Raw genomic sequence first — 57671 nt, 5'->3', positions numbered from 1 at the left:
CGTGAACCGTGCCCTAGAATGCTTTAACCCCCCAATTTATGTGCGGCATGAAGTGGTGCATAACAAATTTGTGGTCGATGACTTACGTCAGCGTGGTGCAATTTTTGTCGATGAACTCGACGAAGTTCCTGACGATAATATCGTGATTTTTAGCGCGCATGGTGTTTCCAAGGCGGTACAACAAGAAGCTGAACGTCGTGGTTTAAAGGTTTTTGATGCGACTTGTCCATTGGTGACTAAGGTGCACATTGAGGTGACTAAATATGCTCGTGAAGGTGTAGAAGCGATCCTGATTGGTCATGAAGGCCATCCGGAAGTTGAAGGCACCATGGGGCAATATGACAAAAAAAATGGTGGTGAGATTTATCTGGTTGAAGATGAAGAAGATGTCGCCGCTTTAACGGTACGCAATCCTGAAAAAGTCGCTTTTGTCACGCAAACCACTTTATCTATTGACGATACGGCGAAAGTGATTGATGCCTTACGTCAAAAATTCCCAATGATCCAAGGTCCGCGTAAAGATGATATTTGCTATGCTACGCAAAACCGTCAGGATGCAGTACGGGATCTGGCTGAACGTTGTGATGTAGTCTTAGTTGTGGGTTCACCAAATTCATCTAACTCAAACCGTTTGCGTGAACTGGCGGAACGTATGGGGAAGGCGGCTTATCTGGTTGATAATGCCGATGAGCTCAAGCAGGAATGGTTTGCAGAAAATGCCCAGATTGGGGTAACAGCAGGCGCATCTGCACCTGAAATCCTGATTAAACAAGTTATTCAGCGTTTACAGGATTGGGGTGCACAAGCACCGCACGAATTAGATGGAAGAGAAGAGAATATTACTTTTAGCTTACCGAAAGAATTGCGTATTCCAGTCACTCAAGCTTAAGATGTGACGCACTTATCACCTGATTTATAATTTTTTTAAAACAGATAACTGCTTTTTGCGGTTATCTGTTTTTTTATGCCCTTTATCTGCTCTGTGTAGGTTTTGTAAAATTTATAGATATTATTTTTAATAGGGGGAAAGTTTTGGAGCTGGGGGGAGAGTGTGCAAAAGAATAAAGGTTTTACGTTAATTGAGCTGATGGTCACTATTGCGGTATTGGTGATTGTTGCCATGATGGCAGCGCCCAATATGATGCAATTGGTATATAAGAAACAATTAGAGACAGAGGCAAGAGATTTGGCGATGACATTGTCAAATGTTCGAGGAACAGCCGTTTCACTTCGCAAAGATATTTCTTTAGAATTTAAGAATCAAGAAAATACTGGTGATAAGTTCTATTGGGATACGACAAGGTCAACTGTACATGTGCTTGCTAAAGGATTGCCAGAAGGGATTACTTTTACACCAACAGGTTTGGCGAAAAAACGCACAACAGCAATTCGTAAATTAGTTAATAACCCAGGGTATAAAGCGGATTTGCCAGAGATGGTCCCATTTGTTTGAACAACTAAAAGCTTATTTATAAGTGATATTCTGCTCTAGTTAAGCTACCTTATTTTGTTGTGGTAGCTGGTCATAGTAAAACTCATCTGGAGTCATTTTGTCCAGACTCGAATGAGGTCGTTTCAAATTATAAAATTCAAAATATGCATTTAATTGCTTTTTCGCATCAAAAACATTGCTGTAGGCTTTGAGATAAACCTCCTCCTATTTAACGATCCGCCATAATCGTTCAATCATCACATTATCAACCCAACGACCTTTACCATCCATGCTGATTTGGATGTCATTTGATTTTAACACTTCAATAAATGCATCACTGGTAAATTGACTGCCTTGGTCTGTGTTAAAGATTTCAGGTCGGCCATATTTTTCAATAGCTTCATTTAATGTTTCTATACAAAATGCAACCTCCATACTAATCGATACGCTATGGGCAAGCACCTTACGGCTGTGCCAATCAATCACAGCACATAAGTAGACAAAGCCTTTTGCCATAGGGATATACGTTATATCCGTTGCCCACACTTGATTACTCCGTTGAATATTCAATCCTTTGAGCAGATATGGATATTTACGATGAGCTTGATTGGCCTGACTTAGATTTGGTTTACGATATAACGCATTAATGCCCATTTTCTTCATTAAAGTACGTGTATGACGTCGTCCTATATGATGTCCTTGACGGTTCAATAAATCACGCATCATACGGCTACCTGCGAAAGGGTATTGCATATGTAATTCATCAATACAGCGCATCAGCTTCAGATCTGATGCACTCACAGGTTTTGGGCGATAGTAATAACAACCACGAGAGACTTTCAGTAGCTTAGCTTGCTTAGATACTGAAATCTGAAGTGAGTCGTCGATTAACTTTTGTGGTTGAAGCGGCCCAGTTTCTTCAACACACCTTCTAAAAAATCAATTTCTAATGCCTGCTCACCGATTTTTGCATGTAGTTTTTTAGATCAATGGGCGGTTCTGCTGGAGCTTTTGATTGATCGAAGGCTTGCGAGGAAGCTGAAAGCAATTGATTTTTCCAGTCGATAATTTGGTTTTGATGAACATCAAATTCAGCACTCAATTCAGCAAGTGTTTTTTCTGCTTTAATCGCAGCAAGTGCTACCTTAGCTTTAAAGTCATTTGAATGATTTCTTCTTGGTCTACGTGCCATAAAATACTCCATATATCGATGTTTATAACATCATTTGGGGAGCAAAATATCACTTATAGGAGTTGTTCAAATTTACGGAGCCATCTCTTTAAAGGTAAGGATTCACCTGTAACAACAGATACTTGTTCCGCTTGGTCTGATAAATAAATTCTAACTGTTGATAACCTAAAATTTGATCTTTCATTCAGGGCAAACTTCGCGTAAAATATTGCCCTCTATGAAAGGGGTTTGAAGTGTTCCGGTGGTCGGCACATGAATAATCCGTAAAAACTATAAGGTTCTATCATGGTTGTTATTCGTCTTGCACGCGGTGGTGCTAAAAAACGTCCGTTCTATCAAATCATTGTGACTGATAGCCGTAATGCACGTGATGGTCGTTTCATCGAACGTATCGGTTTTTTCAACCCTACAGCTCAAGGTAAAGCAGAAAAACTTCGTTTAGATGCTGACCGTTTTGCTCACTGGGTTTCACAAGGTGCTCAACCTTCTGATCGTGTTGCTTCTTTAGCTGCTCAAGCTAAGAAAGCTGCAGTTGCTGCATAATTTTTATATAAATTAGGTAGTAGCTTGCCCATGACACCAACACAGAATGTTCCCGAAGATCGTATTCAGATTGGACAGTTGCGTTCAGCATATGGATTAAATGGGTGGCTCTGGGTCTATTCCAATACAGAACCTATGAGCAACATATTTGACTATCTGCCTTGGTACATTGAGACCAAAGCAGGTTGGCAAACTGTCGATGTAAAACGTTGGAAACCACATGGTAAAGGCCTGGTTGTTTCGCTAAAAGGTGTGAGTGATCGCACTGGTGCAGACGAACTGGTTGGCTCCAATGTCTGGATCTCTAAATCGCAACTGCCTCAAGCAGGCGTAGATGAGTATTATTGGTCTGATTTAAAAGGTCTAACGGTGTTAGGTCTGGACGATGAAGAACAAGAAGTCAATCTGGGTCAAATTTTTGAGCTGTTTGAAACAGGTGCTAACGATGTGATGGTGGTTCGCGCAACTGCCGACAGCATCGATGGCGAAGAGCGAATGATCCCATGGCATAAAGATGTGGTGCAACGCGTTGATCTTGAAGCTGGTCGTATCTACGTCAATTGGGGCGTAGACTACTAAGAATTTTTCGGAAATACGGGAGTCTGCGATGTTTTTTGCAGTCATTACGCTTTTTCCTGAAATGTTTGAAGCGATTACAGCCTATGGGATTAGCGGGCGCGCAGCAAAACGTGAGTTGATGCAAATTCATTGCATCAATCCTCGCGATTATGCGACGGGCAACTATAAACGCGTGGATGAACGTCCATTCGGTGGTGGTCCGGGTATGGTGATGATGGCTGAGCCTCTGGCAAAAGCAATCCAGCATGCCAAAGAGCTTGCAAGGCAAGCGGGTGCAGTTCAGGTTCCTGTGGTGTATATGTCACCGCAAGGAAAAACCTTAAACGAAACTGCGGTACAGGATTTTGTCAAATATGACGGAATCATCGTACTGTGCGGACGTTATGAAGGCGTCGATGAACGTTTGATCCAGCAATACGTTGATCAGGAATGGTCAATTGGAGATTACGTCTTGTCGGGTGGTGAACTGCCTGCGATGGTTTTATTGGACAGTATTATCCGGAGACTTCCGGGTGCCATGTCTGATGAACAGTCACACGTGCAAGACTCATTTGTGGATGGTCTTCTAGATTGCCCACAATATACCAAGCCAGATCATTTTGAAGGTTTGGATGTGCCTGAGGTGTTAAAGTCCGGGCATCATGCCAATATTGAAAAATGGCGGTTTTTGCAGCGATATCAGCGTACACTTGAACGCCGCCCAGAGTTGGTGGAAAAAGTCGAGTTGACCAAGCAGCAGAAAAAATGGCTAAAAGATTTGTAAGATATTGATGAGTAATCATTTCTATCTTCAAGCAAGTACTTAAAATGATTTAAGTATTCTTTAATAGGCTCTTTATGGTTGAGATGGTCAACCATAAAGGGAAAGATAATCGGGTGTATGCGCTTTAGCCTCTATACCCAGCGATGATCAGACCTCTTCTGACTCGCACATATTGGAGATACCCCATGAGCGGTAAGCATCCTTTAGTTCAAGTAATTGAAAACGCACAATTGAAACAAAACATCCCTGCTTTTGCACCAGGTGATACAGTTATTGTTCAAGTTAAAGTAAAAGAAGGCGACCGTGAGCGTTTACAGGCGTTCGAAGGCGTTGTAATTGCTAAGAAAAACCGTGGTTTGAACTCTGCGTTCACAGTGCGTAAAATTTCTAGCGGTGTTGGCGTTGAGCGTGTATTCCAAACTCACTCTCCAATCGTTGCTGGTATCGAAGTGAAACGTCGTGGTGACGTTCGTCGTGCTAAACTTTACTACCTACGTGAATTGTCTGGTAAAGCTGCACGTATTCGTGAAAAATTACCAGCTCGTAAAACTAAAGCTTAATTTTAAGCTTTATACGAGTAAAAAAATGCGCCTTTGGGCGCATTTTTTATATCTAGCTATTTTTATAAAAATCATAAACCTTGCAATTTTAAACGGTTGGCATGCTGGAGATAGGCAGCAACCGGATCAGGTGCAAAGGTACCTTTAATGCCGAACAACAAATTGATTTCATCCAGATGATTCCATGGATAATCATCACGAATCGTTTTACCAAATTTGGCACTACATACCGACACGATTCCATCGTTCGCGCCAGCCTTACTTGCAGAAAGTAGATCCAAGGCTTTCATGGCGGCATCACTGACATCTAGGGGATTGGTCACGGGTTGATTGCCCATCATTGAATACAGCGCAATGCCTTGGTCTTTATATTTGCCTTCATTACATGGGCTCAGCGAAAGCCCGAGTTTAAAGCGCTGGTTAAATTCGGCTGTGCCTTCAATAGACGTACTATGTCCGGCTGCAACGGCATTATGCGGGAAAGCTTGACCGTCTAAGCCTTGTGCCCACATGATGACGTTGCCAAAACTGCTGATCAGGGTATTGAGCAATTCAGATGTTCCGGTTTGATTGGCAAGTCGCATAACATCAGAGGCGACAATCGTGCCTTGATTGGCACCGCCCACAGTCATCACTGAGGCTACATGTTGCGGCATCACCCCGGCTGCATAACGCACGCTATGCGCACCATGACTATGACCAATTAAATTCAGTTTTTTGGTGCCAGTGATCGCCATGACTTCTTTGAGTTGCTCCACATATTGTTCACCTCTGATTTCGCTGGAATTGAAAGGTGAGATGCGGGTGGCAAAGGCAGTTGAACCATTACGGGCTAAATCAGGCAAAATTTGATACCAATAGTCCATGCCTAAGGCATCAAAACCAATGCGATTAAAGCCGACCATGCCATGTGCAAAGACAATTGGGTATTGTGTTTTGGCGTAATTGGACACGACAAATCTGGATTCTGCTAGCTGCAAATTGGAAGCCTGTACATATTGGCCCGTAAATAACACGAAGCATAAGGGTATAAAATGCGTTCTAATTTTCATAAAGTTCCATTTTGGCGGTTTAAAAATTAAAAAATCCCTGCACATTGTGATGACAGGGATGAGATTGAATTACAGGCCTTGCAATTTGAGCCGGTTGGCATGCTGGCGATAAACATCGACTGGGTCTGGAGCAAAGATATTTTTTAACCCGAGGAATTGGTTCACTTCATCCAGATGGTTCCAGTTGTAGTTATCCCGAATTGTTTTACCGAATTTGGCACTACAGCGGGAGACCAGACCATCATTTTCCTTGCCACCATCAATGAGTAAAGCTGTAACTTTCAATGCTGAATCAGGATCGAGCGGGTTGGTGACTTGACCTACACCAGTGAATGAATAATGACGAATATCACCTTCTTTTTCCTTACCTTCACCGCAGGCGGTGGTTGGCATACCGAGCGGATATTTCTGGTTGAATTGAGCGGATCCTGCCAAGGTCAGGCTGCGACCACCGGCTAGAGAATCATGCGGGAAACTGTTCGGATCCAGCCCTTGTGCCCAGGTGATGGCCTTGGACACCAGGTTGATGCCACCGACTAAAGGCCCTTGTATCGGTGTGCCTTCTGCCTGAAGGATCAGGTCTGCCACCGGAGAGCCTTTATGCGGAGCACCGACTGAAGTCAGGGAAGCAACCAGGTCAGGTCTCGCACCTGCGACATAACGAATGGTCGGGCCACCATGCGAATGACCAATCAGATTGACTTTAGATGTGCCGGTAATCGCCAGAATTTCATTGACTTGCTCTAAAAGCTGTTCACCCCGAATTTCCGATGAGTTAAAAGGTGAGACACGTGTTGCCCAGACATTGCCGCCATTACGTGCCAGATCCGGTAAAATCTGATACCAGTAATCCAGTCCAAACTGGTCGGTACCGACCCGGATGAAACCCGCCATACCATGTGCGAACACAATCGGATATTGGGTCTTAGCATATTGTGAACTGGCTTTTGCTGTGATCTGACTGGCTTGGGTGGATGCCTGGGTGCTGAGGCATGTACCCGCCAGCAGTAGGCCGGTGATGAATACTCCGAATTTCATTATATTTTCCTCACTTTTGTTGTTTTAACAGGATGATCCTCATCCGGTTGCCTAAAGTTCCGCTCTGTAGCAGGGACTCAGTTTCCTAAGTTTTTTAATTAATAAAGATGATCTATTTATAAAGATGAGCGATTTATAAGCCTTGTAGTTTGAGCCGGTTGGCATGTTGGCGATAGAGTGCGATCGGATCCTGCGCGAAACGGCCCAAAATACCAAAAAACTGGTTTACTTCATCAAAATGATTGTGGGCATAATCCTGACGAATGATTTGGCCATAACGTCCGCTACACAGCGGCAGAGCACCATCATTGGCTTCTCCTTTCAAGAAACTGCCACCTAAAGTCACGACTGTAGATTCAATCGCATCCAGCGGATTGGTTGTCTGCCGGTTGCCCATCCAGGAATAGTGGTAAATTCCATTTGGCGTGAGTTTACTGCCCTGAGACTGACAGTTTTTGGGAATAGCAGAGGAGCCATATTTCATATTGAAAGCCTGAATCGCCTCTGAGTTCATGGCTTGCAGTGCCTCGATCATACTGACCGGATACTGGTTGCCTGTAACCAGATTCATGCTGTGGCCCAGAATCGTACCGATGGCATGAATAAAAGGTTCAAGCAGGGGTGTCTTGCTGGCATTGACAAAAACTGGTGTGCCTTGCATGGCGCCCGCAATGGCGGTTAAAGAGGCAGCTTTATACGGTGCAACGCCCTCGATATATTGAATCGTTGGGCCACCTTGGCTATGCCCAATCAGATTGACTTTCTTATGGCCTGTCAGTGCCAGTACTTCATCAATTTGCATCAAGAGCTGTTCGCCACGCAGTTCATTGGATGCGACGGCAGACAATTCGGCAGAAAATACCCGTGCACCATGCCGACTCAGGTCTTGGGGAATCTGATACCAGTAATCCAAACCGATGCGATCCGTTCCAATCCGGTTAAAACCCAGGCCAAAACCATGGACAAAGACCATCGGATATTTTGTCTTGGCATAACTTGAGAGGACAAAATTGCTTTTATATTGCTGTAATGCCGAGGCTTGCACAGGGCCAGTCCATATGGAAACCAGCAGTAAAAGGTTCAAGTGATACATTATTTTTTTCATTGCAGCTTCCCGATCACGGATAGGTCAAATAAAAAGAAGCAGAAAAAAAGCCTATATTTCAGCTGAAATATAGGCACTCTGGGGTTATAAACCTTCTAATTTTAGTCGGTTGGCATGCTGGCGGTAGAGGGCGACCGGATCTGGTGCAAACACGCCTTTCAGACCAAACATCATATTGGCGAGGTCCGTATGATTGAGTTTGTACTGGTCATGAATGACCTTGCCCATGAAAGCGCTACAACGTGACACCATGCCATCATTGTCTTTACTGCCATAAGATAAAGGGCCGAGCTGCATCAGGACCGTATCAATATCCAGAGCATTGGTGGCTTGGGCCACACCCGTCCATGAATAATAATGAATACCTTTACTGTCTTTCTGCTTTAAATTTTTATTACAGTTTTCTGTGGACGCCAATACACCATCTTTGATGACCTGCTGCGCCACTGTAGCATTAAAAGTATTTGAGCCGGTCTGGGTCAGGGATTTCATGGAAGCATCAAAATCAATTTCCAGTTCAGGTTTAAACTGGCCCAGTGCAATCAATGGACCAATAATATAATCACCTAAAATGTTAAAGGCAGTACGGGTCAGGCGATTATTTTGAATATCATCTGCCACTTTGGAGCCATGGTAGGTTCCTGCAACGCCAGTGATAGCCGAAATATACTGCGGCTGGGTCGCTGCGACATACAGTGCTGTCGGTCCGCCATGAGAGTGACCAATCAAATTCAGTTTTTGCTTGCCGGTAATTGCCAGAACCTCTTCAACCTGTTGAACCAGTTGTTCACCGCGATGCGCCGTTGTATTTGCCGGAGACAATTGTGCCGCAAAGACGGTAGAGCCATTACGTGCCATATCTGGCAGAATCTGATACCAGTAATCCAGCCCGATACTATCAGTGCCAATGCGTGACCAGCCATGCACCATCAAGATCGGATATTTGGTCTTGGCATAGTCAGACCGGGTCTTTTCGATGACTTGTGTTGCACTCGCCGCAGCCTGAGTATGTGCAGAAAAACTGAATCCCAGAGTTGTCGCTAAAGCCACAGTCAGTAACTGGGCTATCTTGCTGAAAGTATGCATAGCTGTCCCTTTTTAATTTTATCGTTATTCAAGCAATCATTGCTTTTTGTAGAGTGTTGCAAACCACAAAATCAGACGATGAAAATACAGGTCCGGCTTTCAGTGGCTAAGCAAATTTTCTTTTTAAAAGGGGTATTTTTTCATTTCAAAGCGTTTAAACCATGTCATTTGGGGACATGCAGGACGGGAGGGGTTTACATTGTAAATATATGTTTTATCTACACATGTATTTAAATAAAAAGTCTTTGAAATAATTAAAATTTGTCTAAGTTATTTTGTGTAAATACGAAATATTTTGAAACAACTATAAAAGATCATTTTGAGAAAAAATATAAAGTTAGCAAAAGGGCATTTATAAAAAAGCCATCAACAGGTGATGGCTTTTGGGCTTAGTCAGCAAAGGGCAGCTTGGCTCCCTGATCATGAACCTGTTCAAAGGTTTCTACCCGGAGTTGTTCTTGCGGTGTATTAAAATGTTTACTGCGAAGCTGGGCAATGGCTTGCTGTTTGGCGGTATCTGACATGCCGGACTGGGTAATCTGATCCCGTTCATCTAAATAGCCCGTCACCCGGTTTTTCCAGTCGCTGCGTTGTACATCCAGTTGTTCCAGACGCTGTGTGGCTTCAGGGCCGACTAGATTAATCCGCATCTGCCGGATTTCATCGCTGGAACCGCCACGAGCCTTAATATTAGCGGTTAGTTTGCGCAGATCTTCCAGTTTATTCAGTTGTTCCAGATTTTCCTGCCAGTCCTGTGGGAGCTGTTGAAACAGTGCTTTGAGCTTTTGGGCTTTTTCAGTCTCAGTCAAGCTTTTGTCTGCCAATACGCTCATCCGGTCCAGGGTATATTCATGATAGGCATCTTCTGTGCCAAACAAGCCTTCAATTTCATACTTGGAAAAGTACTGCTGGCGCAAATACTGGGTACTGTTATAGATGCTACGATAATAGGCAGGATATTCCTGATTCAGCCCAGTCGGTGCAGTGAGCTGGCCCAAACCCTGACGATACTGGATATAACGATCCCATAAATCCAGAATTTGCGAGAGTGCTGGTTCTTTATGATTCTGGCGAATATAGGCTTTAAAATCCTGCTGGATCTGCTGCAGATTTTTTTCGCCAAACTGAGTAATAAAATATTCAAAACAGTTGCGGGTCTGTTCATTCACGATCAGACGGTTGCTGGCATCTAACTGCATCTGACAATTAATTTCGGTATCTTGCTGGCTGGCACTGGGGAAGGCTGCATTGGCAGGGCCATTGACCAAGAGTGCGGTTTGCTCTGCCTGAGTTTCAGTAAAAGGTGTTTTTGTCCCGGTATCCGCCTGGTTATTTTCTTTTGGAGACAGCCATAAGATCAGCGTGAGAATGCACAGCACCAGCAACGCCAGAATGATCCATATTTTATATTTCTGCATATCCTATGCACCTATTTTCTCGTTGTTTCATTATTTTAGATGTTCAAGCTTTTAGATATTAAAGCCGGCTCAATATGCCATAAAAATCATTAGAGACTATAGAAAAGTTGTAAATCATCTCGCAGGGTTTTACCATGGCGCCAATTTATAAAATGTCTGATTTTTTGCCATGAAAGCATCATCTCCTAAAATTCAGCGTCGTCATCTTAGTGGTGTCTTCCTGCTTAATAAGCCTTTGGGTATCAGCTCTAATGCCGCATTGCAAAGAGTCCGCTGGTTGTACCGTGCACAAAAAGCCGGCCATACCGGTGCGCTGGATCCGCTGGCATCCGGTTTATTGCCCGTGTGTTTGGGGGAGGCGACCAAGTTTTCGCATTATTTATTAGATTCGGTCAAGCGTTATCAGACGACCGTATTTTTGGGGCATAGTACCACCACGGGCGATGTCGAAGGTGAGGTGCTTCTGGAAAAAGCGGTTCCTGAACTCTCGGAAGCCTTGATTCAGGACACATTGGCACAGTTTATCGGGGATATCCAGCAAGTGCCGCCGATGTATTCTGCCTTGAAAAAAGAAGGCCGTCCTTTATACGAACTGGCGCGCAAAGGTATCGAGATTGAACGTGAAGCGCGTCCAATTACGATTTTAGCGATTGAGTTTTTGTCCTTTACGGAGAACAGTATTACGCTGGATATTACCTGTTCTAAAGGCACTTATATCCGGGTTTTAGGTGAAGATATTGCCAAAGCGCTGGGAACTTATGGCCATCTGACTTATCTGCACCGCATCAAAACCGGCCATTTTGATTTGATTCCAAGTTATACCATTGAATATCTGGAAAGCCTGAGCGAAGCAGAGCGCGATGAACTGTTATTGCCGGCCTATGCACCGGTTGATCATTTTCCAAAAGTGCAGGTACCCGAAAGTCGTGCAGAATATTTTAGCCGCGGCATGGAAAGCAATATCGAACATGAAGCAGCTGAACAGGTGCTGGTTTTTGATGGTGAGAAATGTCTGGGGCTGGCAGAAATCACCGACAAAAAACGTCTGGTGCCCAAACGCGTCCTGAACCTCTAATCGAGTCAATATATGGAAATTGAGATCATCATCAGTCTGGTTGTCTTTGCATTTTTTGCAGGGGCGATTGATGCTGCCGTAGGCGGTGGTGGTCTGATCCAGATTCCGGCAATTATGGGGAGTTTACCGCATCTACAGCCTGCTACGTTCTTTGGTACCAATAAATTCGCTTCCATTTGTGGCACCGCTTCTGCGGCATTTTCCTATCTGTGTCAGGTGAAACTGCCTTGGCTGCTCTTGGGCGTGATTGCACTGTGTAGTTTTGTCAGCTCTTTTATTGGTGCAGCCAGCGTTACGCTAATTCCAGTCGAGATTCTTAAGCCTTTTGTGCTGGTCATGTTGATCGTGATCGCCATCTATCTTTAGTGTGAAAGAGGACTCCACCCAACATTAGGGTGGAGGTGAATTTCACGACTTTTTTTTGGTGTTTTTTTAGTGCAATATGATAGAATAATTTACATTAAGTTTCTGTATCTAAATAGATTTAAGGCGAAATGAAGATCAACAAAGCGTACAAATTTAGGCTTGAGCCTAATGCGGAACAAGAGCTTGTTTTAAACAAGTTGCTTGGCTCTGCACGTTTTGTTTGGAATCAAATTTTAGCTGTATCATTTGAGATGCTTGCTAAAAATGAGCGAATCAACAAAGTTAATTTAGTCAATAAAATTCCTGAATTACGCAAAAAACCTGAATGTGCTTTTTTAGAAAAAAGCTCTAATGGTGTTTCACTCCAACAAAAAGTCCGTGATCTTGGTGATGCTTGGGCTAAATTTTTTGATAAAAAAGAACAAGCTAAGTTAAAGCAAAAACCATTTAAGCCTAAAAAACCAAGATTCTTTAAATTGACCGATGGCAGTGAAATTCAGCTTAGACCACTCATGCCACGATTTAAAAAGAAATCTGATGGTTATGATTCAATTCGCATTGTTCAATTTGGCAGATATTGTTGGGTTAAAGGTAATCAGGTTAAGTTGCCTAATGACATTGGCGTTGTGAAATTCAGAAAATCACAAGAGATTCTTGGTGAAATCAAGAATGTCACAATCTCAAAGCATGTTGGAAAGTGGTATATCTCTTTCGGTGTTGAAAGCACAATAGATGCACCGATTCACCCATCCAAATCAGCCATTGGTGTTGATCTAGGTGTTAAAAATTAATTACAACATCTAGTGGTCAGGTGTTCGACCCGATCAATAGTTTTAAAGCTAATCAAGTTAAATTAGCTAGGCTTCAACGCAAGTTGAAGAAGAAAACCAAGTTCAGCCAAAATTGGAAAAAGCTCAATTTAAAGATCAATAAACTACACCATCATATTGCCAATATTCGGCATGACTACTTGCATAAAGTCACTACAACTCTCAGCAAAAACCACGCAATGATCGTAGTTGAGGACTTAAAAGTAGCCAATATGTCGAAGTCAGCAAAAGGTACAATCGAGAACAAAGGAAAGAATGTGAAAGCCAAGTCAGGCTTGAACAAATCAATTCTTGATCAAGGTTGGTCAATGCTTGGGCTTTGTTGCACAAACCTATCTGTAAAGGCTTTTTCAGCGATATAATTTTCAAATGAAGAAGCCTACACACAAAATCTACCGCACAACCAATTGGCCCGCATATAACCGAGCACTCATGAGTCGCGGAAATATTGCCATTTGGTTTGATCCTGCTACGCAATGGTATGCGCCATCAAAAGGCAAACAAGGGCGAAATCAAACCTACTCCGACGCAGCCATCCAATGCTGCTTAATGATTAAATCCTTATTCCGTCTGTCTTTACGTATGGTCACTGGCTTTGTGCAAAGTCTGATTAAACTTTGCGGATTAAATTGGATAGCGCCAGACTACACTACAATTTGTAGACGACAACAGCATATTGATATTGCAATCAGCTACCAAAAAAGTAGCGATGGGCTGCATCTACTCGTAGACTCTACAGGCATGAAGTTTCTAGGTGAGGGCGAATGGAAACGCAAGAAACATGGAGCTGAATATCGTCGCCAATGGCGTAAACTACATATTGGTATAGATGCCAAAACCCTACAAATACGCGCTATTCAGCTCACAACCAATAATGTCAGTGATTCACAGGTGCTTGGTGATTTACTTAATCAGATTCCACAAGATGAGCAGATTGACTCTGTTTATACCGATGGAGCTTATGACACCAAGCAATGCCGTCAGGTCATTGCAGATCGGCAAGCACATGCGGTGATTCCACCTAGAAAAAATGCGAAACCATGGAAAGATACAAAGAGTAGCTCGCTAGAGCGAAATGAATTACTTCGAACAGTTAAACGTTTAGGCAGGACATTATGGAAAAAATGGTCAGGCTATCATCGCCGCAGTTTGGTGGAAACCAAGATGCATTGCATCAAATTATTAGGCGATAAATTAATGGCAAGAAGCTTTCCTAGTCAGGTGAATGAAATTCATGCACGTGTAGCAGTCCTCAACAGATTTACGGAATTAGGTCGACCACTTACCCAAGTTACGCCTTAAATTTGGCTCAATTAGGGGCGCTTTGCATTTCAAATCTTTGTGCAACAAAGCCCAATGCTTGTCAAAATATTGGAGTATAAGCAACAATGGCGAGGTGGTTTACTCGTTAAAGTTGACCCTAGATATACAAGTCAAACTTGTAGCTCATGCGGTCATGTAGCGAAAGAGAATAGACAAACTCAATCTAAATTTGAGTGTGTTGAATGTGGCTTTAGCGAGAATGCGGATATTAACGCTTCTCGCAACATTTTAGCGGCAGGACATGCCGTTTTGTCTGTGGAGGGGCGATGCGGTAACGGTCGCCCTGTGAAGCAGAAAGCAAGTGAAATCCGTGAGGAAGTCACCTAAGAGCTTTTGCTTTTAGAATCCCCCCACTTGAGGTAAAATGAAAGTGAGGGGAGTATGTCAAACCTTGATGAAAAAACAGTTCGGCCAGGTGCATACCGAACAAAAACTGAATCGGAAAATGCTGATTCTGGCCGCTTTGGGCAGTCTGGCGATAGGCTTTTATGATGGTATCTTTGGTCCGGGCACCGGTAGTTTCTTTATTTTCTTTTTTATTCGCTATTTGAGCGTCGACTTCCTGCATGCATCGGCCTTATCGAAAATTGCCAATTTCACTACCAACCTGGCCGCCTTAAGCTTTTTTATTCCTAGTGGCAATGTGCTGTTTATGGTCGGGACAATGATGGCGGTAGCCAATATTTGTGGTTCCTTGGTCGGGGTGCGTTTGGCATTTAAATATGGCAGTGGCTTTATCCGGATTTTATTCCTGATTCTGGTCAGTCTGCTGATTTGCCGGATGGCATACCAGATGTTTTTTTAGATATAAACCCGATGTAAATCATTCTCGATATTAAAGTTTCTTAACAAATCACTTTATAAACTGGGTCTGAACCTGTTCTGAAAATCTTCTAGAATCAATGATATTAAAAATAAAACAATCGGAGAAATATCGGAATGACGACTATTTTTGAAGCATTAAGAGAGAGTCATGAGATTCAGCGTGATCTTGCAGAAAAACTATTACAGACTTCCGGGGATACAGCAGAACGCCGCGAGCTGTTCAAGCAACTCAAAAATGAATTATTTGCCCATGAGGCTGCGGAAGACCGTTATTTTTATATCCCCTTGATGATGACCGATTCAGGCCTGAATATTACCCGCCATGCCTTGGCCGAACATCATGAAATGGACGAAATGATTGAGGAATTAACTGCAACTGAATTGAGTAATCCGGGCTGGATTGCCATGGCCAAAAAACTTTCCGAAAAGGTGCATCATCACTTAAAAGAAGAGGAACATGGTTTCTTTCAGCAAGCTGGTAAAATTCTGGGAGAAGAGCAAAAGACCGCTTTAGCAGTGCAGTACAAGAATGAATACCAGCATTATAAAGACATGAAAAAAGATATGCTGGTACAAAGCTAAGCTTTAAATTCAAGTCGAATAAATAAAAAAGATGCCTGTAGTGCCATCTTTTTTATGCCAATTTACCTACCTTCTATATTTTGCTTTCAAAGCAAGTAAAAACACAGAATGGATAGGATATTTAATTAGTTATTCAAATTCCAATAAGCCTTTTAGGCATTCTTTTCTGCCGATCCTTGACGGGCGGCACGTACGGTCACACCGACAGAGGCCAGCATGATACAGACTAATGCTACCGTCTGAAGATACGTAATTTTCTCCCCCAATAGCATAAAACCGGTCAGTGCTGCCAAAGCTGGTGACAGGCTGGAGAGGGTGCCATAGCTGGTCTTGTTTAAATGCTGCAAAGCTTTTAAGTCCAGCGCATAGGGAATCGCTGTGGCCAGAACCGCAATGACAACGGCTTTACCCCAATGTTGCGTATCAATCAATGCGGGCGCATTGTTATAGAGCCCAATCGGAAGCAGACACAGGGCTGAAATGCTAATCGCAATAGTCAGTGCATGCATACCGATATTTTGCTGAACCACACGTTGCCCAAAGAAAATATACAGTGCCCAGCATAAACCCGCACCTAAAGCACAGGCGGCGCCGAGCAGGTCGAAATTACTGCTATTGGCCTGTCCCCATGGCACCATCAGTGCGATGCCTAAAATGGCCATTAATACCCAAATATAGTCACTACGCTGTTTAATCGAAATGAGGGCTAGGCCGAGCGGACCAATAAATTCTAGTCCTACCGCAATTCCCTGCGGTAATCTTCCGAGGGACAGGTAGAATAAAATATTCATGACCCCTAAAGCGGCGCTATAGCAGAGCAAATCCCGCCATTTCAAAAAAGGCAAACGGGAAATAATTTTCCAGGAACGGAACATTACCCCAACAATAATTGCTGCAAAGCACAGCCTTAAAATGGTCACAGTAATCGGATCCAGCACACTAAACAGCTGTTTGGCAAAAGATGCACTAATCTGGTAGGAGGTCATGGATAATACCATGAACAATACAGCAAGGAGTTGGGCGTTTGGCATGGAAGCAGCTTCTACCCAGAGCGGGTGAAAATGAGAAATAGGAGGAAATGAAATTATAGCAAACTGGTTAATTTTTAATGAGTAGGGCAAGGAAATATTTTGCCGAGGCGAACTTAAATTTTGATTCAATCAAGTTAAGTTTTGGTCCGATCAAATACCTAAAGATTTTAAATTCAAAGTTAATCTTCTATGTAATTGCGGTTACAAATTAATCAATTTTTAAATTGATCTTATTTTTATATTTATTAAAATATCTTAGACCCCGTGATTCGGGTTAGCTTTAAAATAACAATGAAAACACCTTGGATTCCGTGTTTATGGACAGAATTAAAATAACAATATCAAATAATTAAGGTAGATAATAATGAAATTAAGAATACTTTCTTGCGCCATTTTCAGCTGCATGCTGGCAGCATGTGGTGGTGGCTCCGATAGTTCTGATAATAATGAACCAGTCACTAGTCAACCGGCACCGACCAATCCTGGAACCCCGGGTGATGGAGCATCAGACACCATTTCTGAATTCTATAACTATCAATTCAACTTACCGAATATTGATGGATCAGAGATGGAATCGCAAAAACTTCTATTAGCCAGTCATAAAAATAAAATTACTGACGGCATATTATATGCGGATAATAACAGCGCTGTTGATACTGAATACGATCTTGAAGAAGATATGGTCTTCTCAACTTATGTCACAACAAAAGGGGTGTTCCCTGCAGATCGCACCCGTACAGCATTAGGTTATAAGCTGGAAAAAATATTAGAAAATACGACGACTCAATTTAAAAGTCGTCCTGTGACGATACCTGAGAACAATATCAGCAATCATCGACACATAGCGTGGTATGACCTGTCTGGTAAAGCATTAACTGAACGTACCAATATTGCTGTGGTGAAAATGTATGATGATCCCGCGACCAGAGTGTTGTGTTCTTTAACAGTGATAATACGACAGCTGAGCGTAAATACTATAATGAGTTTGCAACCAATTTTGTCGATTTGCAGAAGGCCCGCAAATTCCCAAATGGCTCTAAATGTTTCCGTCTTCTGGCTGAACATCCTGAAGAAGAATATATTGAATTTGATCCGGAAGTAAAAACTGGCTTTAGCACACTTGCTGAATGGCAGGCACAGCAGTCTGTCCAAGAAATGGCAAAAACGATTCTAGATGACACGATGGCTAACTTGAAATATAAAAAGGCAGAATATAAAGACGATGCTATGCAATATTACAAATATTTCGGTGCGATCGAATATCAAGGCGGAATTTATTCAGTTGATTTCTCGGAACATGGGGAACATATTGATCACGACGACTATATTGCTCAATCAAGACAGGCTGCCTTGGATGACTTGAATAAACAAGAAGGTGTAACTTCTTTAATGATCAAATGGACAGAATATATGTATGATCAGCTTGCCTCTGGATGTGATGGCTATAATGCGACAGCAGCGACTGTATTAAATACTGCGATTAAAGACGCAACACCACGTTAAAATTTGAAAATAAGTGATCTTAAATAAAGGCGCCCTAGCGCCTTTATTTTTATTCAAGATTTTTGTCTTTGGGTCGTCACCGTACAGCCTACCGAAGCACTGATAATCGTGGCCAATGCCAGCCACTGTGTCCACAACAAGGTTTCACCCAGAAAAAATAGGCCTGAGAGTGCGGCAATGGCGGGTTCCAAACTCATCAAGGTACCGAAACTCAGTGCGCTTAAATTACGCAGTGCGATCATTTCTAGAGTGAAAGGCAGTGCACTAGCCAGTACTGCCAAAGCCACAAAATACAACAAACTCATCGGTTCAAAAGTATGTGCCGGCATGCCTGCAAAGAGTGCGATCGGCATCAGTACCAGCATGCCGACAAACATGCCTAAGCAGACAGTATGATTGCCAGAAACGCCTGAAGGTCTTTGGCCGGCAACGATATATAAGGCCCAGCAGGCACCTGCACCCAAGGCGAATGCCATCCCAATCGGGTCAAGCGGCTGGGCAGCCTGATCAAAAGGGAACAGTAGAATTAGCCCTAGAATCGCCAGTCCGACCCAGACAAAGTCGAATTTCTGACGTGCATAAAACAGGGCAACACTTAAGGGGCCAATAAATTCAAAAGAGACGGCAATCCCCAGCGGCAGGCGATCAATCGACAGGTAAAACAGTAGATTCATGCCAGCCAGGGCAAGGCCATAACTGATAATGGCCGGCCACTTGATCTGTCTGAAATGGATTTTCCAAATTTTAAAAATCAGTGCCAAAATCATAGCGCCTAACAGCAGACGCATTGCGGAAACAGTCAGAATGGGAAATTGACCGAACAGATATTTGGCAAAGGAGCCACTGCTTTGCATACTGATCATGGCGATCAACAGAATCAGCGGCGCTTGCACCATCGGTGCGATTTTAAAATTCAGCATGACTAAATAGGTTTCGATTGCTCGAATAGCGGAAGAGCAGCATAAGCTGAAAAAGGTTTAAAAATACAAACCTTAAAAACAAAAAACCACAGCCCGAGAGCTGTGGTTTTTCTACAATATTGAATTAGAACAATACGCGTGCGCGGATTGTACCTTCAACATTCGAAAGCATATCAAGTGCTTCATGAGATGCAGCAGCATCGACATCCATCACCAGGTAACCGACATCGCCTTTAGTCATCAGTGACTGACCAGAGATGTTGATGCCTTGTTCAGCAAACAGGTTGTTGATTTTAGACAATACGCCTGGAATATTTTGATGGATGTGCAGTAAACGGTGTTTGCCTTCAGTCAATGGCAATGCGATTTCTGGGAAGTTCACCGCAGATAAAGTCATACCTTTATCAGAATAAGCTACAAATTTCTCAGCTACTTCCAGACCGATGTTCTCTTGCGCTTCCATGGTCGAACCACCCACGTGCGGAGTCAGGATCACGTTTGGCAGGTTACGCAGTGGAGAAACAAATTCTTCACCGTTCGCCTTAGGTTCTTTCGGGAATACATCTACCGCAGCACCAGCAATATGACCAGATTTGATCGCATCCGCCAGATCTTCGATCACGACACAGGTACCACGTGCCGCGTTAATGAAGATCGAACCTTCTTTCATTTGCGCGAACTGATCTTTGGTCATGAAGTTACGTGTAGACGGAACATCAGGAACGTGTAAAGAAACCACATCGGCATTTGCCAAAAGTTCGCCCAAGCTACCGACTTGACGTGCATTACCTAAAGGCAATTTAGTCACTGTATCGAAATAGATCACTTTCATACCCATGCTTTCAGCAAGTACAGAAAGTTGTGAACCGATTGAACCGTAACCTACGATACCTAAAGTTTTACCACGTGTTTCGAACGAACCAACTGCAGATTTGTTCCAGCCGCCTGTGTGAGTGTCTGCTGATTTTTCAGGTACACGGCGTAGAAGAAGAATTGCTTCAGCAAGTACAAGTTCAGCGACTGAACGCGTATTTGAGTAAGGTGCGTTAAAGACTGGAATACCGCGACGCATTGCAGCGTCCAGGTTCACCTGGTTGGTACCGATACAGAAACAACCGACAGCAATCAGTTTGTTCGCAGCTTCAAAGACTTCTTCAGTCAATTGAGTACGGGAACGAATACCGACGAAGTGCGCATCTTTAATCGCTTCTTTCAACGCTTCACCCTCAAGCGCAGTTTTACGATAGTCGATGTTGGTATATCCAGCAGCATTTAAAGTGTCGATTGCATTCTGGTGAACGCCTTCTAACAACAAGAAACGGATTTTATCTTTAGGTAGAGATAGATGTTGGCTCATTACGGCTCCGCTACAAAGGCCAAATTTAGTCGCGGTATAATAGCACAGGAAAAGCGCACTTATACATTTCCTTGATGACCCTCACATCAGCTATTCTGGCAAGATATATTGATAATAATGATCATGATGGTTGATTTAAATCTGCATTTTCAAAGGTATATTATCAAAATTGTCATTTTTCGCAGGAAACACCAAAAAATAGCTTATAATATTGCGCCATGCTTTTAAAGCAGCGTGATCCGGTGCTTTAATAATCATGTTTCGCCTGATTTGTATCCATGTTTTTATGCATAAAAAATGTGCAAATGAACCAGCGAAGTCTCTCTTGTTTAAATCATGCTAGGTCTGCAAACGATGAATGCTCCAGTCGCTTTAACCCCTGAGTTATTGAACCAATTGACTGCAATTGTGGGTGAAAACCGTATTAAAACCGATACGGACAGCCTCCAGAATTGGGGTCGCGATCATACGAAGCACTTTGATCCAAACCCGTCAGTCGTCGTTTTTCCGTCGTCAACTGAGCAAGTTCAAGACATCGTAAAACTGGCGAACCAATTTAATGTTGCAGTGACTCCATCGGGTGGTCGTACCGGTCTTTCTGCAGGTGCAGTCGCAGCCAATGGCGAGATCGTGGTCAGCATGGACAAGATGAACCAGATTCTGGAGTTTTTCCCGGCAGATCGTATGGTGCGCGTACAGGCAGGTGTGGTGACTGAACAGTTACAGAACTATGCTGAAGAGCAGGGCATGTATTACCCAGTTGACTTTGCTTCGGCAGGTTCATCGCAAATTGGCGGTAACATCGGCACCAATGCTGGCGGCATCAAAGTGATTAAATACGGCATGACCCGTAACTGGGTACTTGGCCTGACCGTTGTGACGGGTAAGGGCGATGTATTGCGTCTGAACAAAGGTATGATCAAGAATGCAACCGGTTATGCGCTACAACATTTATTTATTGGTGGTGAAGGCACGCTGGGTCTGGTGACGGAAGCGGAAATCAAGCTTGAACGTCAACCGCAAGACCTGCAAGTGATGGTACTGGGTGTACCTGACTTTGATGCGATCATGCCGTTATTGCATGCCTTCCAGGCGAAAATTGACCTGACTGCATTTGAGTTCTTTGGTGAACTGGCGATGCAGAAAGTCTTGGCCCATGGTCACGTGCAACGTCCATTTGAAACTGAATGCCCATTCTATGTATTGCTTGAGTTTGAAGCGCCGTTTGAGCCGATTATGGACAAGGCGATGGAAATCTTCGAGCATTGCATGGAACAAGGTTGGGTACTGGACGGCGTAATGAGCCAAAGCCTAGATCAGGTAGAAAGTTTATGGCGTTTACGTGAAGATATTTCTGAATCTATCGCGCCATTTATTCCATACAAAAATGACATTTCCGTTCTGATCACGCACGTTCCTGCATTCATTAAAGAAATTGATGCGATTGTATCGACGAATTACCCAGACTTTGAAATCTGCTGGTTCGGTCATATCGGTGACGGTAACTTGCACTTAAATATCTTAAAACCTGCTGATTTGTCTAAAGATGAATTCTTTGCCAAATGTCAGGTGGTGAACAAGTATGTCTTTGATACCGTGAAAAAATATGACGGTTCAATTTCTGCGGAACATGGTGTGGGCATGACCAAGAAGCCATATCTTGAATATTCGCGTTCGGCGGAAGAAATTGAATATATGAAAGCTCTGAAAAAAGTGTTTGATCCAAATGGCATCATGAATCCGGGTAAACTTTTCGATCTTTAATCGGTCGGAATTGAAAAAAGCGCATCGAAAGGTGCGCTTTTTTATTGCTGTGTAAAGACAGTTACAGAGTCTAAATGGTTTTGTACTAAGAAGCTCGGCATGATAGGTTGGAATAAGAATGACGATAAAGGGTTAAATAATATGTTCCGGATATTGGCAGTCGCAACTCTCGCTTTTGGTATATTGGGTTCAGGCTGTGCAACTGCTCAACAGGTCATTGCAAAGGTACAGTCATCTTCGGATACGCCTTTGGAACAGGTTTTACAATTAAGACCGGACTTGCGTAAGGAACTGGCAACAGTTGAGTTGCGCCAGTTCTTTGACAAGGTAGAGTCGCCCACGATTGGACAGGTCAAAGTCACTGAAACTGGGTTAATGGATGATTCGGTACGTTCAGTACAGACCATTTATTATTTTAAACGGGAAGATAACAGCTGGATGCTGGAAAATACCGAGAAGTTGTATCGTTGTGCACGAGGTTCAAATACCAAGACTTTCCAGAAAGCAGTCTGTCCATAATAGTGTTTGATCTTTAGACAGATTTTGGTTAAAAGCGTATCTAGAGGATGCGCTTTTTTATTTGGAAGATTATCTCTACGATCAGTTATATTTATTCAGAGCGTTTGAATATCTCATCTGCTAAAATTATTTCTTTCTATTTTAGACAAAGTTCAGTCTGTTAAAACGGGCAGACTGACAATAAAAACTCCCATGCAAAATATCCACACCCAAAAACTGACCCGTGCCACACTTATGTTCCCGCTGGCACTGGTCCTGTTTGAATTCTCAGTCTATATATGTAATGACCTGATTCAACCGGCCATGCTGGCGATTACCCGTGATTTTGGCGTAAGTAGTTCATGGGCACCATCCTCCATGTCCTTTTTCCTGTTGGGTGGGGCATTTGTCGCAGCGATTCTGGGACCTTTGTCCGATCGTCTTGGACGTAAAATGGTACTGCTGGGTGGTGTGGCATTTTTCACGATTAGCTGTCTGGCTATTTTATTAACACCCAATATCGAAAGTTTCTTATTCCTGCGCTTTTTACAGGGCTTTGGCCTGTCCTTTATTACCGCCGTTGGTTATGCCGCCATTCAGGAAAGCTTTGAAGAACGTGATGCCATCAAAGTCATGGCACTGATGGCCAATGTGTCTTTGCTGGCACCTTTGCTAGGACCAGTGCTGGGTGCCTTTATGATTGATCATATCTCTTGGCATTGGGGCTTTATCGGTATCGCATTTCTGTCATTTCTGAGCTGGTTCGGCCTGAAAGCCAAAATGCCAAACCTGAAAGTCAGTATTCCCAGACAGCCGGTCAGCTATATTCTGGATGACTTTAAACAGGTTTTAAAAAATAAACGCTTTGTGATCATGACTGTAGCCTTGCCTTTGGTGAGTCTGCCCTTGATGTTATGGATTGCCCTGTCACCCGTGATTCTGGTCGAGCAATTTGGATTCAGTAGCGTGCAATATGGTCTGGCGCAGTTTCCGGTCTTGGGCGGCCTGATTGCAGGTAATCTGATTCTGCTAAAAATTATCGATAAAATACCGCTGGGCAAAACCGTATTATTGGGTCTGCCACTGATGTTGCTGGGTACCGGTTTATTGATGATGGGCTTATTGATTCCAGAATATTTTAGTCATTGTCTGATTATCGGCACCACTTGTATCAGTCTGGGTGAGGGTGTGAGTTTTTCGGTGCTGTATCGTTTTGCATTAATGTCTTCTGAAGTGTCCAAAGGCACGGTGGCTGCGACGGTTTCTATTATCCTGATGCTCAGCTTTTTTGTGGTGATTGAAGCAGTAAGGATGGCGTATGAAGCCTACGATATCTGGGCCTACTGTGCTGCCTCTTTGATTCTGATTGCACTCTGGTTTACTTTGCCGCGCATGCAGCTCAAACAGTTAATGCTGGAAAGACAGGAGCGTGGGGAGTTTTGATTCCTTATCGAGGGAACTTATAAATTATTGAAATCATATGTTCAGTATTGAATTTCCCTCTCCTTTTAGGCATAGGTATCTACACAATTCCTGAACTTTGCGTTAAATTGAAGAGCATGCTCTTCAATTTAACATCTCTGGCCTGGATCAGCGTCTTGTCAAGCGCTATAACAGCCTTGTAAAGCTCAATATGAACCCTCTTGCTTCACTTGCTCCGGCAATCAAAGACCTGGCTTCTGCCCAAAAGTCGAGTTTCGCAACCACACAAGCGGTCTGGCGATTCCTGAATAATGACAAAATCTCTTTTAGTCAGTTAAACCAGCCAATTGAACATCTTGCATGTGAACAGATCAAGGCATCACCGCATCAATATGCATTGATTGTTCATGACTGGTCTCAGCTACAGTATGTGAAACACCATCATAAAATTCAGCGCCTGCAAAGAACCCATCAATATGATTCAGGCTATGAATTGCAAAGCAGTCTGCTGGTTGATGCAGCCTCGGGACTACCTATTGCGCCACTGGCGCAGACACTATCAGATGCCTCAGGCTGCTATTCCACATTCAGTCAACACTCTGCTGGGCGCAAATCTCATCTAGATTCACTTACCGAACAAATCAAAGTGATTGAACAATATCCCATTGAGAAAACATGTGTTCATATCATTGATCGTGAAGGTGACTCCATTGCCCACCTAAGGGAAATGAGCAGCCAGGGTTTTAAATGGCTGATTCGGGCGAAAGAAGGCCATCGAATTGAGCATCAGGGCAAAACATGCAAAGTTGCAGAAGCCGCAGAACGAGTAGAAACGCAGCAGGTCCAGCCGATTGCCTATAAAGGAAACCGGCATATGTTGCATGTGGGAGAAACTGCTATCCGGATAACACGTGCAGCAAAACCGAAGAGAAATGACGATTCAGGCCAACGGGTTGCTCCCCAGCCAGGGAGTGCGATTGAAGCCAGATTAATTGTTGCCGTAGTGAAAGATGATCAGGATAAGACCGTCGCAAGATGGTCACTAATCAGCAATGTTCCATCAGAGATTACTACGGTAGAGATGACGACCTGGTATTACTGGCGCTGGACAATTGAATGCTATTTCAAGCTGCTCAAGCAGGCAGGTCATGATATTGAAGCATGGCTTCAGACCAGACCTGAAGCCATTTTAAGGCGGTTACTGATTAGCTGTATGGCTTGTGTTTTAACTTGGCGAATCCAGCGTTCTGAAGATGAACACCATCAGAAAATTCGTGTATTTCTCACCCGTCTTTCAGGTCGGCAGCAGAAAAGAGGTAGGTTGGAAAGTGCACCTGCCTTATTGGCAGGGCTTTCGATTTTACTGAACACTCTTCAACTGCTCTCGGAATATTCAATAGATGAACTCAATGAGATAGCCACAATGGCATTAGGTATCTCATAGATGTGTAGATACCTATGCCTGAAAGGAGAGGGCTAGGGTGAGGTTAAGTATTTAATAAGTTCCCTCTCTCTAACTCTCTCCCAAAGGGAGAGAAAATTTTCTTTTGACTGATCTAATTATATTAGGATTCTACAATTAAGCTTCAGCGGGCTGTTCCAGCTTCTTCAATTTCATATCAAACAGGAATGGACCGAAAGGCAGAATCGAAGCGATTAAACCCATCACAAACATGCTGAGAGACCATTTCTGTTTTTCACATACTGCGAATAACACCACCAGAAACAGCACAAACAGTACCCCATGACCCATACCGACATATTTGACCAGAATCGGATTATCCATCATATATTTCACTGGCATCGCGATAAATAACAGCAGCAGGAATGAAATCCCTTCAAGCAAACCGACCAGACGCAAAGTTTTGATGTTCATAATACATATTGATTTAACCGAATTGGTTTTGAGTGTACCGAATATCACCTGAATATTGAATCTTAATAATAAAAATATATTCAATATTTTTAATAAGTTATAACCAAGTAAGGCAGTTGGTTATTTAATCTCGGCACCTAGTAATTCATGACGTAATTTTAGTAATTCCGGTAAGGTTTCCAGCAATAAACTGATCTGTTTCAGCACCAAAAGCAGATGTGCTGACTGGTTTTCCTGGGTACTTAAGCGTTGAATTTCTGCCAGTTTATGATCGATGTCGTAGGTAGCTAAAGGCTGTTGTTGCAGCAATACCCCAGTTAAGGTTTGCTGACACCAGCGCATTAAAACCAGAATTTGTGCATCAGTAACCTGCTCACGGTGACTCCCCAATGCTGCAATATAGCTGAGCTGGCTATGGCTATAAACCAGATAGCGAAAGGCACTTTTGACCAGTTGCGGATCTGGATTCGGTTCGGTACTCAGGCTTGAAATCATGCTGGATAAATCAATCTGTGCATTGTGGGCCAGACGCCGTGCAGTCCTGTAAGCAATACTGTTATCTTTACCGTTTTGATATTGCTCGACCACTGCAGCAAAATAGTCCAGTGTAGCAAGCGATGATTTTTTAATATTGCTGGAAATATTGCGAAAATTCCAGTCAGGCCAGATCCAGCTTACTGCCATCCAGGCAATCAGACAGCCTATGAGGGTATCAATGATACGTGGCAAAATGATCGCGTAACCGGCACCTTTCAGGTTGAAGATCAGGAGTACCATCAATGTCGCCATGAGAGTGGCCATGGCATATTTTTTGGAACGTAGATAGAAAAAACCGACACCAAAAATTACTGTCAGGAGTAACTGACCTTCGACACTTGGTACAAAATACAGAATGGGAACACCCAGCATGACCCCCAATAATGTTCCTAGGGTCCGCAATTTGAGCCGGCTTTTGGTGGCAAAATAACTGATCTGACAGACAAACAGGCTGGTCAGTAAAATCCAGTAGCCATTTTTTGCAAAGGGCAATAATGAAATGGCATAGCCGACTAGAAACACAATGGCAATCCGCACCGCATGCCGAAAGAGTGCCGATTGTGAACTCAAGTGCGGTTTGAGTTTCAGCCAGAGATCTGTGCTATCGCGAATATCATCATCAAACAGGCTCAGGTCATCAAAATGCTGCTGATAGCGTGGCTTATACAGTGCCTGTTGATCATGCAGGTGTTGTAACTGCTCATGTACACTCAGCAGATTGGCCAGAATAAGCTGTAAATTTTTAACTTCAATATTCTGTGGGTGTTGGGCAATCCAGTCCTGCATCGATTCCTGTAAATGTTTTAATGCCTGTTCATCATCTGCAGACAGATAAAATTTTTCATTGCGCAATACACATTCTGCCAAATGTTGACAGGCAAGGGCTTGCAGACGGATATTTTTCTGAATCCGGAAAATCAGGTCAGTGCGGCTAAAATGCTGTTCGATCTGTTCATAATGTAAATAATTGGCCGTGGCCTGTTCATGAATATCCTGCATCAGAAAATACAGATTCAGCCAGTAAATGGTATTGCGATTGGCACGCGAAGCTTTGAGTCGAGTCAATAGTGAATCTTTGCTGCGGTTAAAACTCTGAATGACTAAAGTATTTTTAAGTGACAACTCATAGAGCAGGTTTTCAACATTTGGATGCTGATCCGGATCAAACAGTTTGGCTTTACTCAGCAGTAAATCTGACATGTGCTGCAAGCTTTGTGCGAGATTTTCCTGAACCTGCAAAGTAGGACGCAGCAGAAAAAATAGAATAGACGTCAGGCCGTACCATAGCGCCCCAATGACAAAATAAAGTGGCTGTTCATACCAGTGCTGATATTCGCCCAGGCCGAACATGGTATAGATTGACAGTAAAATGGTGCCAAATGAAATTGTGGCATAACGTTGGCCTAAGGCACCCATTAGAATAAACAGCGCACTCGACAGGGATAGCCACAGTGCAAACCAGAATTTATGCGGAGCAAGAAATTCCAGAATGCTGCTGACACTAAAAAACAGAATGATGACCAGTAACAGGTTGCGCAAACGCAGGCTTAGCCGGTCATCAAAATCAGTCAGTGCCGTGGCAATTGCCCCTAACGTTACTGGAACGATCAAGAACTCATAACCCAGAAATTTCAGACCGAAAGTGGTACCTAAAAACACCAGCAGGATCTGCAGGCAATAAGTCATCAGCGCACTGGACTGAAAGGGCAGCAGGACAGGTTTTATAATTTTAACAAAAGTAGCAGTCGCAGGTCGGGCAGCATTCACAAGGACAGGATCCGGAAAGTAAAAACGCAAAGTTCTGAATGCAATTTAGACGCCAAAATAAAAGAAAAATCCATGAAAAAAACGAGCATAGTGCCCGTTTTTTCTATTTAGTCATTGGCATGAAGGTGTTTAGATCACACCACAGGCAATACGTTCACCGCCGCCGCCCAAGGGTAATGGGTTGTCGGAATAGTTATCGCCACCGGCATGAACCATAATCGCACGACCCTGAACATCAGCCAATTTCAGACGTGGCGCAAGCAGGGTCACACGTGCAGTTCCGTCAGTATTGACTTTCAATGCGGGTAAATCACCGAGATGACCGGTCACTGGTGTACCGTGATGTGGAGCCTGATTTGGATTGTAATGGCTACCTGCAGCCAGTGCTGCGCCCATCTTGCCGTCTTTCATGGCAGGTGCGCATGAACCATTTTCATGAATATGGAAACCACGTTCACCCGCAGGAAGTTGTTTCAGGTTGGTACGAATAACCAGACCGGCTGGGCTGTCACTGAGTAATACGGTACCAATCTCTTGGCCCACACCTTGAGCAGTTACAGCATTCACAGTTACTGCTCTGACCACTTCATTTGATGGAGAGGTTGATGCACAACCGGTAAAAAGTGCGGCGCTTAACGCGCAAAGTGTCGTAATTTTAAACAATGAAGACATGATTTTGGCATCCTGATCTTTATTCTGTTTTGTGAGTTCATTTAAACAGAGCAAGATCAGAAGCTCTATATAGAATCAGTACTTAAATGTTTTGTTTTGTTTAAGTCAATTCTCTCTATGCTTTAAGGCGCTTTGGGCGGTGTGTTCTTGGTTTCTGGATCAATCTCATGTGCCATGGTGGCTTTAGGCATCATCAAAGGTTCATTCAGATTACTTTCATGTAACCATTCACGCCAGATTGCAAGCAGCACAGCCAGAATCACCGGGCCAATAAACACTCCGACCAGACCAAAACTGGCAATACCACCCAAGACTCCAAACATGATCAGCAGGAATGGAATCTGGGTTGCACCAGAAATTACCAGTGGACGAATCACGTTATCGGCAGTACTGACAATACAGACACCCCACACCATGACCCCGATAGCCTCAATGGTTTGTCCTTGTGAAAACAGCCATAGCGCCACCGCACTATAGGCGAGGGGCGGACCAAAGGGAATCAGGGCAAAAATAAAGGTCACAATGGTTAAAACCATCGGATTCGGCACACCTGCAACAAAATAGCTCAGACCAGCCAATAAGGATTGTGCAATTGCGGTCAAACCGACGCCATATACTACGGCACGTGTAGTCGCAGAAATGGTGGAAAAATAATGATGTACACGTGGACCGACCACCATTTCAAAGGCTTTACGCACCTGATTTAAAATGGTCTGACCATCACGGTAGAAGAAAAACAGCGAAAGTATCGCAAAACATAATTTAAAGATGTTTTTACTAACTTCATTCAACACCACTTTGCCGTAATTCAGATGGCCTTGAATCCAGGTCGATATCGACAGTGCAATACTCTGCGGATCAGTGTTAATTTCATTTAAGGTTCGGGTAATTTCCTTGCCGACAATCGGAAGCCCGCGAATAAAATCAGGGACATTCAGGTGACCGGAAAAGACCTGTCGCTGCAATTCAAAATACAGGTTACGACCTTCGTGCTGCAGCATGAAAATGGCGAAAATAAACGGCAGACCAAAGACCAGAATCACGGCCAAGATCATTACGGTTGCACTTAATGTCGGTCGATTGCCGCATAGGCGTAACACCGATTGATACAAGGGCCAAGTCATATAGGCAATAATGGCTGCCCAAACTACAGGAATGATGAAATACTTGAGTATATGAAAACTCAAAAAAATTAGGATAAAGAACAATCCAAATAATAAGACTTTTTGTAATGTAGGCGCGTACTGTTGCACTGAATTTAATGACTCATTTTTTAGGTCGTGTTCAGGCATATTAACTGAAAAAAAAGCGATCGAAAATGATAGCTAGCCAAGTAGCGAGATTATTTTCCCAAAGCTACACCGCGATTCAGATGATTGACTCAAAACCACTGACTCGGATCATCAATAATGGCATTCAGTACCGGTTGCCATTGAGCCTGCAGCTCCCGATAGATTTTCTGAGGTTTATCAAAGACGGACAGGCCTTCCATAGCCAGTCGGCTATAAGGGGCACGTTCCGAAATCCAGGCCACTGGCTGCTGGTCGATCTTGTCAAAAAACTGCTGTATGTCCTGATTGCTGGCTGCATTTGCTTTGGTGCGATTGGCCAAAAGTAAAATTTCAACCTTGCCCTTACGGATGCGTTTGATGTCCTGCAAATGTTTGAGAAAACGGCGGGTCGAATCGATATCAAAAAAAGAAGGCTGGATCGGGATGATAATCGCATGTGCTTCACTGATCAGCTGTTCGGCATGATCATCGGTCAAAGCACCTGGTGCATCAATAATCAGGTATTCGATCTGTTTCGGCGCATCACCAATGGACTTGCTATTGCGCCAGTCCAGACTTTGGATCTGCGCTGCCTGTGCCGGACGATGCTTGAGCCATTGCAATGTTGATTTCTGGTTGTCGGCATCGGCCAATGCCACCTTATAACCCTTTTGTGCGAGTGCTGACGCCAAACTAATGGCTGTCATGGTTTTGCCACAACCGCCTTTCTGATTCGCAACTAAAATTGTTTTCATGACTCAAGGTGATTTTATTCTGTTCCGGCCTAGCATATCATTCTTTTCAAGTATGCAAATGGCCGAATTCCTCAACTTCAGTCGAATGCGATGCTATAAAAATCAGGCAAATTAGGAAGATTGAATGTCCATATGGATGGCCATGTTGATTGGCGCATGTATCGGGGTGGTATTGACCACTATTATTTTAAGTCAGACGCGCAATGGACGGATCAAGGCCGAATATGAGCAGTATATTGCCGAGCTGGAACTAGAGCATCAGCAGTCCCTCATTGCCGCGCAAAAACGCAGCGTGAATACCAGCCGTGCAGTTCTCAAAGGAAAAATGGCGGAACAGCTCGCGCCGATCATGCCGGAATTTCAATATCTGCCGAGTGATGCCAAGTTTTTGGGTGATCCGGTGGATTATGTGGTCTTTGATGGTTATACCGATTTTCGTGATGGCGAAGGCGACGCTGAAGATATTGAAGTGGTTTTGATTGACATTAAAAGTGGCGGAGCACGTCTGACCAAAGGCCAGCAAGCCATTGCCTGTGCGGTTCAGGAAGGGCGGGTACGTTTTGAAACCATTCGGATTGATTTTCAGGATTGACCAAAATCCAGTGAAGAATAAAAAATTATGCAAAAATTACTGATCACTGCGCTGCTGTTTATGCTAGGACTCTGGGTGTGGAATGAATTTTTTCGTGCCATTCCGCATCTGCAAGAAAAGGGCGTACTTAAAAACTTTAAAGTAGAACCCGTTAAGCGCATTTCCGCGACTTATATTGTGCATGATCACCGTTTCGTAAAACCTGATCGTCGGGTGCTGCATCAGGCCAGCCCTGTGGTGGGGCATTTTAATGATCTGGCCTATCTGAGTAATATTGATGTGCTGTTGCTGACTCAACCGCTGCCCGCTATACAGGCAAAACTGGAGTTTGATGAAGCAAAACGCTGCTATCAGCTCGAAGGACAAACCAATAAAGCGGAGCGTGACTTCGTCAATACGCATGTACAGTATTTTAGTCTGATTGCTGCCACTGAAAAAATTGCCGATCAGATTCGCCGGCTAAAATCGGGGCAGAAAATCACGCTCACTGGTGATCTGGTGACAGTTCATTCAGGCACGACTGGACAAGAATTCCGGGTCGGGACGGGCTCTGAATATCGTGCTCATTGTCAGTTGCTGCAAGTAACCCACCTTCAGCCACACTAAATATAAGATGGTCGTAAATTAGCTTCCTAGTTTACGAACACGTGCTAACAACATACGTTGGCCAATCTTGGGTATACCTTCCGCATCTACATAATTTAAAGTTTCTATTTCAAAACCGGTTTCCAGCAAGGCGGTCTCAATATCCCGATTCAGATGACAGCCATCTGCGACTTTCTTTTGAATGGGAGTGAGTAAATGTTGTAGACGCTGAATATTTAAATTTTGTCGATTCAGAACATGTTCGACCACATGTAAAGTCCCACCCGGTTGTAGCACACGATAAATTTCCTGCAGGCTCTGTTCCAGCTCTGCAATACTACAAAGCGTCCAGGTAGATACAATATTTTCCAGACTATTTTCGGCAAAAGGTAAAGCTTCTGCACTGGCCTGAATATGTTCGACCTGAAAAGCGGCCTGTTGAATTCGTGATTCTGCCAGTTTGAAGATCGTCGGGTTTGGTTCTAGTGCATAGACCTTATCAACCGATTGATAAAAAGGCAGATTAAGGCCGGTACCAAAACCAATTTCCAGTACTTCACCGGAAATATCCAAAAGTAGTTCACGACGCAAGTCCATCAAGGATGGTGTTTGCATCACCTGATTCAGCAGATGCGGAAAGATATGTTGTTGATAAAGTTTATACAGCATTTGAGTTATTTTAATTTGATGGAAATACGTTCTAGCTTAACTGAAAAATAAAATGACAGGCATATATCGAGCTGACTAAATACGTGCAGTTTGTTACCAAGTTCAACTGTTTATTCATTAAAAAATCCGTAAGATCAAGGAAGATATCCTTAAAACGTTTGATCAACTTGATTAGGATTAGATTAAAAATTATGTTCAAATACGTTAAACATTATGCTTTGCTGGCCAGCCTGTTGCTGCCTATTTCGGGCTATAGCTCGGTCGACCACAATATTGCCAAAGGTTTGCCTCCTGTCGTTAAAGGCCAGTCAATTTCGGTCTTGCAGCCTTTTAAAGGTGATTTTCGTATTCTGGGTTCCAAGGTTTATAGTTCTGACCCGCAAGCCAAATTCTCTCCGATTGATTATGCTGTCAGTTGGGGGCTGTTTGCCGAACCTGAAATTGCTCGACATATCACGGTCAATCAATATGACCGCTATTTGAACTGGAAAATGGATCGGGTGCCAGTGCCGGTAGAACAAGCCAAGCAGATGGTGTCCAATATGCATATCATTCCTGCCAATCCTGAAATTGCCAAGGAAATTAAAAAGGTAAAGCGTGGCGATCTGGTACGTATGCAAGGGGAGCTGGTTGAAGTGCGTGATAAAGATCTGGTCTGGAAATCGTCCTTAACTCCGACCGATACGGGTGATGGTGCTTGTGAGGTTTTCCGTGTCAGTTCCATTAAATGGATTGAAAAAGTCGGTAAAAGCTAAAACAGGCATCCTATACACTTCTGAGTTGCATAAAAAAACCGCTCCTTTGAGCGGTTTTTTATCTGCTTAGGACTTACTTCGCAGTTAAAGCCTGACCTTCAAAGGTAATTCCATCCCAGCCATTGAGCATAAACTGGCGGATATTCTGATGATCAGTCGCCTCTGGCGTCGCGAGTACAGAAGCATAATGTTCGGCAAACAGGCTTAAGGTCTGTGTCTGATCCAGACCATTCAATTGTGCAAAAGAAAAGACTTTAGCGCTGCCCTGGTTTTCTGTGGCCGCATTATTCTGCTGGCCATTTTTAAATGCAGTTGGTGTATGCATATAGCGCGATTCGATATAGGCAATCACATCTGCAAATTTTACTTCGCCTGCTGCCAACTGGGCCAATAAATCCTGTGCCATGCTATTTTTCCTGTGCCATTCATGAAAATTCGATGCGATAAATATAGCAATTTTCTTGCGAAGTTCCATGGTATTTCATTGATTTTCGGTTCAAGATAACAGTGAAATTTATCCATGCTCAATATGAAACTTTGGATAAAATAAACTTGATCAATAAATAGAACAGGAAAAAAATATGGGCTGGCTTTGGGTGGCAATGGGTGGGGCAATCGGTGCTAGTCTGCGTTATGCAGCAGGACTTTGGCTGTTCAAACCGCAAATGCAATTTCCTTGGCCCACCTGGTGGATCAATATTTTAGGCTGCTTATGTGCCGGAATTTTTTTTGCCTGTAGCCAGAAATATCCAGCACTCCAACAAGAAGCGCGTCTGTTTTTAATGGTGGGAATTCTCGGTGGCTTTACCACATTTTCCAGCTTCGGTCTGGAAAGCTTTTTGTTATTGAAACAAGGTGCTATGGGCCTAGCGCTGTTATATGCATTATCCAGCTTAATTGTCGGCATTATTGTTCTGGCACTGGGCTTTTATTTCACTTCACTCGTGTTGGCATAGAGTTAAAATAAACGCATAAAAAAGTCAGGAAATTGGAGGTCATTTCCTGACATAAACCGCGATTTAAATCTTAAGATAACCGAGGTTTTTCGGTTTTAACCCCGTTTAAAACGCCCAAAACGTTTGTTAAAGCTTGCCACACGTCCTTCATTGCTGGTCTGACGTTGCTCACCCGTATAGAAAGGATGTGATGCACTTGAAATATCTAGTGTTACATAAGGATATGTTTTACCTTGATATTCTTTGGTTTGACTCGAGTTCATCGTGCTGCCAATCACGAAATAGGCATCGGCATTGGTATCATGGAATAACACTTCACGATACTCAGGGTGGATATCTGAACGCATATCTAACTTCCTCATGATTCTTGATTAAATGTTATAATGTAACATTTGATATTTCAAGTAATCTAGGGTTACAGCGTGTAAGCCTATCGTCTCAACTTAGCTTCGACTCGGTACCAGTTCTTCAAATACATCACTTAAATCATCATGTACTTTGAGATGAATCAGGTTCCAGTATTGTCCTGAAATTGTGCGATTCACCATCAAGGTATCAGGAGAGGGCTTAAATACATCCCAATATTTCAACGAAGGTTTCAGCAACTCCATCCCATCATGATGCGCTGAGTTTTCGGCAAAATCATAGTCAGTGACCAGAGGACGCATGAGCACTTCCAGCCACTGTTCATATAATTCTTTCGGGAATTTTCCAGTTTCAGTCAAGGAATGCAGCGCATCCAGCTGTTGCTCGATCACGGGAATATTCTTCTCGCGTGCAGCATGGATCAGTTCCCTAAAATGTCCAATCACTTCAGTCGATAAGGTTTTAACGCCACCATAATCATAAACAATCACAGAGCCATCCTCACGGAAGGCAAAGTTGCCCGGATGTGGATCACAGTGAAAGCGTTTCAGATAAAAAATTTCTTGGCCAATGGCGCGGAATAGGCGGCGACCTAAAGCATTTCTGGTTTCGAGTGGCCAAGTGCTGGCAGTTTCGATACTTTCACCAAGTTCCTGGCTCAAAGTTAAAATATGTCGCGATGAATACTCATGAAACACTTTCGGAATCACAATTTTATTGTCCAGAGATTCATGGAAGGCACGGGCGATTTCCAGATTCTGGGCTTCAATTTCATAGTTCAACTCATTGTCCAGACTGTGCTGAATTTCTTTAAATAATTGATCTTGAAGTTTACGATCAATCTTTAATACGCCCATCATGCGCAGTGCCAGACGAACTTGCTTCAGGTCGCTTTCGCAGGCTTCATCCACACCAGGATATTGCACCTTGACTACAACTTGCTGGCCATTCGGTAGAGTGGCTTTATGCACCTGACCAATCGAGGCCGCGGCAAATGGCTGTTCATCAAACTGCTGGAAAAGTTGCTGTAAAGGTTTACCCAATTCTTTTTCTACCTGTGCCTGAATTTCTTTAAATGGCATGGGTGGTGCCTGACGTTGTAACTTGGCAATGGCTTTGGCGACTTCGGGCGGGAAAACGTCTTTATATTGCGAGGCAATCTGGCCGACTTTCATGACTGCGCCTTTCATCTCTCCCAAGGTATCTGCAATCTGTACCCCAATATCTTGAAATAGTTTGCTGCGCGCAGTATTTTTCTGCTCTTCATCAGCAGTTAAATTTTTAATGGAATTGGAGAGGGTTTTACCTGCAATACTTGCGGTCATTCCGGCAAGTTTCATAAAGCGACGACCGGGTGTGCTAGCCGTTTTTGCCATGCGAGATTCCTTGAAACCAACTATGAATGGATGTATTTGATCATAGGTGACAAAGGTTCAATTGCCTAGATTTAATTGTAGAGGTTGTGTTGTGATTTCCTTCAGCTTCTCCATGTTTAATGCATCATCTTTGATTTGATAAAGATTTATCTTTATCTCCTTGGCTAAACTAAAAGAATATGCCGGAATCCATCATCGTTTTAGATAAGGCTGAGTATTAATTCTGAATGTTGTTTTATGGCTAAAAGCTTAGAATAAACAGAGTGTAGTAATGAAGAAAATTCAATGAAAGTCTATCGATATTTTACTGGGAAGGATGATGTGCATTTTTGTGCGCGGGTGACCCGTGCCTTAAATGAAGGTTATGAGTTATATGGTTCACCCACCATGAGTTTTAATGGTACGGATGTGATTGTGGGGCAGGTGGTGATTAAAGATGTGGCGGATGAATCGGAGATTCCAGAAGGATTGAAGGAAGCATTAGCCGCTAATTCTTAACTTCTACATCGAAATTAGAATGCTCAAGGCTATGCTCGCATCTTTTATTTTTATGCTGTCGCGTAGGCAGCTCTTAATTTTGTCATGGCAAAAGTAACAGAACCGTTTCGTTGATCTAATGCTACTTCCCTGTATCACAGATCAACGGTGACATCCATGTCACTACCCAATATTTAAGATTGCTTGAAAGTCGCTAAGTTTTTACACCTTTAAGCTTAAACGTCTGTTATTGCTATAGAGTCGTGCCAGCAATAAAACACAGGCAACACTTAGGCCTACAATCAGGCCAACCCAAACACCGGCTGCTCCCATCTCGGTAAAGCGGGATAAATATACCCCAACCGGGAAGGCGATGACCCAGTAAGCCAGCATGGTAATCCACATCGGCCCCTTGGTATCCTGCATGCCGCGCAGACAACCTGCGGCACTGATCTGCCAGGCATCCATCAGCTGATAGGCAATGGCAAACAGAATCAGATACACCGCAATTTGGGTCACGATCATATCTGAGGTGTAGAGCGCCACGATTTCATTACGGAAAACCCAAAGCAGAATCATGGTCAGGATCGCCAGAATAGTGGCAGTAATCAGGCCGAGATATTGCACTTTACGCATGGCTTGCCAGTTCTGTTCACCATAGTAGGTGCCGACCCGAATGGTCAGGGCAATCGCCAGTGACATGGGAATCATGAACAGTTGTGAAGTGACAGAAATAGCAATTTGATGCGCAGCGACAATAGTCTCACCCAAAGGACTCAGCACAATTGCCGCTGTACTGAAAATACTGACCTCAAAGAAGATCGCCAATCCGATTGGAAAGCCAAGTTGTAAGATGCGCTTCATCCATTCCGGGTTGATTTTTTCCCAGTGAGTAAAAGGCTGGGTACGTTGATAGGCCTTATTTTTAAAGATATACAATGCGAGGGTGATGACCATTAGCCACTGTAAAATCGCCGTGGCAAAACCACAACCTGCGCTGCCCAAGGCTGGAACAGAGCCAAGACCATACATAAAGATATAGTTCAGCGGAACCAGCAAAACCAGCGCCAATAAACTAATGACGGTAACCGGACGCGGATTTCCAATCGCTTCAGAGTAGCCGCGTAAAGCTGCATACATGGTTACCGCTGGCATACCAAAACCAATGGAATGCAGGAATAAACCGGCTTTAGGTTGTAAGCTTTCCGGTACCCCTAAAAGTGGCAAAGTGGCCGGCAAGAGTTGCAAAATCAAGCCGGCAATTACCCCAAGAATCAGGGCAACCCAAAGTGATTGACGTGCAATGGTGGCAATTTTTTCAGGTGTACGTGCGCCATTGGCTTCGGCAACCAAAGGCGTCGTGGCAATCATAATGCCACTAAACAGCAGCATCACCGGAATCCAGAGTCCTACTCCGACGGCAATCGCGGCAAGATCGGTAGCAGATAGGTGACCGGCCATAATGGTATCAATCAGGCCCAGACCAGCCTGAGAAAATTGGGTCACCAGAATAGGCAGCATCAGATGAAAAAGTTTTTTTAATTCAAAACCAAAGGTTGTGACTGGTGAAACATTCGACACAAAAATTACTCATCGTGATCATGTGCTTAAATAGAAGGTTTAGCGTTGTAAAGTGAGAAGCACACCAATAAAAATTACCACGCCGCCTAAAAGACGTTGCCAGTTAACCGGCATTTTTTCATTACCCAACAATCCCAGATGATCGACCAGCATCGACATCACCATCTGACCAAAAATAATGAGACCGCTAAGAACCAGAAAGCCAAGTTTGGGCGCTGCATAAATGCTCATACTAATCGCGTATACACCCACGATTCCCCCTAGCCATAAATACCAGGGAACACTTATCAATTCCTGTAAACCGGGTTTGGGATTAGACTGAAAAAGTACGATTACGGCCAGCACTATTGTACCAATCAAAAAGGAAAAAAATGCAGCTTGAATAGGAGAATATAAATATTCTTTTAGTTGTGTGTTAATTGCAGTCTGGAGTGTCAATAAAACACCGATTGCAAAAACCAAAGGAAGTAAAATAATAAATTGAGAAGATATTTTCATAATTTTAACTGACTAATTCTATTTAAATTTTTAGACATATCACACGATCAAATTTAATTTTAGCAGTGTTGCCGCCGAGTCATGTTAAAATTCCGCTATATCTTGTAATCGTTTTTGAGTAGTTCTTTGGCTGAATTGAATCCTGCTGCTGTCCCTTTGTCCTTATATATTCATATGCCTTGGTGTGTGCGCAAATGTCCTTATTGTGACTTCAATTCACATGCGGTTCCGGATGGTCAGCTATCACTGGAATTGGAACAGGAATATTTACGAGCACTGGTGGAAGACTTTAAAACTCAGGTCGATTTTGCCCAAGGCCGGCAGATTCACAGTGTCTTTATTGGTGGGGGGACGCCGTCACTGATTTCTGCCCTAGGCTATCAATGGTTATTTGATCAGCTCAAAGCCGTTATTCCCTTTGCCGAAGGCTGTGAGATTACGCTGGAAGCCAATCCCGGCACAGTCGAACATGATCCGTTTGCCGGTTATTTGCAGGCCGGAATTAACCGTCTGTCGATTGGGGTACAGAGTTTTAATACCGAGCATCTCAAGCGTTTGGGACGGATTCACAGCAATGAAGATGCGATTTCTGCCATTGGGCTGGCACGTGAAGCTGGGTTTCAGCGGATTAATGTCGACTTGATGCATGGTTTGCCTGAACAGACTTTAGAACAGGCTTTGCATGATTTAAAACTGGCAGTGGAGCAGGGCGCAACCCATATTTCCTGGTATCAGCTGACGATTGAACCCAATACGGTATTTTTCCGGACTCAACCGATTTTGCCTGTCGATGAAGTATTGGAAGATATTCAGGAGCAGGGTGAGCTCTACTTAAAAGCTCAAGGCTTTATCAACTATGAAGTTTCGGCTTGGCGTAAAGAATTGCCTTCAGCGCATAATCTGAATTACTGGCAGTTTGGTGATTATCTGGCAATTGGTGCCGGAGCACACGGCAAAGTCACTCAGCCGGATGGCGTGTATCGGTTCCAGAAAACCCGTTTACCTAAAGACTACTTAGCCAAAGTACCTGCTGAACATCTGCAGTTTAAGCGGATTGAAGATGCTGACATGCCCTTTGAGTTTATGATGAATGCGTTACGTTTAAATCAGGGTGTGGAAGCCAAACTCTATGCCGAACGTACCGGTTTGAGTCTAGATACTTTACAGGAGTTACTGAGCTCTTTACGTGACAGAAAATTAATGGTTGATGATCAAGACCGACTTTCATGTACCGAACAGGGACATATCTTTTTAAATTCGGTATTAGAAGAATTTCTTTAATTATTTAATTTCTCCATTGTTCTAAAAGAAACCCTAATAGGAGTTTATTGGGGTTTTTTATTGCCTTAAATAAAATGCCTAAAGTCTGATTGACGCTTTCTTAAAGAGAAGTTTTCTGAGAATATTCAAAGATTAAATTAAATGAATATTATAATTTCTAGAGGGTGGGCAGGTGGATACATTATGGGCTTTTCAACAGATGGATTTAACCGATACCCGATTCTTTATTTTTGATAGTAAAAGTGATCATCTGGTTTATGAAGATCGGGACTTTAAAGAATATCATTGGGATCAGTCTAAATATAATCGAGTCAGGGAAGGGGATTTCTTTTTGGTGGTGTTTCAAAAAGTATGCTGAAAAAAACAATATGGCTTTTGATAAAATAGAGGTATGAAAATAACGCTACAAATCAAATGTCCTACCTGTCTAAGTAACAATATAAAGAGAAATGGCATCAAAGTAGATGGGAAACAAAACCATCAGTGCAAAGATTGCAAACGTCAGTTTATTGGTGATCATGCATTAAGCTATCAAGGGTGTAACTCAGGTATTACCGGCAAGATATTACATTTGATGGTCAGAGGAAGCGGTGTTAGAGATATTGCTGAAGTCGAGCGTATCAGCATTGGCAAGGTATTACGAACCTTAAGTGAATCGATCTATCAGATTCAGCCTAAACAAAGCCACTACGAATGTCTTGAAGTCGATGAACTTTGGACTTTTGTAGGGAATAAGAAAAATAAACAATGGCTTATTTATGCCTACCATCGAGAATCTGGAGAAGTTGTTGCTTATGTTTGGGGTAAGCGGGATTTAGCAACGGTTCAACGTCTTAAAGCTAGACTTAAAAAGCTTGGGGTTCAATATGCTGGAATTGCGAGTGATCATTGGGATAGTTTTATCACAGCATTTCAATGTTGCAAGCAAGTGATCGGTAAGTTTTTTACCGTCGGTATTGAAGGTAACAATTGTAGAATTCGTCATCGAATCAGGCGTGGATTTAGGAGAAGTTGCAACTTTTCTAAAAAGCTCGAAAATCATTTTAAAGCCTTTGATTTGACTTTCTTTTACCTTAATAACGGATTTGTTTAACGCCAGCATACTTTTTGAAACACCACCTTCTTTTTATATCGACGACCGCAAAAAGCCTCTGAAATTAAAAATCAATTCTATCTTTATGGTGCAGGCCGTATAGCCAAGATTATTGCACCTACTGCCATTCCTCAAAATCATCAAAAACGCCGAACCAAACCGGTCTTTGCGAAAGTGATCGATGGTATGCGTTTTATAGATCCTATTCTGCAGTCCGATTTGGAAGATTTTCAATGGGCTTTTAAACCACGCGGAAATACTTGGGCACATTTTTTTCAACAATATGGCATGAATGAGATCACGGCAGATGATTTTTGGCGATTACTTAAATTAGCGGGAAGAGGAGAAAAACAGGACACTTTACTAGATACGCATTTGCGTCAAGAAATCCTTGATCATAGTGTTGAAGATCAATATGCAAGGGTAAAGGTTCGCGGTTCGCCACACCAGAAATTTGCTTTACAAGTTAAACTTAATTATCAATATCAATGTGCGATCTCAGGCATTAAGGCCAAAGCCTTTTTAGTGGCTTCTCATATCGTACCCTGGTCTGAAAATCAGGCACATCGAAAAAATCCGCGTAATGGAATTTGTTTATCTTCTTTATTGGATCAAGCTTTCGATCAGGGATTTATCACGTTGGATGAAGGGCTTAAAGTGTGTATCGCGAATCAGGCCAAGCAAGATGCGAGTTTATACGCCTATTTAAAACCCTATCACGGTAAGCGAATCGACGTACCAAAACGTTTTGCCCCTGATCCGGTATTTTTAGCCTGGCATAGAGCACACCGTTTTTTAGATCAACCCAATGATCTTTAAAAACTAGAGCGGTATGAGAAAATGATAGGCACAAAAAAAGCACTCTAAGAGTGCTTTTTTTCAATATCTTGCTTCTAAATTATAGAGCAACGATATTTACAGCTGTAGGGCCTTTTTGGCCTTGAGCTACGCTGAAAGAAACCTTTTGGCCTTCAACTAAAGTTTTGAAACCTGAACCAGTGATTTCGCTGAAGTGAGCAAAAACGTCTGGACCTGATTCTTGTTGAATGAAACCGAAACCTTTAGTTTCGTTGAACCATTTTACTGTACCGTTAACTGTATTAGACATAATATAACCTATTGAATCGTATGAATTTATAGCCAAAATTTCAGATGACTAACTGTAACTTTGAAAAATAAAAAGGATGGAGCTTTTTGATCTGTAATACGAAGGTTTATGACTAAAACTGCGATACTTAAAAGAAGACTAACCAAAACAAGAATTTTTCTAGTTGGGATTATCATACCGCTTATTTTCAGATATACAAGCGTTTTATTTGGCTAATTTATTAGGATGTTGAAAAATATAAAATTAAATTTGTATATTTTCTATCCAGAAAGGTTTTTTAAGTTAAACAAGGGTATCTACATCAATAAAAGAGCGCCGAAGCGCCCTTTTTAACTCAATTTACAGCTTAGTAGTCAAAGCTAAAGTGTTCTGGTGCCAGTGCCGTCATGGTTTTAGAGGGATTCACCATCGCTTCAGCATGACCTTGAGTACGTGGCAGAATACGTTCAAAGTAGAAATCAGCAGTTTTGATTTTCGCTTTATAGAATTCTGGAACTTCCGTACCGTCATTAGAAGCTAGTTTGGCTGAAGCGACTGCAGCTTGCTGTGCCCAGAAGTAGGCCATCATCACATAACCGGAGAACATTAGGAAATCGACTGACGCAGAAGACACAATGTCACGATCCTTACGTGCAGCCAGCATGATACGCACGGTTAACGCATTCCACTGTGCACATAGCTTGGTCAAATCCCAGGCAAAGCGGCGCATGTATTTATTGCGTGCATGCTGACCGCAGAATTTCAGGATTTCAGCAGTGTAATCACGAATAACTTTACCTTTTGATGTCAACAGCACTTTACGGCCAATCAGATCCAGTGCCTGAACACCTGTTGTGCCTTCATACAGGGTAGAGATACGTGAGTCACGTACGATCTGTTCCATGCCCCATTCTTTGATATAGCCATGTCCACCGAAGACTTGCATACCGTGATTTGATGCCTCATAACCCATTTCGGTCAGGAAGCCTTTCAGGATTGGAGTATAGAACCCAAGATGGTCATCATGCTGTTCAAATGCTGCAGTATCGCCACGCAGCAAAGCATCATTCATGTTGTCGGCAATTTGCGCAGCATGATAAATCATGGCACGGCCACCTTCAGCAATGGCTTTTTGCGTCAACAGCATACGGCGTACATCGGCATGATGAATGATCGCATCCGCCACTTTTTCTGGATCTTTTTTGCCAGACAAGGCACGCATTGACATACGTTCTTTAGCATAAGGTAAAGCACCCTGGAACGACAGTTCAGCATGACAAATACCCTGAATCGCAGTACCAATACGCGCCGTGTTCATAAAGGTGAACATAGCGTGCAAGCCTTTATTCGGTTCGCCAATCAGGTAGCCAGTCGCATTGTCAAAATTCAGTACAGCCGTTGCTGAAGCGCGAATCCCCATTTTGTGTTCAATCGAACCACAGTTCACTGGATTACGCTCGCCGATCCCGCCATCTGCAGCAGCAATAAATTTCGGTACGATAAACAGAGAAATCCCTTTGGTACCTTGCGGCGCATCTGGAAGGCGTGCCAGTACGATATGTACGATATTTTCAGTCAGGTCGTGCTCACCTGCGGAAATAAAGATTTTGGTGCCTGAAATGGCATAGCTGCCATCTTCTTTCGGCTCTGCTTTGGTCTTAACTTGACCCAAGTCAGTACCACATTGCGGCTCAGTCAGACACATGGTGCCCGCCCAAGTTCCTGCAACTAAGTGAGGCAGATACGTGTTTTTCTGCTCATCGGTACCATATTGCATGATAGTGTTGATACAACCCACACTTAAACCCGGATACATCTGGAATGACCAGTTTGCAGTCCCCATCATTTCCGATTTGATCAGGTTTAAAGACATTGGCAGGTTTTGGCCACCAAATTCTTCAGGATAAGACAGACCTTGCCAGCCACCTTGTACGAACTGGTCGTAAGCTTCTTTAAAGCCTTTCGGTGTTTTTACTTCGCCATTTTCAAAATGACAGCCTTCTTCATCACCGCTTTGATTCAACGGCGACAGTACATTTTCACAGAAATCTGCAGCGCCTTCTAAGATCATATCTACCGTGTCGGCATCGGCATATTCACCATTCGACAAATTCTGGTAGTGCGCAGGGTAGTCAAGCACTTCATTCATAAGGAAGCGAATGTCGTGTAAAGGGGCTTTATATGCTGGCATGCGTTTAATCCTGATTGAAATTAGTTTTGGATTATCTGTATCGATTCTTTGATTATTCACATTCGGGATAAAAAAACATTGATGAATTCAGTGAATAAAAATGTCAGAAAAGCGAATCGATTTTTAAGGCTAATGAATGAAATCATCGAATTTCATCATTAGGTGTTTACATTACAGGAAGATTAAAAACTTGTTATATCAATGGAATTTAATGAGTTAAAAGGTGATTTGTCCAGTATGTTTTTGTATGAATTGTGCTCGGATTCAGGTCGCAAAATAACTCATTCTAAAATGTCATTAAAACCAATTCATGGTTTTTCAGCTTATAAAAAGTAGTAGGAGGAGAGTAAAGGGTTGCAGTTGCAACCCGAACTGAACTCATTGGAGAGATAGGGGTTTTAAAGAAACTCTTTTAAATCCGGCTTGATACCATTCCAGATGTAAAAAGATTCAATTGCCTGACCGACCAGCATGCCAAAACCTTCAGATGTCGGTACACCGCGTACTTTGGCTTGATCGAGAAAGGAAGAAGGTTTGCCATAGGCCATTTCATAGGCCCGTTTAAACTGTAACGCCTCTGGTAAAACCAAAGCATCACCACTGAGGCTGGCAGAGGTGGCATTAATCACCAAATCAAATTCACCGGCTAAAGTGTCTAGTGAAATCGCCTGTAATTCGACTTGCGGTACGGCATTCTGAAGATCAGCGACCAGTTGTTCCGCCCGTGCCAAGGTACGATTGGCGATCACGATTTTTTTCGCACCTGCCTGGGCTAGGGGATAGATTACACCACGCGTGGCACCGCCTGCACCAATAATTAAAATATCTGTATTTTCCAGTGGCCAGTCCAAGGCACGGATGGCTTCAACCAGTCCCTGACCATCGGTATTGTCGCCATGCAGGATGCCATTTTCCATCCATAGCGTATTCACGGCTTTGGCAATTTTGGCCCGTTCACTCAGTACCTGACAGTGGGCAAAAGCCTGTTCTTTAAAGGGTACGGTGACATTCATGCCACTACCGCCATTGCTAAAGAACTCCTGAATGTTGGCTTCAAAGCCATCCAGTGGCGCCAGAAGTTTAGTGTAATTCAGGTCGACACCAGTTTTAGCAGCAAAGGCATGATGCAATTCTGGAGAACGTGACTGTTCAATCGGGTTGCCAATCACGGCAAATTGTTTGCTCATTTCACAATGTCCATGTGCGGAAATGGCCATCAATATACGTGAAAAAGCGCAGGGACTAAAGCCTGCGCGATTTTGAATTACTGCTAAGTTATTAGGATTTTAGGAACTGCAAATATCCATAATATGTTCCGCAAACATCAGCGCCATACTGAGAACAACCCCAAGCCCAGTCAGGATACTCACCAGAATAGCGGCGCCATCCAGAATCAGGTTGTGACTCAAAATTGCGGTACTCATCGCGCTGATGGCAAGAGCCAAAAAAGCCAAAAGGCCAACACAGGTAGATTTAATTGAAGATTATGCATTGTTATTCTCACTAGACATCAAATGGAATGTGATCGATGTAGCGATAGGGTGCCCCGATCAAATCAGATATTTCTATGCAGCAGTATAGAGGATATATCTATTAAAACAGCCCTCTATTTGAGGGCCGTTTGTATCATTTCATTGCGTTGGATTTTAATTCTGTTAACCAGTCATGTGGTTTCAGGTAGTAATCTGTTAAACGTTTTTCCGGTGAGCCTTCATCCCATTCAGGGCGATATGACCATCCGGTAAGCGGGGGCAAGCTGACCAGAATCGATTCAATCCGGCCACCAGTCTGCAAACCAAACAGGGTGCCGCGGTCATAAACCAGATTGTATTCCACATAACGGCCGCGACGGTATAACTGGAATTCGCGTTGTGCTTCGGTATAAGGCTTATCCTGATTGCGCTGGAAAATCGGCAGAATGGCTTCCAGGTAACCATTGCCTATAGCCTGCAGATACTGGAAACAGGTTTCAAAATCCCATTGATTCAGATCGTCAAAAAATAAACCACCCACACCGCGCTGTTCATCACGATGTTTTAAATAAAAATAGTTATCACACCATTGTTTATGTTCAGGATAAACTTCTTCGCCAAATGGCACACACAGATCATGCGCCGTTTGATGCCAAGACAGTACATCTTCATCATTCGGATAAAACGGGGTCAGGTCAAAACCGCCACCAAACCACCAGATCGGATCCTGACCTTCTTTTTCTGCCACAAATAAACGCACGTTGGCATGCGAAGTCGGTACATTCGGATTTTTTGGATGGATGACCAGTGATACTCCCATTGCTTGCGCTTTGGCACCAGCAATATTGGGATGGCGTTCGGTCGCAGAAGCGGGCAGCTTGGAAATGTTGATGTGGGAGAACATCACACCGCCTTTTTCAATTACCGTACCATTTTGCAAAACACGTGAACGGCCGCCACCACCTTCCGGACGCTCCCAGTCATCGATGATAAATTCGGCTGTACCGCCGCCAGTACGTTCCTGTTGTTCTAGTGCCGCACAAATCCGTGCCTGCAAGTCGAGGAGAAATTCACGAACGCGTTGAATATCCGCAGATGTAGGATGCTGCATCAGAGCCTCGTAGGGAAATAAAAAACTAATTACATCAAAGCATAAAATCAGTCAAAGATTAAGGTCTAATTTGGTGATGCAGTTGATCGGTCCAGACTTTAAATTTCAAGCTTCATAAGCAGAATGCATGATTAAATCCGACCAAATGGCTAGGTTGAATTCTTCTTTCAAGCTCAGCACAATAACTCACAAGCGCTCATTGGCTTGAGCATTTCTCGATGGTAATAGGTGGGTGTCATGTCGGTACAGGTCAATTCCCTGATTCAAAAATACAATGTTCCCGGGCCACGCTATACTAGTTATCCTACGGTTCCGTATTGGGAAGAGCAGAATTTCTCGCTGGAACAATGGAAGCAAACGCTAAAAAAGTCTTTTGATGAATCCAATCAAAGCGAAGGCATTAGCTTGTATATCCACCTGCCATTTTGCGAAAGCCTGTGTACCTTTTGTGGTTGCCATAAGAGAGTCACAAAAAAACATGAAATGGAACAGCCTTATATTCAGGCAGTGTTGAAAGAATGGGATTTATATTGTGAGCTATTACAAGAAAAGCCCATCATTAAAGAAATTCATTTGGGTGGGGGAACGCCGACCTTTTTTTCAATGGCGCATCTGGCTCAACTGATTCAAGGCATTCTGGCCAAAGCAGATGTAGCGCCTGTACATGAATTCAGTTTTGAAGGCCATCCTAATAATACCATGCGTGAGCATTTGCAAGGTTTATATGACCTTGGCTTTCGTCGAGTCAGTTATGGGGTACAGGATTATAATGAAACCGTGCAAAAGGCGATTCACCGGATTCAGCCTTATGAAAATGTTAAACAGGTAACCGAATGGGCGCGAGAAATTGGCTATGAATCGATTTCCCATGATCTGGTCTTTGGTCTGCCATTTCAGAGTCTGGAAGATGTTTTAAATACTATTGAACAAACCAATTCGCTCTTGCCGGACCGTCTGGCTTTATATAGCTATGCACATGTGCCTTGGATTAAAGGCAATGGTCAGCGCGGTTTTAAAGATGCCGATGTGCCCAAAGATGCAATCAAACGGGAATGCTATGAAGAAGGTAAAAAGAAGTTACTCGCGCATGGTTATCATGAAATCGGCATGGATCATTTTGCCTTAGAAAAAGATGCGATGTACCAGTCCTTTCAAGCAGGAACATTACACCGCAATTTTATGGGGTACACCGCCTCTAAAACCCAGGTGATGATTGGGCTGGGCATTTCTTCGATCAGCGATAGCTGGTATAGCTTTGCGCAGAATGTGAAAACCATTGAAGAATATTATGAATGCCTGGCGCGCAATGAAATTCCGGTATTTAAAGGGCATGTCTTAAATCAGGAAGATCTGATTATTCGGCAACATATTCTAAATCTGATGTGCAGCTTTAGCACCTCATGGGGAAATCCCGAATTACGTTTCCCTGAAATTGATGAAGTTTTGGAACAGCTTGAGGAAATGGAACAGGATGGTTTGATTCAATTTTCAGACTCGTCAGTCACGATACTGGAGAAAGGGAAACCATTTGTACGCAATATTTGTATGGCTTTTGATTTACGTTTAAAGCAGCGGGTGCCAGAGAACCGGATTTTTTCCATGACGATTTAATCTTCCCCTAACTCCATTTTTAAGAAAAAGAGGGAAAGCCTCCCTGAGCAAGACTTAAGTATGGCTTTAAGTCGAAGCGCAAGAAAGGGAGGTTTGGAGGGATTAAGTTAAAATAAGGTGGGGCGGGGGTTAAAAATATTAAAAATCATCCTTTTTATAAAGATGTGCCATGCGTTCGTGCTTGGTCTTGAGATATTGTTCATTAAAAGGGTTTAAACCCACAGTCAAAGGCACACGATCGATCACATTAATCCCCTGGGCTTTTAAAGCCTCAATTTTGGAAGGATTATTGGTCACGAGACGTACTGCTTTCACCTGTAAATGATCCAGCATGATGCTGCACATATCATACTGACGTGCATCTGCTGGCAGGTTCAGCATTAAATTGGCATCTACGGTGTCATGTCCCTGATCTTGCAGGGCATAAGCGCGAATTTTATTGGTCAGGCCAATGCCACGACCTTCCTGACGCAAATACAGAATGACTCCGCGGCCTAATTCATTGATCAGTTTTAAAGTCGCTTGCAATTGCGGGCCACAGTCGCATTTGAGTGAAGCAAAGGCATCACCGGTTAAACATTCAGAATGCACACGCACCACTACAGGCTCATCTGATACTTCTTCAAGTCCTTTGGAAAGTGCGACATGTTCTTCGCCAGTCTTAGGGTCTTGAAATACAGTAATTTTAAATTCACCGTGAGCGGTAGGTAATCTTGACGTTGCGACAAATTCGATTGGCACAGCTGAACCCGTTAAATCCTGAAATTGGCTAAAGTATAGCGTAATGCTTGAACATTGGTAGAATTGCAAAGTCGAAATTCTGCAATAGATTTTCTTTTTTGTAGAAAGCGAACGATAATAGTTGATAAATAGTAAGATTATTCAGGATAATCGTAGGCTGCAATTTTTCACCCCGACGAGATCATTGTTTAATATTGCATCGCTAGAAGCGTAGCTGAATTGAAGCTGCTACAATTCAGCTATATGATCGGGTACTCCCCATTGACCTAGCTTTAGATTTGCCAGGCTTTAGAAGGCTTTGCCATAATATGCTGTATACAGAAATCCCAACTCAACGCCCTGTAACACCGTTGCTTGATGCGATCAATCATCCTGAGCAACTGCGTGCACTCGAGCAAAGCCAGCTGGAACAAGTGGCGGATGAGTTACGTCAATTCATTTTGTATGCTGCCGGGCAAAGTGGCGGACATTTTGGTGCCAACCTCGGTGTAATTGAGCTCACCGTGGCCTTACACTATTGCTTTAATACGCCACATGATCGCCTGATCTGGGATGTAGGTCATCAGGCCTATCCGCATAAAGTGTTGACTGGTCGTCGTGAACAGCTCACCACCATTCGTGCCAAAGACGGTCTGGCAGCGTTCCCGGCTCGTGAAGAATCTGAGTTTGATACTTTTGGGGTAGGGCATTCTTCGACGGCAATTTCTGCTGGCCTAGGTATGGCGCTTGCACGTCGTTATCAGAATAATCCGTGTGAAGTTGTGTCAATTATTGGCGATGGCGCCATGACGGCAGGTATGGCTTTTGAAGCCTTGAATGATGCCGTGGCACACAGTGCTGATCTGATGGTGGTGCTGAACGACAATGATATGTCGATTTCTTGCAGTACCGGTGGTTTTGCCAAACATCTGGCTGCCATTTGGGAGCGCGGTGAGTTCGTTAATGTTACCGAGCAGGGTGAGGCATATGTACAGCCACATCCAGAATGGTTGTATAACTCGCGTTTGCACAGTGCAGCGACCGATGCTGCAGATAACTTATTCCAAGCCATTGGCTTTGACTATTTTGGCCCGTACGATGGTCATGATGTCAAACAGCTGGTGCATGTCTTTAATGCGCTGAAAAAGCGTAAAGGCCCACGCCTGATTCATATCTATACTAAAAAAGGCAAAGGCTTTGCTCCGGCAGAATCCGATCAAATCAAATATCACGCGATTAGCAAAATCAACGCCGTTGCCGCCAGCAATACTGCACCGAAATATTCGGATGTATTTGGACAATGGCTTTGCGATGAAGCGGCACAAGATGCCCGTTTGCTCGCAATCACACCTGCGATGTGCGAAGGCTCAGGCATGGTCAAATTTGCCAAAGAATATCCAGAACGTTTCTTTGATGTCGCGATTGCCGAACAGCATGCGGTTACCTTGGCTGCCGGTATGGCTTGTGAGGGCTTGAAGCCGGTGGTTGCAATTTACTCGACTTTCCTGCAACGCGGTTATGATCAACTGGTACATGACGTGGCTTTGCAGAATCTGGATGTTACTTTCGGTATTGATCGTGCCGGTCTGGTTGGTGAAGATGGGCCGACGCATGCCGGTGCTTATGACTATGCCTATATGCGTACTATCCCGAATATCGTGATCATGGCGCCGAAAGACGAAAATGAATGCCGTCAAATGCTGCATACAGCGTATTTGTATCCAGGGCCGGCAGCGGTACGTTATCCGCGTGGCAATGGACTGGGCGTCGATATCCAGCAAAAGATGATCGAGATTCCGATCGGTCAGGCGGAAATTGTGGCCAGCTTTAATGGGCAGTATGATGAATATATTTCTGTACTGGCATTTGGTAGCCGGGTACAGGCTGCAGTCGACGCTGCTGAAGCATTTGCCGTGAAACATGAGATTGGCGTGCGTGTGGTTAACATGCGTTTTGTCAAACCACTGGATACTCAAATGCTCGATGATCTCGCTTTAAGCACCAGTCTGTTTGTCACGGTGGAAGAACATGCAGTGATGGGCGGTGCAGGTAGTGCCGTGAATGAATATCTGGCAGAAGCACAGATTGTCAAACCGATGTTGAATCTGGGTCTGGATGATACGTTTATGGCGCAAGCGACCCATGCACAGATGTTGCAGCAAGCGGGTCTGGATGCGCAAGGCATTGAAAAATCGATCAATCAGGCTTGGTCCAGCCTGGGGCAAAGCGTCTTGTCATAAGTTCTTAAAAATTTTAGACACATTTTTCCCAAAAAAGCCCCGATATTTGCTAAGATATCGGGGCTTTTATGCATTATTCTTTATCAGTGTCTTCAAATTTGTAGTGGGTGTTCAATGGAACCTATGGTGGTGATGGCTGCGCGTGCGGCTCAGTTAGTTGGTCAAGAGCTTTTAAAAGCGCATCAGAATCGTCATAAACTCGATCTACAAGTCGAAGAAAAAGGAATTGATGGTCCGGTAACGCGTGTAGATCGTTATTTGGAACAGTTGACCATCGATACCCTACGTAAAAGCTATAAAAATCACAGTTTCCTTGGTGAAGAGTTTGGCTATCAGGAAGGTAAAGGTCATGACGCCGATTGGTGTTGGGTGATCGATCCGCTAGATGGTACTTTAAACTTCATTAACGGTTTCCCGCATTTCTGTATCTCTATCGCAGTTCAGCACAAAGGCATTACTCAACACGGGGTGATTTATGACCCGGTGAAAGATGAGCTATTCTCTGCCAGTCGTGGTCGTGGTGCCATGATGAACCAGCGCCGTATTCGTGTGAATGTTAAAGACAGCCTGGAAAATACTTTTATGGCTGTTGGTCACGCTTATCGTGCCAAGCGTAATGGCGAAGTTGTGTCTTATGCCAAGAACCATTTTCAAACCCTGTTAAATGTAACTGAAGCTGGCGCGCAATATCGTCGTTCAGGTTCTGCAGCATTGGATTTAGCCTATGTTGCTGCAGGTCGTTTCGATGGTTATTTCGAACTTGGTTTAAAGCCTTGGGATATCGCAGCTGGCGAATTGATCGTGAAAGAAGCAGGCGGTACTGTAGTTGATGCACGTGGTGGTAGCGACTCTATGGAAAATGGTCAAGTTTTGGCTTGTTCAATGAAAATGCTTAAGCCTTTAATGCAAGCAGTTGTTCCTGCTTGGGGTGAAGCAGCAAAATAATCGGGTTTAGATGAATCAGATCTAATATTGAGAAAAGGCGTCCTTCGGGATGCCTTTTTTATGCATGGGAATCTAGGTCACCAGTTACTGATATAAAGTTGTTGATCTTTGCTTGAATACTGGAAATATCAGGTGAATTGGCGAAAAGTGACTTTTTATACCACCTGTTACATTTTTTATTATATTTTAAGTATTAGAAATATATAGATAAATTATGAATAAGGAAAATTAGTTTTAAAACTTAATGACATTGTGGAATATTCTGCTATAATTCCGCCACGCACTTAATTTCTGTTCTTTACCTGAACACTATCTTCTAATCATTGTATGCGCGTGCTGTCCATAGAGAGGACATATCCTTCGCGCCCCAATCGCTTAAGCGATTCCTTCAGGTTTGCGGCCGTAATCATGCGTGCGTTATATCCACATCGTCGTTACTCGGATCGCTGCTGAATCCTAATATTTTCAGCATTATTTGCTGTGCCGCTTTTTGCCGATGTCCATAATTGTTATTTATTAAATGGAGCACCCACTTCAGGGTGAATACTCTCTATGAGCAAAACTTTTGCTGATTTTTCCCTCGACGAATCTCTAACCCAGGCTCTCGACGCTTTAGGCTTTACTACTCCTACTCCTGTACAAGAACAAGCGATTCCAGCTGCGCTTGAAGGCAAAGACCTTCTTGTGTCAAGCCAAACAGGTTCTGGTAAAACTGCTGCATTCTTACTGCCTACGTTAAATGCGTTGGCAAACCAAGATACATTAGTACCGTTTAAAGACCGTATGAAAGCGGTTACTCAACCGAATATTTTGGTGATTTCACCGACTCGTGAATTGGCACAACAGGTATGTCAAGACGCAATCGCATTTGTACGTCACATGAAAGGTGTTCGTATTGCGGCAATCATGGGCGGTATGCCTTTCGGTAAGCAAATTCAACAGTTAAAAGGCGCGCAAGTTGTTGTTGCAACTCCAGGTCGTCTACTTGACTTGGTGAATCGTCGTCAAATCAAATTGGATAAAGTTGACGCGTTAATCGTCGATGAAGCTGACCGTATGCTTGACCTGGGTTTCTCTGAAGACTTAGAAGCAATTGGTGAGTTGGCTGCAAACCGCAAACAGACTCTTATGTTCTCTGCGACTTTTGCACCACGTATCATTACACTTGCAGAACGCATGATGAATGACCCAATGCGTATTTCGATCGAAACTGGTCACTCTACAAATACTGATATTACTCAGACTTTGCATTGGACTGACGGTTTCGAGCACAAGAAAAAACTTCTTACTCACTGGTTGAACGAAGAAGACGTTGATCAAGCAGTTGTATTTGCGTCAACTCAAGAAGATACAGATATGTTGGCTGAAGAACTTGCTGAAGCAGGTCTATCAGTTGTAGCGCTTCACGGTGCTATGCCACAAACTGTTCGTAACCGTCGTTTACGTAGCATTCGTGAAGGTCGTGCGAAGATTCTGGTTGCAACTGACGTTGCAGCGCGTGGTCTTGACGTACCAACAATTTCACACGTAATCAACTTCGGTCTTCCAATGAAGAACGAAGACTATGTACACCGTATCGGTCGTACAGGTCGTGCGGGTCGTACTGGTAAAGCAATTACTTTGGCGACTTACCGTGAACGCGGTAAAATCCGTGCTTTGGAAGACTTCCTTGATGCGCGTCTAAACGTATCTGAAATTGAAGGTCTTGAGCCATCTCCACCTCCTGCACGTGGTAGCCGTGATGGCGCTGGTCGCGGTCGTGGCCGTGATGGCGGTCGTCGTGATGGCGGTCGTGGTGGTTTCGGTGGCGGTCGTCGTTTTGAAGGCGAAAGCAACTTCAAACGTCGTGAAGGCGGTGATGATCGTCCACGTCGTAGCTTCGATGACAAACCTCGTGGCGAACGTCCAGCATTTGGCGAAGATCGTCCACGTCGTGACTTTGGTGATCGTCCTGCTCCACGTCGTGAAGGCGGTTTCGGTGATCGTCCACAACGTTCGTTTGATGACCGTCCAAAGCGTGACTTCGGTGATCGTCCTGCTCCACGTCGTGAAGGCGGTTTCGGTGATCGTCCACAACGTTCGTTTGATGACCGTCCAAAGCGTGACTTCGGTGATCGTCCAGCTCCACGTCGTGAAGGTGGTTTTGGTGACCGTCCTCGTTCTAATGATGACAACCGTGGCAACCGTGTAGATTATAAACCAGCTCGTGAAGGCGGTTATGGTGATCGTCCAAAACGTGATTTTGGTGATCGTTCAGCTCCACGTCGTGAAGGCGGTTTCGGTGATCGTCCAGCGCGTTCATTCGGTGATGACCGTCCAAAGCGTGATTTCGGTGATCGTCCAGTACGTCGCAACTTTGATGACAAGCCACGTGGTGAACGTTCGTTCGGTGGTGAAGATCGTCCACGTCGTAAATTTAACGACTAATTCAGTCGCTAGATGAAGATAAAAAAACCGGTAGAAATACCGGTTTTTTTATGCATTGAGTTTTTTGCTTTTTAACGTAAAATGTCTACTAAATCATATTTTGTCAGGGTTATGATAATTATTAATATGAAAAGCTTAGCTCTTCGATCTCAATTGATAGAGGTGTATATGCCATATATCGCATTGACTTTGATTTTATGTAATATTATCTATTATTTATACAGTCTTTTTAATTAATCAATGTGCTTGAATCAAGCTTAAGTGCATATTTTTATTATAAAAAATACGAAATAATCCATTGTTGTCATTTTTTTATGATATTAAACCATCTTTTTCAACTGCTAACATTTTGAACTTCGTTCCTTTATAGTATGCATGCTGAAAAAATGCAGGAATAAACTCAGCTATGAAAAATCAAACAGCGCGAGATACTCAATCTCTGATTGAAGTCAAGAATCTGAGCTTCAAGCGGGGTGAGCGCGTGATTTATGACGACGTGAGTTTAAATATTCGTCGTGGGCAGATTACCGCCATTATGGGACCATCCGGTACTGGTAAAACCACCTTATTAAGACTGATTGGTGGGCAGCTGGTTCCTGAGCACGGTCAGGTTTTATTGGACGGCAAGGATATTGCCACGATGTCACGTTCCGAACTTTTTTCAGCACGTGCACGGATGGGCATGCTGTTTCAGAGCGGTGCTTTGTTTACCGATATGAGCGTGTATGAAAATGTCGCATTTCCGATTCGGGCACATACCAAATTGCCGGAACATCTGATTAAGGAAATCGTGGCACTGAAGCTGGAATCAGTCGGTTTACGTGGTGCAGAACAGATGATGCCATCTGAACTATCCGGTGGTATGAACCGACGCGTGGCTTTGGCCCGTGCGATTGCGCTAGATCCTGAGCTGATCATGTACGATGAACCGTTTGCCGGACAAGATCCGATTGTGATGGGCGTTTTGACTCGTCTGATCCGTTCATTACGTGAAGCACTAGACTTGACCACGATTATTGTCTCGCATGATGTTGCAGAAACTTTATCGATTGCGGACTACATTTATGTGGTGGCAGAAGGCAAAATTCAGGGCGAGGGCACACCAGCAGAGCTGAAAGCGCATCCGTCTGCTTTTGTACAGCAATTCCTGACCGGTTCGGTAGAAGGTCCGGTGGATTATCAGTTTAGTCATCAAGCTTATTTAAGTGATGAGGTTCGTTCATGAATGCAATTGCCGCATTAGGTAGACGCGTTATTGAACGTGTACAGGGGATTGGGGTCGCGACCCTGATGCTGTTGCAGATTTTATTTTCCATGCCGACCTGGCTTGGCGTAAAGCTGTTTATTTATCAGATGTATCGGGTTGGGGTATTGTCCCTGCTGATTATTATGGTTTCTGGCCTGTTTATTGGTGCCGTGCTTGGTTTGCAGATGTTTAGCATCTTGTCGACCTTTGGTAGTGAGTCGATGCTAGGAACAGCGGTCGCGTTGACCTTGCTGCGTGAACTGGCACCTGTGGTCGCTGCTTTGCTATTTGCAGGACGTGCCGGTTCAGCCTTGACTGCGGAAATTGGCCTGATGAAAGCTACTGAACAATTGTCCAGTATGGAAATGATCGGTGTCGATCCATTGAAGCGGGTGATTTCGCCGCGTCTTTGGGCAGGGATTTTTAGCTTGCCAATGCTTTCCGTCATCTTTGCCGCAGTTGGCATTATGGGCGGTAAAATGGTCGGGGTAGATTTCCTGGGTGCCGATGAAGGCGCTTATTGGAGCGGCATGGAAAGCAGCGTGCAATTCTATAAAGATGTCTTGAATGGCACCATTATTAAAAGTTTTGTATTCGCATTAATTTGTACCTGGATTGCGGTGTATCAAGGCTATGCTTGTGTCCCGACATCGGAAGGTATTGCAACTTCTACAACGCGTACAGTCGTGTATTCTTCGCTGTGCGTTTTAGGCTTTGACTTTGTGTTGACTGCGGTCATGTTCGGAGGTGTTTAATGAAATCACGTACTAGTGAGCTGGCCGTTGGTGTTTTTGTTATTTTGTTTGCGATTGCCTTATTTTTCCTGGCGATGCGTGTCAGTGGTCTGGTCGGACACAATATTTCCGACAGCTATAAAATGACAGCGACTTTTGAAAATGTAAATGGGATCAAGCCGCGTGCTAAGGTGGCATTGAGTGGTGTGAAAGTGGGGCAGGTGGATGACATTACCCTGGATCCAGTGACGCGTCTGGCGACCGTACATATGACCCTAGATGGCTCCTTGACCTCGTTTAATACTGAACAGTTAAAGCAGGTTCAGCAGGAAGCACTGGAAGAGTTACGTTATAGTTCAGACTATACTGCGGCTACCCCTGCGCAACAAAAAGACATGGAAAAACAACTCTTAGCTAACATGAAATCCATCACCAATATTGATGAGGATGCTTATATTATGGTAGCGACCAATGGGTTATTGGGTGAAAAATACCTGAAAATTATTCCAGGTGGTG

General features: G+C 43.5%; 56 protein-coding genes and 5 pseudogenes (2 of these 61 running past the window's edge). 35 read left to right on the top strand and 26 right to left on the bottom strand.

Going from position 1 to position 57671, the window contains the following annotated elements; genetic code table 11:
* On the top strand, window positions 1-889 hold the 3' portion of the coding sequence (gene ispH / locus HGD77_RS13680; protein ID WP_005265555.1) for a 4-hydroxy-3-methylbut-2-enyl diphosphate reductase. It extends 62 nt beyond the left edge of the window; the window shows 889 of its 951 coding nt (coding positions 63-951); the start codon falls outside the window, past its left edge; its stop codon occupies window positions 887-889.
* Between the two features lie 162 nt (window positions 890-1051).
* The gene (locus HGD77_RS13675; protein ID WP_005265556.1) at window positions 1052-1453 is read left to right on the top strand and encodes a Tfp pilus assembly protein FimT/FimU; all 402 of its coding nucleotides are present in this window, start codon (window positions 1052-1054) and stop codon (window positions 1451-1453) included.
* A gap of 39 nt (window positions 1454-1492) precedes the next feature.
* Here the strand turns inward: HGD77_RS13675 and HGD77_RS13670 are convergent.
* Window positions 1493-2624 (bottom strand): annotated as a pseudogene (locus HGD77_RS13670) (IS3 family transposase).
* Between the two features lie 285 nt (window positions 2625-2909).
* Here HGD77_RS13670 and rpsP point away from each other — a divergent pair.
* The 4 genes from rpsP to rplS all read left to right on the top strand — a co-directional run bounded on the left by rpsP (window position 2910) and on the right by rplS (window position 5069).
* The gene (gene rpsP, locus HGD77_RS13665) at window positions 2910-3167 is read left to right on the top strand and encodes a 30S ribosomal protein S16 (protein WP_004281198.1); all 258 of its coding nucleotides are present in this window, start codon (window positions 2910-2912) and stop codon (window positions 3165-3167) included.
* Window positions 3168-3197: 30 nt separating this feature from the next.
* Window positions 3198-3746, top strand: coding sequence for a ribosome maturation factor RimM (gene rimM, locus HGD77_RS13660; protein WP_005265559.1), 549 nt, complete (start codon window positions 3198-3200; stop codon window positions 3744-3746).
* 28 nt (window positions 3747-3774) lie between these two features.
* Window positions 3775-4509 carry a tRNA (guanosine(37)-N1)-methyltransferase TrmD gene (gene trmD / locus HGD77_RS13655; RefSeq protein WP_004281202.1) on the top strand — a complete coding sequence of 245 codons (735 nt, stop codon included), beginning with the start codon at window positions 3775-3777 and terminating at the stop codon, window positions 4507-4509.
* 185 nt (window positions 4510-4694) lie between these two features.
* Window positions 4695-5069: a 50S ribosomal protein L19 gene (gene rplS, locus HGD77_RS13650; protein ID WP_004281205.1), complete on the top strand. Its 375-nt coding sequence runs from the start codon at window positions 4695-4697 to the stop codon at window positions 5067-5069.
* A 71-nt stretch (window positions 5070-5140) separates the two neighbouring features.
* On the opposite strand, the gene HGD77_RS13645 is transcribed toward rplS, so the two are convergent.
* The 5 genes from HGD77_RS13645 to HGD77_RS13625 form a co-directional block, all read right to left on the bottom strand.
* Window positions 5141-6121 carry an esterase/lipase family protein gene (locus tag HGD77_RS13645; RefSeq protein WP_129717755.1) on the bottom strand — a complete coding sequence of 327 codons (981 nt, stop codon included), beginning with the start codon at window positions 6119-6121 and terminating at the stop codon, window positions 5141-5143.
* A 69-nt stretch (window positions 6122-6190) separates the two neighbouring features.
* Window positions 6191-7159: an esterase/lipase family protein gene (locus HGD77_RS13640; RefSeq protein WP_004732400.1), complete on the bottom strand. Its 969-nt coding sequence runs from the start codon at window positions 7157-7159 to the stop codon at window positions 6191-6193.
* A 133-nt stretch (window positions 7160-7292) separates the two neighbouring features.
* A complete protein-coding gene (locus HGD77_RS13635) occupies window positions 7293-8264 on the bottom strand; it encodes an esterase/lipase family protein (RefSeq protein WP_004732398.1) in 972 nt (323 codons plus the stop codon).
* 84 nt (window positions 8265-8348) lie between these two features.
* Window positions 8349-9350, bottom strand: a complete 1002-nt coding sequence (locus tag HGD77_RS13630) for an esterase/lipase family protein (protein ID WP_168730877.1) — start codon at window positions 9348-9350, stop codon at window positions 8349-8351.
* Between the two features lie 389 nt (window positions 9351-9739).
* Entirely contained in the window at window positions 9740-10768 is a 1029-nt protein-coding gene (locus HGD77_RS13625; protein ID WP_004732393.1) for a lipase secretion chaperone, read from the bottom strand.
* Between the two features lie 169 nt (window positions 10769-10937).
* On the opposite strand from HGD77_RS13625, the gene truB reads away from it, so the two are divergent.
* The 7 genes and pseudogenes from truB (at window position 10938) to HGD77_RS13590 (ending at window position 15769) form a co-directional block, all read left to right on the top strand.
* Window positions 10938-11843 carry a tRNA pseudouridine(55) synthase TruB gene (gene truB / locus HGD77_RS13620; protein ID WP_004732391.1) on the top strand — a complete coding sequence of 302 codons (906 nt, stop codon included), beginning with the start codon at window positions 10938-10940 and terminating at the stop codon, window positions 11841-11843.
* A gap of 12 nt (window positions 11844-11855) precedes the next feature.
* Window positions 11856-12203, top strand: a pseudogene (locus tag HGD77_RS13615) (TSUP family transporter); the annotation flags it as partial.
* A gap of 134 nt (window positions 12204-12337) precedes the next feature.
* Window positions 12338-13353, top strand: a pseudogene (locus HGD77_RS13610) (RNA-guided endonuclease InsQ/TnpB family protein); the annotation flags it as partial.
* Window positions 13354-13408: 55 nt separating this feature from the next.
* Window positions 13409-14341 (top strand): IS5-like element IS17 family transposase, encoded by a 933-nt coding sequence (locus tag HGD77_RS13605; RefSeq protein ID WP_080631276.1) that lies wholly within the window; start codon window positions 13409-13411, stop codon window positions 14339-14341.
* 54 nt (window positions 14342-14395) lie between these two features.
* A pseudogene (locus HGD77_RS13600) lies at window positions 14396-14689 on the top strand (RNA-guided endonuclease InsQ/TnpB family protein); the annotation flags it as partial.
* 61 nt (window positions 14690-14750) lie between these two features.
* Window positions 14751-15167, top strand: a pseudogene (locus HGD77_RS13595) (sulfite exporter TauE/SafE family protein); the annotation flags it as partial.
* Window positions 15168-15301: 134 nt separating this feature from the next.
* Entirely contained in the window at window positions 15302-15769 is a 468-nt protein-coding gene (locus HGD77_RS13590; protein WP_004732380.1) for a hemerythrin domain-containing protein, read from the top strand.
* A 152-nt stretch (window positions 15770-15921) separates the two neighbouring features.
* Here HGD77_RS13590 and HGD77_RS13585 read toward each other — a convergent pair whose 3' ends face one another.
* Window positions 15922-16800, bottom strand: coding sequence for an EamA family transporter (locus tag HGD77_RS13585; RefSeq protein ID WP_004732378.1), 879 nt, complete (start codon window positions 16798-16800; stop codon window positions 15922-15924).
* Window positions 16801-17164: 364 nt separating this feature from the next.
* On the opposite strand from HGD77_RS13585, the gene HGD77_RS17040 reads away from it, so the two are divergent.
* Together HGD77_RS17040 and HGD77_RS17035 are read left to right on the top strand one after the other, a co-directional pair.
* Entirely contained in the window at window positions 17165-17902 is a 738-nt protein-coding gene (locus HGD77_RS17040) for a hypothetical protein (protein ID WP_228127360.1), read from the top strand.
* Window positions 17903-17982: 80 nt separating this feature from the next.
* Complete coding sequence (locus HGD77_RS17035; protein ID WP_228127831.1) at window positions 17983-18303, top strand: hypothetical protein; 321 nt, start codon at window positions 17983-17985, stop codon at window positions 18301-18303.
* 53 nt (window positions 18304-18356) lie between these two features.
* Here the strand turns inward: HGD77_RS17035 and HGD77_RS13575 are convergent, their stop codons facing one another.
* Complete coding sequence (locus tag HGD77_RS13575) at window positions 18357-19223, bottom strand: EamA family transporter (protein ID WP_004732375.1); 867 nt, start codon at window positions 19221-19223, stop codon at window positions 18357-18359.
* A gap of 124 nt (window positions 19224-19347) precedes the next feature.
* The gene (serA, locus tag HGD77_RS13570) at window positions 19348-20580 is read right to left on the bottom strand and encodes a phosphoglycerate dehydrogenase (protein ID WP_168730876.1); all 1233 of its coding nucleotides are present in this window, start codon (window positions 20578-20580) and stop codon (window positions 19348-19350) included.
* A 354-nt stretch (window positions 20581-20934) separates the two neighbouring features.
* Between serA and HGD77_RS13565 the strand changes: the two genes are divergently transcribed.
* The 4 genes from HGD77_RS13565 (at window position 20935) to HGD77_RS13550 (ending at window position 25708) form a co-directional block, all read left to right on the top strand.
* Window positions 20935-22344: an FAD-binding oxidoreductase gene (locus HGD77_RS13565; RefSeq protein ID WP_004732367.1), complete on the top strand. Its 1410-nt coding sequence runs from the start codon at window positions 20935-20937 to the stop codon at window positions 22342-22344.
* 141 nt (window positions 22345-22485) lie between these two features.
* Window positions 22486-22863: a hypothetical protein gene (locus HGD77_RS13560; protein ID WP_004281576.1), complete on the top strand. Its 378-nt coding sequence runs from the start codon at window positions 22486-22488 to the stop codon at window positions 22861-22863.
* Window positions 22864-23055: 192 nt separating this feature from the next.
* On the top strand, window positions 23056-24285 hold the full coding sequence (locus HGD77_RS13555; RefSeq protein ID WP_005101263.1) for an MFS transporter: 1230 nt from the start codon (window positions 23056-23058) through the stop codon (window positions 24283-24285).
* A 190-nt stretch (window positions 24286-24475) separates the two neighbouring features.
* Window positions 24476-25708: a transposase gene (locus HGD77_RS13550; RefSeq protein WP_004730312.1), complete on the top strand. Its 1233-nt coding sequence runs from the start codon at window positions 24476-24478 to the stop codon at window positions 25706-25708.
* A 135-nt stretch (window positions 25709-25843) separates the two neighbouring features.
* Here HGD77_RS13550 and HGD77_RS13545 read toward each other — a convergent pair whose 3' ends face one another.
* From HGD77_RS13545 to HGD77_RS13525, 5 genes are all read right to left on the bottom strand, one after another.
* Window positions 25844-26140 carry a DUF3817 domain-containing protein gene (locus HGD77_RS13545; RefSeq protein WP_004645001.1) on the bottom strand — a complete coding sequence of 99 codons (297 nt, stop codon included), beginning with the start codon at window positions 26138-26140 and terminating at the stop codon, window positions 25844-25846.
* A 120-nt stretch (window positions 26141-26260) separates the two neighbouring features.
* Complete coding sequence (gene yccS / locus HGD77_RS13540; protein WP_005101261.1) at window positions 26261-28444, bottom strand: YccS family putative transporter; 2184 nt, start codon at window positions 28442-28444, stop codon at window positions 26261-26263.
* Between the two features lie 129 nt (window positions 28445-28573).
* A complete protein-coding gene (gene sodC / locus HGD77_RS13535; RefSeq protein ID WP_004732359.1) occupies window positions 28574-29116 on the bottom strand; it encodes a superoxide dismutase family protein in 543 nt (180 codons plus the stop codon).
* A gap of 122 nt (window positions 29117-29238) precedes the next feature.
* The gene (locus HGD77_RS13530; RefSeq protein WP_004732356.1) at window positions 29239-30408 is read right to left on the bottom strand and encodes an AI-2E family transporter; all 1170 of its coding nucleotides are present in this window, start codon (window positions 30406-30408) and stop codon (window positions 29239-29241) included.
* A gap of 89 nt (window positions 30409-30497) precedes the next feature.
* A complete protein-coding gene (locus tag HGD77_RS13525; protein WP_004281566.1) occupies window positions 30498-31142 on the bottom strand; it encodes a ParA family protein in 645 nt (214 codons plus the stop codon).
* Between the two features lie 124 nt (window positions 31143-31266).
* On the opposite strand from HGD77_RS13525, the gene HGD77_RS13520 reads away from it, so the two are divergent.
* Window positions 31267-31734 carry a Holliday junction resolvase-like protein gene (locus tag HGD77_RS13520; RefSeq protein WP_004732355.1) on the top strand — a complete coding sequence of 156 codons (468 nt, stop codon included), beginning with the start codon at window positions 31267-31269 and terminating at the stop codon, window positions 31732-31734.
* 27 nt (window positions 31735-31761) lie between these two features.
* Window positions 31762-32340 (top strand): hypothetical protein, encoded by a 579-nt coding sequence (locus tag HGD77_RS13515; protein WP_004732353.1) that lies wholly within the window; start codon window positions 31762-31764, stop codon window positions 32338-32340.
* 18 nt (window positions 32341-32358) lie between these two features.
* On the opposite strand, the gene HGD77_RS13510 is transcribed toward HGD77_RS13515, so the two are convergent.
* Window positions 32359-32988: a class I SAM-dependent methyltransferase gene (locus tag HGD77_RS13510; RefSeq protein ID WP_004732352.1), complete on the bottom strand. Its 630-nt coding sequence runs from the start codon at window positions 32986-32988 to the stop codon at window positions 32359-32361.
* Between the two features lie 191 nt (window positions 32989-33179).
* Between HGD77_RS13510 and HGD77_RS13505 the strand changes: the two genes are divergently transcribed.
* Window positions 33180-33743: a hypothetical protein gene (locus HGD77_RS13505; RefSeq protein ID WP_004732349.1), complete on the top strand. Its 564-nt coding sequence runs from the start codon at window positions 33180-33182 to the stop codon at window positions 33741-33743.
* Window positions 33744-33816: 73 nt separating this feature from the next.
* Here the strand turns inward: HGD77_RS13505 and HGD77_RS13500 are convergent, their stop codons facing one another.
* On the bottom strand, window positions 33817-34149 hold the full coding sequence (locus HGD77_RS13500) for a HopJ type III effector protein (protein ID WP_004732347.1): 333 nt from the start codon (window positions 34147-34149) through the stop codon (window positions 33817-33819).
* 175 nt (window positions 34150-34324) lie between these two features.
* Here HGD77_RS13500 and crcB point away from each other — a divergent pair, with 175 nt between their 5' ends.
* Window positions 34325-34699, top strand: coding sequence for a fluoride efflux transporter CrcB (gene crcB / locus HGD77_RS13495; protein WP_004732345.1), 375 nt, complete (start codon window positions 34325-34327; stop codon window positions 34697-34699).
* Between the two features lie 95 nt (window positions 34700-34794).
* Here crcB and HGD77_RS13490 read toward each other — a convergent pair whose 3' ends face one another.
* Complete coding sequence (locus tag HGD77_RS13490; protein ID WP_004732342.1) at window positions 34795-35046, bottom strand: type B 50S ribosomal protein L31; 252 nt, start codon at window positions 35044-35046, stop codon at window positions 34795-34797.
* 96 nt (window positions 35047-35142) lie between these two features.
* Window positions 35143-36441, bottom strand: coding sequence for an ABC1 kinase family protein (locus HGD77_RS13485; RefSeq protein ID WP_004732340.1), 1299 nt, complete (start codon window positions 36439-36441; stop codon window positions 35143-35145).
* Window positions 36442-36726: 285 nt separating this feature from the next.
* Between HGD77_RS13485 and HGD77_RS13480 the strand changes: the two genes are divergently transcribed.
* Window positions 36727-36939: a DUF1737 domain-containing protein gene (locus HGD77_RS13480; RefSeq protein WP_004732339.1), complete on the top strand. Its 213-nt coding sequence runs from the start codon at window positions 36727-36729 to the stop codon at window positions 36937-36939.
* 201 nt (window positions 36940-37140) lie between these two features.
* Here the strand turns inward: HGD77_RS13480 and HGD77_RS13475 are convergent, their stop codons facing one another.
* Both HGD77_RS13475 and HGD77_RS13470 read right to left on the bottom strand, forming a co-directional pair.
* Complete coding sequence (locus HGD77_RS13475) at window positions 37141-38499, bottom strand: MATE family efflux transporter (RefSeq protein WP_004732336.1); 1359 nt, start codon at window positions 38497-38499, stop codon at window positions 37141-37143.
* Between the two features lie 39 nt (window positions 38500-38538).
* Window positions 38539-38997, bottom strand: a complete 459-nt coding sequence (locus HGD77_RS13470) for a DMT family transporter (protein ID WP_004732334.1) — start codon at window positions 38995-38997, stop codon at window positions 38539-38541.
* A gap of 126 nt (window positions 38998-39123) precedes the next feature.
* Between HGD77_RS13470 and hemW the strand changes: the two genes are divergently transcribed.
* From hemW to HGD77_RS13450, 4 genes are all read left to right on the top strand, one after another.
* Complete coding sequence (hemW, locus tag HGD77_RS13465) at window positions 39124-40278, top strand: radical SAM family heme chaperone HemW (protein WP_004732331.1); 1155 nt, start codon at window positions 39124-39126, stop codon at window positions 40276-40278.
* 172 nt (window positions 40279-40450) lie between these two features.
* Window positions 40451-40636, top strand: coding sequence for a hypothetical protein (locus HGD77_RS13460; RefSeq protein ID WP_228277135.1), 186 nt, complete (start codon window positions 40451-40453; stop codon window positions 40634-40636).
* 33 nt (window positions 40637-40669) lie between these two features.
* Complete coding sequence (locus tag HGD77_RS13455; protein ID WP_005263793.1) at window positions 40670-41371, top strand: IS1 family transposase; 702 nt, start codon at window positions 40670-40672, stop codon at window positions 41369-41371.
* Window positions 41372-41557: 186 nt separating this feature from the next.
* On the top strand, window positions 41558-42190 hold the full coding sequence (locus HGD77_RS13450) for an HNH endonuclease (protein WP_228761439.1): 633 nt from the start codon (window positions 41558-41560) through the stop codon (window positions 42188-42190).
* Between the two features lie 79 nt (window positions 42191-42269).
* Here the strand turns inward: HGD77_RS13450 and HGD77_RS13445 are convergent, their stop codons facing one another.
* The 5 genes from HGD77_RS13445 to hemF form a co-directional block, all read right to left on the bottom strand.
* The gene (locus HGD77_RS13445) at window positions 42270-42479 is read right to left on the bottom strand and encodes a cold-shock protein (protein ID WP_004281542.1); all 210 of its coding nucleotides are present in this window, start codon (window positions 42477-42479) and stop codon (window positions 42270-42272) included.
* A 346-nt stretch (window positions 42480-42825) separates the two neighbouring features.
* Complete coding sequence (locus HGD77_RS13440) at window positions 42826-44649, bottom strand: acyl-CoA dehydrogenase C-terminal domain-containing protein (RefSeq protein ID WP_004732327.1); 1824 nt, start codon at window positions 44647-44649, stop codon at window positions 42826-42828.
* Between the two features lie 398 nt (window positions 44650-45047).
* Window positions 45048-45836: a shikimate dehydrogenase gene (gene aroE, locus HGD77_RS13435; RefSeq protein ID WP_004732325.1), complete on the bottom strand. Its 789-nt coding sequence runs from the start codon at window positions 45834-45836 to the stop codon at window positions 45048-45050.
* Between the two features lie 99 nt (window positions 45837-45935).
* Window positions 45936-46103: a hypothetical protein gene (locus HGD77_RS13430; protein WP_228761438.1), complete on the bottom strand. Its 168-nt coding sequence runs from the start codon at window positions 46101-46103 to the stop codon at window positions 45936-45938.
* Between the two features lie 172 nt (window positions 46104-46275).
* The gene (gene hemF / locus HGD77_RS13425) at window positions 46276-47232 is read right to left on the bottom strand and encodes an oxygen-dependent coproporphyrinogen oxidase (protein WP_004732322.1); all 957 of its coding nucleotides are present in this window, start codon (window positions 47230-47232) and stop codon (window positions 46276-46278) included.
* Between the two features lie 237 nt (window positions 47233-47469).
* On the opposite strand from hemF, the gene hemN reads away from it, so the two are divergent.
* Window positions 47470-48843: an oxygen-independent coproporphyrinogen III oxidase gene (gene hemN / locus HGD77_RS13420; RefSeq protein WP_004732320.1), complete on the top strand. Its 1374-nt coding sequence runs from the start codon at window positions 47470-47472 to the stop codon at window positions 48841-48843.
* 138 nt (window positions 48844-48981) lie between these two features.
* Here hemN and ribA read toward each other — a convergent pair whose 3' ends face one another.
* Entirely contained in the window at window positions 48982-49584 is a 603-nt protein-coding gene (gene ribA, locus HGD77_RS13415; RefSeq protein WP_004645027.1) for a GTP cyclohydrolase II, read from the bottom strand.
* A 308-nt stretch (window positions 49585-49892) separates the two neighbouring features.
* Between ribA and dxs the strand changes: the two genes are divergently transcribed.
* From dxs to HGD77_RS13385, 6 genes are all read left to right on the top strand, one after another.
* Window positions 49893-51803, top strand: coding sequence for a 1-deoxy-D-xylulose-5-phosphate synthase (dxs, locus tag HGD77_RS13410; RefSeq protein WP_004732318.1), 1911 nt, complete (start codon window positions 49893-49895; stop codon window positions 51801-51803).
* Between the two features lie 114 nt (window positions 51804-51917).
* Complete coding sequence (locus HGD77_RS13405; RefSeq protein ID WP_004281534.1) at window positions 51918-52748, top strand: inositol monophosphatase family protein; 831 nt, start codon at window positions 51918-51920, stop codon at window positions 52746-52748.
* A 552-nt stretch (window positions 52749-53300) separates the two neighbouring features.
* Complete coding sequence (locus HGD77_RS13400; RefSeq protein ID WP_004732315.1) at window positions 53301-55175, top strand: DEAD/DEAH box helicase; 1875 nt, start codon at window positions 53301-53303, stop codon at window positions 55173-55175.
* Between the two features lie 406 nt (window positions 55176-55581).
* The gene (locus HGD77_RS13395; RefSeq protein ID WP_004645032.1) at window positions 55582-56400 is read left to right on the top strand and encodes an ABC transporter ATP-binding protein; all 819 of its coding nucleotides are present in this window, start codon (window positions 55582-55584) and stop codon (window positions 56398-56400) included.
* Complete coding sequence (gene mlaE, locus HGD77_RS13390; RefSeq protein ID WP_004732313.1) at window positions 56397-57176, top strand: lipid asymmetry maintenance ABC transporter permease subunit MlaE; 780 nt, start codon at window positions 56397-56399, stop codon at window positions 57174-57176. Before HGD77_RS13395 ends, mlaE begins: the two co-directional genes overlap by 4 nt.
* Window positions 57176-57671, top strand: partial view of an outer membrane lipid asymmetry maintenance protein MlaD gene (locus HGD77_RS13385; protein ID WP_004732312.1) — the 5' portion only. 182 nt of this gene lie beyond the right edge of the window; only the first 496 of its 678 coding nucleotides appear in the window; its start codon is at window positions 57176-57178; the stop codon falls past the right edge of the window. The genes mlaE and HGD77_RS13385 overlap by 1 nt, the downstream gene beginning before the upstream one ends.

The organism is Acinetobacter sp. NEB149 (assembly GCF_012516415.1).
GTDB classification, from domain to species: Bacteria; Pseudomonadota; Gammaproteobacteria; order Pseudomonadales; family Moraxellaceae; genus Acinetobacter; species Acinetobacter lwoffii_V.
Note: the sequence above shows the minus strand (reverse complement) of the source record. Positions and strands in the feature narration are given on the sequence as shown.

Coding starts and splice junctions, on each gene's coding strand:
- rpsP (WP_004281198.1), top strand. CDS start 2,910: ATGGTTGTTATTCGTCTTGCACGCGGTGGTGCTAAAAAACGTCCGTTC.
- rimM (WP_005265559.1), top strand. CDS start 3,198: ATGACACCAACACAGAATGTTCCCGAAGATCGTATTCAGATTGGACAG.
- trmD (WP_004281202.1), top strand. CDS start 3,775: ATGTTTTTTGCAGTCATTACGCTTTTTCCTGAAATGTTTGAAGCGATT.
- rplS (WP_004281205.1), top strand. CDS start 4,695: ATGAGCGGTAAGCATCCTTTAGTTCAAGTAATTGAAAACGCACAATTG.
- HGD77_RS13645 (WP_129717755.1), bottom strand. CDS start 6,121: ATGAAAATTAGAACGCATTTTATACCCTTATGCTTCGTGTTATTTACG.
- HGD77_RS13640 (WP_004732400.1), bottom strand. CDS start 7,159: ATGAAATTCGGAGTATTCATCACCGGCCTACTGCTGGCGGGTACATGC.
- HGD77_RS13635 (WP_004732398.1), bottom strand. CDS start 8,264: ATGAAAAAAATAATGTATCACTTGAACCTTTTACTGCTGGTTTCCATA.
- HGD77_RS13630 (WP_168730877.1), bottom strand. CDS start 9,350: ATGCATACTTTCAGCAAGATAGCCCAGTTACTGACTGTGGCTTTAGCG.
- HGD77_RS13625 (WP_004732393.1), bottom strand. CDS start 10,768: ATGCAGAAATATAAAATATGGATCATTCTGGCGTTGCTGGTGCTGTGC.
- truB (WP_004732391.1), top strand. CDS start 10,938: ATGAAAGCATCATCTCCTAAAATTCAGCGTCGTCATCTTAGTGGTGTC.
- HGD77_RS13605 (WP_080631276.1), top strand. CDS start 13,409: ATGAAGAAGCCTACACACAAAATCTACCGCACAACCAATTGGCCCGCA.
- HGD77_RS13590 (WP_004732380.1), top strand. CDS start 15,302: ATGACGACTATTTTTGAAGCATTAAGAGAGAGTCATGAGATTCAGCGT.
- HGD77_RS13585 (WP_004732378.1), bottom strand. CDS start 16,800: ATGCCAAACGCCCAACTCCTTGCTGTATTGTTCATGGTATTATCCATG.
- HGD77_RS17040 (WP_228127360.1), top strand. CDS start 17,165: ATGAAATTAAGAATACTTTCTTGCGCCATTTTCAGCTGCATGCTGGCA.
- HGD77_RS17035 (WP_228127831.1), top strand. CDS start 17,983: ATGGCTAACTTGAAATATAAAAAGGCAGAATATAAAGACGATGCTATG.
- HGD77_RS13575 (WP_004732375.1), bottom strand. CDS start 19,223: ATGCTGAATTTTAAAATCGCACCGATGGTGCAAGCGCCGCTGATTCTG.
- serA (WP_168730876.1), bottom strand. CDS start 20,580: ATGAGCCAACATCTATCTCTACCTAAAGATAAAATCCGTTTCTTGTTG.
- HGD77_RS13565 (WP_004732367.1), top strand. CDS start 20,935: ATGAATGCTCCAGTCGCTTTAACCCCTGAGTTATTGAACCAATTGACT.
- HGD77_RS13560 (WP_004281576.1), top strand. CDS start 22,486: ATGTTCCGGATATTGGCAGTCGCAACTCTCGCTTTTGGTATATTGGGT.
- HGD77_RS13555 (WP_005101263.1), top strand. CDS start 23,056: ATGCAAAATATCCACACCCAAAAACTGACCCGTGCCACACTTATGTTC.
- HGD77_RS13550 (WP_004730312.1), top strand. CDS start 24,476: ATGAACCCTCTTGCTTCACTTGCTCCGGCAATCAAAGACCTGGCTTCT.
- HGD77_RS13545 (WP_004645001.1), bottom strand. CDS start 26,140: ATGAACATCAAAACTTTGCGTCTGGTCGGTTTGCTTGAAGGGATTTCA.
- sodC (WP_004732359.1), bottom strand. CDS start 29,116: ATGTCTTCATTGTTTAAAATTACGACACTTTGCGCGTTAAGCGCCGCA.
- HGD77_RS13530 (WP_004732356.1), bottom strand. CDS start 30,408: ATGCCTGAACACGACCTAAAAAATGAGTCATTAAATTCAGTGCAACAG.
- HGD77_RS13525 (WP_004281566.1), bottom strand. CDS start 31,142: ATGAAAACAATTTTAGTTGCGAATCAGAAAGGCGGTTGTGGCAAAACC.
- HGD77_RS13520 (WP_004732355.1), top strand. CDS start 31,267: ATGTCCATATGGATGGCCATGTTGATTGGCGCATGTATCGGGGTGGTA.
- HGD77_RS13515 (WP_004732353.1), top strand. CDS start 31,762: ATGCAAAAATTACTGATCACTGCGCTGCTGTTTATGCTAGGACTCTGG.
- HGD77_RS13510 (WP_004732352.1), bottom strand. CDS start 32,988: ATGCTGTATAAACTTTATCAACAACATATCTTTCCGCATCTGCTGAAT.
- HGD77_RS13505 (WP_004732349.1), top strand. CDS start 33,180: ATGTTCAAATACGTTAAACATTATGCTTTGCTGGCCAGCCTGTTGCTG.
- HGD77_RS13500 (WP_004732347.1), bottom strand. CDS start 34,149: ATGGCACAGGATTTATTGGCCCAGTTGGCAGCAGGCGAAGTAAAATTT.
- crcB (WP_004732345.1), top strand. CDS start 34,325: ATGGGCTGGCTTTGGGTGGCAATGGGTGGGGCAATCGGTGCTAGTCTG.
- HGD77_RS13490 (WP_004732342.1), bottom strand. CDS start 35,046: ATGCGTTCAGATATCCACCCTGAGTATCGTGAAGTGTTATTCCATGAT.
- HGD77_RS13485 (WP_004732340.1), bottom strand. CDS start 36,441: ATGGCAAAAACGGCTAGCACACCCGGTCGTCGCTTTATGAAACTTGCC.
- HGD77_RS13480 (WP_004732339.1), top strand. CDS start 36,727: ATGAAAGTCTATCGATATTTTACTGGGAAGGATGATGTGCATTTTTGT.
- HGD77_RS13470 (WP_004732334.1), bottom strand. CDS start 38,997: ATGAAAATATCTTCTCAATTTATTATTTTACTTCCTTTGGTTTTTGCA.
- HGD77_RS13455 (WP_005263793.1), top strand. CDS start 40,670: ATGAAAATAACGCTACAAATCAAATGTCCTACCTGTCTAAGTAACAAT.
- HGD77_RS13450 (WP_228761439.1), top strand. CDS start 41,558: ATGCGTTTTATAGATCCTATTCTGCAGTCCGATTTGGAAGATTTTCAA.
- HGD77_RS13445 (WP_004281542.1), bottom strand. CDS start 42,479: ATGTCTAATACAGTTAACGGTACAGTAAAATGGTTCAACGAAACTAAA.
- HGD77_RS13440 (WP_004732327.1), bottom strand. CDS start 44,649: ATGCCAGCATATAAAGCCCCTTTACACGACATTCGCTTCCTTATGAAT.
- aroE (WP_004732325.1), bottom strand. CDS start 45,836: ATGAGCAAACAATTTGCCGTGATTGGCAACCCGATTGAACAGTCACGT.
- hemF (WP_004732322.1), bottom strand. CDS start 47,232: ATGCAGCATCCTACATCTGCGGATATTCAACGCGTTCGTGAATTTCTC.
- hemN (WP_004732320.1), top strand. CDS start 47,470: ATGTCGGTACAGGTCAATTCCCTGATTCAAAAATACAATGTTCCCGGG.
- dxs (WP_004732318.1), top strand. CDS start 49,893: ATGCTGTATACAGAAATCCCAACTCAACGCCCTGTAACACCGTTGCTT.
- HGD77_RS13405 (WP_004281534.1), top strand. CDS start 51,918: ATGGAACCTATGGTGGTGATGGCTGCGCGTGCGGCTCAGTTAGTTGGT.
- HGD77_RS13400 (WP_004732315.1), top strand. CDS start 53,301: ATGAGCAAAACTTTTGCTGATTTTTCCCTCGACGAATCTCTAACCCAG.
- HGD77_RS13395 (WP_004645032.1), top strand. CDS start 55,582: ATGAAAAATCAAACAGCGCGAGATACTCAATCTCTGATTGAAGTCAAG.
- mlaE (WP_004732313.1), top strand. CDS start 56,397: ATGAATGCAATTGCCGCATTAGGTAGACGCGTTATTGAACGTGTACAG.